The following is a 57,671-nucleotide window of genomic DNA, read 5'->3' as shown; positions in this document are numbered from 1 at the left end:
TTTAACTACCAATTATACTGCTTTAGGATCTAAAGCGATAGCAGGGCTCATAGTAGAAGAGATGTGAATACTCTTGATGTATGTTCCTTTAGCTGCTGTTGGTTTTAATTTAAGTAATGTTTGAATAATCTCGTGAGCGTTATCTACAATCTTATCCGCTTCGAAAGAAATTCTTCCGATACCGGCGTGAACGATTCCAGTTTTATCAACTTTAAAGTCGATTTTACCCGCTTTTACTTCAGCAACAGCTTTACCAATTTCCATAGTTACTGTTCCAGTTTTAGGGTTTGGCATTAAACCTCTTGGACCTAATACACGTCCTAACGGACCTAATTTACCCATGATAGCCGGCATCGTGATGATTACATCAACATCTGTCCAACCATCTTTTATTTTTTGAAGATAATCGTCTAATCCTACATAGTCAGCACCAGCAGCTTTCGCTTCTGCTTCTTTATCCGGAGTTACTAAAGCTAATACTTTAGTATCTTTACCAGTTCCATGAGGAAGGGTTACAACACCTCTTACCATTTGATTTGCTTTTCTTGGATCAACTCCTAAACGAACAGCAATATCTACAGACTCGTCAAATTTTGCAGAAGCAACAACTTTCAATAAAGACGAAGCGTCTTTTAGTGAATACAGTTTGTTTTTCTCAATTTTTGCAGCAGCCTCTTTTTGTTTTTTTGTCAATTTTGCCATTTCTTACCTTATTTTAGAGGAGAATCTCCAGTTACAGTTATACCCATAGATCTAGCTGTTCCAGCAATCATGCTCATAGCTTTTTCAGGTGTGAATGCATTTAAATCAACCATCTTATCTTCGGCGATAGCTTTAATTTGATCCCAAGTTACGCTAGCAACTTTTTTTCTGTTAGGCTCGCCTGAACCAGATTTTAATTTAGCAGCATCCAATAATTGAATTGCAGCAGGTGGAGTTTTTACAACAAAATCGAAAGATTTGTCTTTATACACGGTAATTTGTACCGGTAACACTTTGCCAGGTTGATCTTGGGTTCTAGCATTAAACTGCTTACAGAATTCCATGATATTAACACCAGCAGCTCCCAGAGCAGGTCCAACCGGTGGCGATGGGTTCGCAGCACCTCCCTTAACTTGTAGTTTAACTACTTTACTAATCTCTTTAGCCATTGTTTAATAAAATTTGCAGCGGTCTGTGGAAGCAAACGTTTGCGGTTTATAATAGTGTAACAAATTATACTTTTTCAACTTGCATGAAGCTCAATTCCAATGGTGTTTTTCTTCCGAAAATTTTCACCATTACTTCCAGCTTACGCTTTTCTTCATTGATTTTGTCAATAGTTCCGTTGAAACCATTGAAAGGACCATCAATAACCTTAATTGTTTCTCCTATATTGAAAGGAATGTTTTGGGTATCTGTATTCACAGCCAACTCATCCACTTTTCCTAGCATCCTATTCACTTCTGATAACCTTAACGGCACAGGGTCTCCTCCTTTTACTTCACCCAAGAAACCAATTACACCAGTAATCGATTTAATAATATGTGGAATTTCTCCAACTAAATTAGCTTCAATCATGACATAACCAGGAAAGTACACCTTATCCTTAGCTATCTTTTTTCCGTCTCTAACCTGCACCACTTTCTCAGTTGGAACAAGTACTTGAGAGATATAGTCTGCCATGCCTAATCTGTTAATTTCGGTTTCGATATAGGCTTTCACCTTATTCTCTTGACCGCTCACAGCCCTAACGACATACCATTTTTTTACATTAATATCAGCCATTTCAGAAAAATTAAGGTTTTAACCAATTAAAGAAACCGGCAATTACTTTTGCACAAGCTTCATCAACACCCCAAGTTACTAGAGCAAGAACAATTGAAAATACAGCCACTATAATAGTGTACTTTTGAACTTCAGCCCATTCCGGCCAAGTAACATTTGTTTTCAATTCTTCAAATGCTTCTGATATATAGTTAACAATTTTTGCCATTGTAAATTATTTTTTTGCACGGGCGGGAGGATTCGAACCACCATCAACGGTTTTGGAGACCGCTATTCTACCCTTGAACTACGCCCGTTTCATTAAAAACCAGTGTCGTTATAAAACGACACTGGTAATATATTTAATTAGATAATTAGTCTAAAATTTCAGTAACCTGACCGGCACCCACTGTTCTACCACCTTCACGGATAGCGAAACGTAAACCGATATTCAAAGCGATTGCACTTAACAAAGACACTTCAATAGTTAAGTTATCACCTGGCATTACCATCTCTACACCAGCTGGCAAAGAGATAACTCCTGTTACGTCAGTTGTACGTACGTAAAACTGTGGACGGTAGTTATTGTGGAATGGTGTGTGACGACCACCTTCTTCTTTTTTCAAGATATAAACCTCAGCTTTGAATTTAGCGTGTGGTTTTACAGATCCTGGCTTACAAATAACCATTCCTCTTTTGATATCTTCTTTAGCAACACCTCTTAACAAGATACCTGCGTTATCTCCAGCCTCACCTCTATCCAAGATTTGACGGAACATTTCGATACCAGTTACTGTAGAAGTTAATTTCTCAGCACCCATACCAATGATTTCTACTGGATCACCTGTATTACAAATACCAGTTTCGATACGACCTGTAGCAACAGTTCCACGTCCTGTAATTGTAAATACGTCTTCAACCGGCATCAAGAAAGGTTTGTTAACATCTCTTTCTGGCTCTTGAATCCAGTTATCAACAGCTTCCATCAATTCAATGATTTTTGGTACCCAAGCTGGATCATTATTCAACCCACCTAAAGCTGAACCTTGAACTACAGGACCATTGTCTCCATCATAATCGTAGAAAGACAATAAATCTCTGATTTCCATTTCAACCAATTCTAATAATTCCGCATCATCAACCATATCCACTTTGTTCATGAATACAACGATTCTTGGAATACCAACCTGACGTCCTAAAAGGATGTGCTCACGTGTTTGTGGCATTGGTCCGTCTGTTGCAGCAACTACTAAAATAGCACCGTCCATTTGAGCAGCACCAGTAACCATGTTCTTAACGTAATCCGCGTGACCTGGACAGTCAACGTGAGCGTAATGACGGTTAGCAGTTTCATACTCAACGTGTGAAGTATTAATTGTAATACCTCTTTCTTTTTCTTCTGGAGCGTTATCAATTTGATCAAATGATTTCGCTTGACAGTAACCTGCATCAGACAATACTTTTGTGATCGCTGCAGTTAAAGTTGTTTTTCCGTGGTCAACGTGCCCAATTGTTCCAATGTTTAAGTGGGGCTTGTTACGGTTAAAATTTTCTTTTGCCATTTTACTTAATTTTTAATCTTAGTTTATATATTAGTGTTCAAATTTTACAATTTTGAGCCAACTACGGGAATTGAACCCGTGACCTCTTCCTTACCAAGGAAGCACTCTACCCCTGAGCTAAGTCGGCTTTTGCCTAGTCCAGAAGTTAGACCTTAGAATTCAGAAAAAACCAAATTCACATTTCTAAATTCCAATCTTGTTGGATTAGCGCCTTTTAGACGATAATCCTGATAAGGTTTCTTAATTCAGGATTACAAGCAAACTTGTGATCCTGATAAGGCGTTGCCTTATCCAAAGTTTTTGAATTTCATTTTCTCAAAAGCGAGCTTTCAGAAAATGCCTTTCAAAAACTTTGTGGGGAGAGCAGGATTCGAACCTGCGAAGATGTAATCAGCGGATTTACAGTCCGCCCTCGTTGGCCGCTTGAGTATCTCCCCCACTTTTCTTACGTTTTATCCCTAAAATTGAGCCGGCGGAGGGACTCGAACCCACGACCTGCTGATTACAAATCAGCTGCTCTAGCCAACTGAGCTACGCTGGCATACACAATAAAAAAAGTCCGCTATTTCTAACGGACTGCAAATGTATGGATTTTATCTTTTAATCAAAACATTTTTAGAAAAAAATTTCTCTTATATATGTGTTCTGATTTTTTCCTTTCTTTTAACCAACAATCTTTCCAAAGATTCAGAAGATAACTCCACTGCTTCCTCAAATGTTTTACATTGTTTTTTTACCATAAAATCATCTCCCGGGACATGAATTTTTACCTCTACAACTTTATTTTCCTTCTCACTCGTATTGTCAACTTTCAAAAAAACATCTGACGAAACAACTTTATCGTAGAATTTTTCAAGTTTACTTAATCTTTCTTGGATGAAATCAACCAGCTTTCTGTCGACAGTGAAATTTACTGCATGAACATTTACCTTCATAATTAAAATTTTAATGATTAAACATTGTAGAATTATTGTTTGTTTCTCGGATGAGCACTACTATACACTTTTTTAAGTTCCGCTAAACTGCTGTGAGTGTAGACTTGGGTTGAGGCCAAACTAGAATGTCCTAATAATTCTTTAACCGAATTTATATCTGCTCCGTTATTAAGAAGGTGAGTCGCAAAAGTATGTCTTAATATGTGCGGACTTTTTTTTACCTTCTCAGAGACATTACTAAAGTAATAATTTATTAAACGATAAACAAACGAATCATTCAATTTAACGCCTTTTAACAGTAAGAAAAAATACTCGCCATCTACAATGCTTTGTAAACGTGACCTTTCTGTTAAATATAATTTTATTTGATTTTCTACCACCGGTAAAATCGGTATAATCCTTTCCTTATTTCTTTTCCCCAAAACCTTCAATGTACTGTTAGATAAATCAATGTTTTGTAATTTCAAATTAATAAGCTCCGTTCTGCGAATTCCAGTGGTGTAGAATAAATCGACTATCAATTTGTCTCGCATGCCATCAAAATCATCTGTATAGACTATTTGATTTAAAACCAAATCGAGTTCTTTCTCAGAAAAAGGAATTTGTAATTTTTTTGGCGCTTTCAAAGCTTTGTGCTTCAACAACGGACTCGTTTCAATTTGCTTGGTTTTTAGCAAAAACTTGTAAAACGATTTTAAAGAAGATATTTTTCGGTTAATCGAAGAATTCGAAATCCCATCATCCGAAAGCGAAACTATCCAAGCACGAATTTGATTGTAGTTTACCGTAATTAAATTATTATCATCAAATGCTTCGGATAAAAACGATTCAAAGAAGCCAATATCATTAATATAAGCGGTCACCGTATGCAAAGAATATTTTTTCTCTAACAGTAAGTAATCCTCAAACTTATTTTTAAAATTTTCCATAAAAAAAACCGCTGACATCAAAGTTAGTAAACTTTAATCATCAGCGGTTATATCTTATAAGGAAATTAACTATCCTTCTAGATTGTCTCTTAAATTTTGAATGTAAGCAGCTTTTTGAACTTGCGCTCTTCTAACTACAGATGGCTTAGTAAACGCCTGACGCGCTCTAAGTTGTCTTACAGTTCCGGTTTTATCGAATTTTCTCTTGTAGCGCTTTAATGCTCTATCAATGTTTTCTCCGTCTTTAATTGGTATAATCAACATAATTTAGACACCTCCTCTCATTTAGTGGGTGCAAAAGTAATATAATTTTTTAATTACAAATTACGAATTACGAATTATTTTTTTTGGGCGTGCCGGTGGCCACAACAATTTCCCTAAACAATAACATCCGCCAGAGCCACCGTCGGGCTATGCGCTACAATCTTTTACTTTGTAAAAGGATTTCCACTCCTATCCCTCACGCAGAAGAAGGAATAAGTTAAAAGAGAAAGGGACAAGCACTCTTAACTACTTATCCCTTTTCCCTTATCTCTTTAACAGTATTACTTCACCGCCGGCTGATAACTCTGTTTGTCAATAATCATTTTAGATAAAATCTCTCTAAGAATTTCTGAAGTTCCACCACCAATTGGTCCTAAACGACTATCTCTTAACAAGCGCGCCAATGGATATTCTTCCATATAGCCGTAACCGCCTAACATTTGCAAGCAACTGTAAATGGCTTCATCAGCGACTTTCGTCGATTTTAATTTGGCCATAGTTGCTTCTTTTACTACATACTCACCATTATTCAATCGTGCTGTGGCTGCATAATTAAACAACTTACAATGTTCCACTTCGGTAACGTGATCTACCATCGTATGGCGTAGGGCTTGAAACTTGTTTATCGTTTTACCAAAGGCTTCTCTTTGCGACATATAGTCAATGGTATATTCAATTGCATACTCGGCTCTTGCATGCGCGTTTATTGCCATAATTAATCTTTCCAAAGCAAAATGTTGCATGATATAAGGAAATCCTTTCCCTTCTTCACCCATTAAATTTTCTGCCGGAATTTCAACATTGTCAAAAGATATCTCGGCAGTATCTGAAGCTCTCCAACCTAATTTATCCAACTTGGTAGAAGAAATTCCTTTTAAATTGGTATCCATCAGAAACATACTGATACCTTTATTGCCTAACTCCGGACTTGTTTTTGCCGCCACTACATAATAATCCGCATAAACGCCGTTAGTTATAAAGGTTTTAGAGCCATTGATAATATATTTATCTCCTTTTTTGACAGCCGTTGTTCGCATTCCTGCAACATCGCTTCCTCCAAAAGGTTCGGTCAAACATAAAGCGCCAATTTTATCACCTGAAATACTTGGTGTCAAATAATCTTGTTTTATTCTTTCATCGCCTTCGGCATTTAAATGCGTCATGGCTAAATAAGCATGCGCCCACATGGCCGCGGCAAAACCGGAAGATTTTATTTTTTGGAGTTCTTCTAAAAATATTACTGTGTAAAACAAATCCAAATTCAAACCGCCATAAGCTTCAGGATAATTTAGCCCGAAAAAGCCCATATCGCCAAACTTTTTCCAGATAAAGCGTTCAATCGTACCTGTTTTTTCCCATTTTTCAATATGTGGTACTACTTCCTTTTGCAAAAAATCTTGCAAACTCTTCCTAAACAATTCGTGTTCTTCTGTAAAATATGTTGAATTCATATAAATAAGGCTACTTTTTTAAGCTATTTTTTTAGAATTCCAAATATAAGGCAATTATTTTTATCTTATCAACGGGAAAACCTTTAATTTTTGTTAAATCCTCAATTTTGATATCGCCATTCATACTTCTATAAATTACAATTTCTTTAGCCAAAGTATATCTGAAAAAAGGAAATTGGGATAACTCTTTGACAGAAGCATTGTTAATATTAATCTTTTTAATAGTTGAAGTCGATTTTACAACAAAATGCTTATTCAAACGCTCAATGACTTCCGGCGACAATCCCCAAACATCATTCATTTGTTCCATCGATACAAATCCGCCAAACTTGCTTTTCTGTTCCAAAATCCTGTCCGAAATTTTATCGCCAATACCGTAGATTTTCATCAAATCTTCTTTCGTCGCCTCATTAATATCGAGAATAATGATTTTCTCGGTTTTTGGGATTTCATTTTTGGCATATTTCGAACGGTATTCCTTTTTGTTCTTCACCCAATCCGGAAATTTAAAATATGGCGACATGGTTTTTAACAAGGAATCTGAAACTTTAGTTACCGCTTGAAATTCTTCAGCTGAATTGACAAACTTATTCTGTTTTCGATAAGCTAACAGTCTGTCTATTTCTGCTACAGACATGCCAAGTTTATAGCCTTTGAAATCGGTAATAAAATTGGGATTGAATGGATAAATTTTGGGTTTGTAATTTTTGTCGAGTAGTTTGAGACTGTCAATCACGCTTTGATTGGCCAGCCAATTGGCTTTGTCTTTACCGGAATCATCAAAAGTTTTAAAGTCGCAAAAAAAATAAAATCCTTGACAAATTATAATAATCGTAAAAAGCAGTACAATTCCAATTCGTTGACTTTTCGAATAACTTAAAATCGATTGCAAGATGGAATTATCATTTGTCATAAATCAAATACTGAAGTTCGTTTGCCTCTAATTAAATCTTTCAACTTAATCCAAAATGCCAAAGTGAGATAAACACCAAACCACAATCCGGCAGTGACAAAAGTGATGTAAATAAAAAACAAACGCACATTTGAAGCCCGCATTCCAAGCCTGTCAGCCAAGCGAGACGAAACGTGAAAACCGTGTTTTTCGAAGAAGTATTTTAGTTGTATTACCGGTGACATTTGTTAATTTTTTAAAAGTTGGCTTCCAATGGCGCATTGTAAACATTTACTTTGGTCACAATAGTTTTTTTTCAGTTGTAAAAGCGACTGTGTTTCAAAGGCATTCTTTGACTTGATGCCAAAATTAGAAAACTTTTCAATGATAATATTCTTTTCGGGCGCCATAGTTTCCATCAACTGCAAAAGTTGCTCTGATATTTCTTTACCTTGACTTTTAGCATAAGCAAATTGCAAAGGAACAATGGTGTTAATCACCAACAAATCAATAAAAGATTTGGAGAATTGTTTTTTCTTTTTTGGACTTTCTTTATCAAACTGATAATGACTTTCCCAATAAGAAGAAACGCCAACCTCAAACAGTTTATAAAAATCGAGTCGTAAATGTGTGGCTATAATTTTTGAAAATAAGTTTTGTTGTTTGTGGTACAACATCGCCAATTGCGCCAAACGGATCGTCGGAAAATTATCCGGGCGATGTTTAAAAAACTGTACCGGTTCAATGACTATTTTTTTTAGTTGATATTTCTGCGTGATATATGTTGATCGATTTTGTAAATCTTTACCATAAAAATCTTCCACATCCATTGGCAACAAGTCTACTTTGCCTAACAGTAGCGCTTCCAAATTCTCGACTTCAAAACATTCTTTTCTGATGACAGAAAACGGAATAGACTTGGCCATCTTTAAAAAGATTTCTCCATTGGTATTCAGTCCAAAATTTTTGGCCAACATATAAAATAAAACCGCTTCCCAATCGTTATCGGTTTCCTCCAAAAGTTCCAGAATCGGAGTGGCTTTTCTTTCCAGCCGTTCAAAGAACAATCGCTCTTGCCAATTTTGAAAGACAAACTCCTCAATTTGATCAATTTGATTTTCACAATAAATCCACGATTTTGGCATTGCCAATGATAGATATTGACCCAAAATCTCTTTAACGACATATTTTTTTAGTGCCAAAGTCGGAATTTCTGAATTGTCTTTTCTGAAAATAGGCGCATCATGTTCCCAAACCACATGAAGGATTACATTATCATAATGCGAATCATTTTCATGGTGATGTAAATACCAATCAGATGACTTTAAATGAATTTCGACGTTACCTGCCCATTTTTGTTGACCAATAATTATTTGAGCATTAAAAAAATCGGGACCGGATTGCTTCAAATATTGCCCTGCGTTGACAATCGTTAGTGCTTCTCCTGAAACCGTAGTTAGGTTGGAAAAATCAAACTTCTTATATTGCCATACATAATGAAGAAAATCTTCTTTCACAATTCTAAATTTTTAAACTAAAGTAAGAAATTTACTTTTACAAACAACCATTTTGTAATGAAAAAATTACTTTTTATTTTCATGCTGTTTATTTCAGGAAACACATTTTCCCAAAATTTTAAGATTACTTATTTGAAAAGTTCTAACGGAAAGTTGTTAGAAAATCAGGAGGCAGTTTTGGTTTTTGCTAACACCAATCAAACATTGCTTAGCACAGAAACTATTAGAAATCAAAAAGCCCGATTTCCATTTGAAGAAACAACTGTTGACCGAAAAACCAATTCTTTTTATCAAACAGCTACTTTAAATATATCTGAAGTTATTGCAACTAAAGATAGTGTTTCATTGTCTAAACAAACTTTTGACTATTTAAATGACACCAAGAAAATTTTGGGTTACCACTGTAAAAAAGCAAAAGCTATTGTCAATTCGAATACTATTGAGTTTTGGTATACAACAGATTTAAAAGTAAAAGGTTCACCAACGGTTTTAGGACAAAATTTAGGTTTGGTTTTAGAAATGGTTCGCAACGGTAACTTTGTGATTGCCGCTACTAAAGTGGAAAAAATAAAATCCTTTCCGACCGTTCAATCGCCTAAAAAAATAGTTGACGGATTGACTTACAAAGATTTGCTTTGGAAAAGCCGATTTACTACGATTCCAGTTTTCAAAGACCAAATCATCAATTTTTCGGATGAATATAAATCGAATGACAGTATATTGCGTTTTGCCAATGGAACGATAGCGGTACGAAAAATCAAATTTCCTGAGATAAAAGTCGGTAGTCAGATTTTTGTCGATGTTACAGAGCAATCTAATGGTGATGCTTATGACCGAACCGGTTCTTTTTTTATGATTCCAACTGACAAAGAAATATCGTTTTTGAACGGTTTGCAAGATGGCGCTAAAACTTTACCTATTTATACTAATGGCAACGGCAAAGAATACCAAGGTGTAATTGCCTCTGACAATTATAATCCTGTAGTGGAATTAATGCGATTCTTTACGCCTTTTGGTGTTAAGCAATACAACACGCTTCAACTGAAAGACAAGATTTGGGCTGAAAATGTTTTATACCGTCAAGATGTTTCAGATTTGAGAAGTTTATTGAGTGACAAAGAAGTTTGGCTTGGCATTAACATTGGCAACTATGACAAAGGCGGTCATAAAGTTTCGGCAAATATTACTATCCATACGGAAGAAGAAACTAAAGTAAAGCCAACACAAATAATTCCTTTGTTTTGCACCAATAACATCATGGAAATGGCCGGACAAGAATATGGTACAATGTTCAACAACGACAAAGGTTTGGAAGTCACTTTTAAATTAAACCAACCGATGAAGAATTGTAAACTGCGTTATATCACTACAGGCCATGGTGGTTGGGAAAATGGCGATGAATTTGTGCCTAAGAAAAATTCCATTTATTTAGACGGAAAAGAAACATTCAGTTTCACCCCTTGGCGACAAGATTGTGGTTCTTATCGATTGTCGAATCCTGCTTCTGGAAATTTTTCTAATGGATTATCTTCTTCTGATTACAGTCGGTCAAATTGGTGTCCGGGAACAGTCACGAATCCTATCTTTATTGACTTAGGTGATTTAGAAGCCGGAACACATACAATACAAATCAAAATTCCTCAAGGTTTACCGGAAGGCGGTAGTTTTAGTTCTTGGAATGTTTCGGGAGTTTTGATTGGGGAATAACAACTCTAATCTGTAAAAATGTTAATTTATTAATTTTAACCATTATGATTTAAGTTTTTTGTGAAGTTATTTTTATTAAAAAAAGACAAATAGTAAATTTTTACTAAAAATTTATAAGAAAAAAAGCATCTTATGTATCAATAAAATTAAAAAAAACAATATCTTTGAATCAATCAACTTTAAATCAATTAACTATGAAAAAAATTTACTTTTTAGCATTTATTTTGTCTGGCTTTTTTTCGTACGGCCAATTAAGCGAAAACTTTGATGCAGACGCAGCATTGCCAGCAGGCTGGACAACCTTTATTGGAGCAAATGGTATAGGATCAGCTCAAAACTGGACTACTGCAACCGCTCGTAGTTTTTCTCCAACGAGATCTGCATTTGTTAGATATGAAGATGTGAATGGTGGCTTAGCAGAAGACTGGCTAATCACTCCTTTGGTTGATTTAACAAATTATACCGAGAGCACGTTGACTTTTTATGGTGGTCAGCAATACACTCCTGAATACGGAACAGAGTATACTATCAGGGTTTCTACCACTTTACCTACAGGACATTCTAATTTTGAGATTGTTGAAAGTTATTTTGAAAGCGACTTCTCAACTATTGCTACTCCTGCATTACAACCAGGCGATTTGAAAACTGTGGATTTGTCAATTTATGACGGTCAACAAATTTACATTGCTTTTGTAATGACACAAGATGACGGCGACAATTGGTTTATTGATAATGTTAATGTAACAGGCACTTTGTCTACGCCAAGTTTTGATAATGCCATTATATCATTTTATCCAAATCCGACCAACAACATCCTGAATGTTAACAGTACGGCATCTATTGCAACTATTGAAATCTACGGGATTTTAGGAAATTTGGTTAAAACCGTTGCTAATTCTAATCAAATTGATTTGACTGAATTAGCCAACGGATCATATGTTGCCAAAGTTACCTCTACTGATGGAAGAGTAAAAACTGAAAAAGTTATAAAAATTTAGCGAAAATCTATTTCAATTAAAAAAGTCTCGTTTTTCAACGAGACTTTTTTTTATTTTATAGAACTGATAATATCGTGTTTCGTGATAATATGGTGTTTTCCGTTACCCAAATCGACTAAGACTGCTTGATTGTCTTTATTGATTAATTTAGAAATCTCTTCTATTGGCGCATTGGCATTTACAATTGGATAAGGCTTACCCATAATATCTTTGATTGGCTTTTCAGCTATATTTTTGTCTTCAACATAGCTTCTGAACAAATCGGTTTCATCTATGCTTCCTACGAATCCTGTGGTATCAATTACCGGAATTTGTGAGATGTTGTATTTTTTCAAACGTTCGATAGCGTGTGATACTAATTCTTCGGTACGCACAATTACCAACGGTTTGTCTTTGTGGTCTTTGATAACATCTTCAGCTTTGGTGATTTCTTCGTCTAAGAAACCTCTTTCTCGCATCCAATCGTCATTGAACATTTTCCCTACGTAACGGCTTCCACTGTCGTGGAATAACACTACGACTACATCGTCTTTGGTGAAATGTTCTTTTAATTGGTGCAACCCTTTGACACAAGAACCAGCTGAATTACCTACAAAAATTCCTTCTTCCAAAGCAATTTTTCTGGTGTAAACTGCGGCGTCTTTATCGGTTACTTTGGTAAAACCATCGATGATAGAAAAATCAACGTTCTTTGGCAAAATATCTTCACCGATGCCTTCAGTAATGTAAGAGTAGATTTCGTTCTCATCAAAGATTCCGGTTTCATGGTATTTTTTAAAGACCGAACCATAAGTATCGATTCCCCAAATTTTGATATTTGGATTTTTCTCTTTTAGGTATTTTCCGATGCCCGAAATGGTCCCGCCAGTTCCTACTCCTACTACGAAATGTGTGATTTTCCCATCGGTCTGTTCCCAGATTTCCGGTCCGGTTTGCTCATAATGAGCCAATGCATTGCTTGGATTGTCGTATTGGTTGACGTACCATGAATTTGGGATTTCTGTTCCTAATCTTTTGGAAACTGAATAATAGGAACGCGGATCAGTTGGTTCTACATCGGTTGGACACACAATTACCTTTGCGCCAACGGCACGAAGAATGTCCATTTTTTCTTTGGATTGTTTGTCGGTGATGACAAAAATACATTTATACCCTTTTACGATGGCTGCTAAGGCTAAACCCATTCCGGTATTGCCAGAAGTTCCTTCTATGATGGTTCCGCCCGGTTTTAATCTTCCGTCGGCTTCGGCGTCTTCGACCATTTTGAGCGCCATTCTGTCTTTGGTAGAATTGCCCGGATTGAAGGTTTCTACTTTGGCCAAAACCAAAGCGTCGATGCCTTCTACGACTTTATTCAACTTGACTAAAGGCGTATTGCCGATAGTTCCTAATATGTTTTCTGCGTAGTTCATTATGAAGTTTGCTTTATGTTTTTTTTGAGTTTGTAAAGGTATCGAATATAATATTGTTTACAAAAATTGAAATGGCTTATCCTTTAACCCTGATAGTAGCGGCTACCTTGTAGCGCGGATAGCAGGAATTGCCTTTACTGATAAAGCCCGAGCCTTTCGTTCCTATTGGAAGAAATTCCATACCAATCCGAAGCGAATCATAAAATCTCGGTACGGATAATTGGGCGCGTTATAGAAATCATTGCCCGTCATTCTGGAGTTTAAATGCTCAAGCTTGAAGAAAATTCGGGTTTGGCGTACTCTGGCGTTGATGAAAAAATCGACCATTGGAAACTCGCCAATCTCTCTTTGGTTTTGCACAAAAGCTTCGGCGGTAACGGGATTGTAATCGTTGGCGTAGTATTTTGTGAAATAATTAAAGGTAAAGCCAGTTTGCAGATACAAGGCTTTTTTGAAGAAATAATCGGTAAAATAGAGCGAGTTTCGGGTTACGATTTGTGGTACGTTGAGAACATCGTCTTCTTGATCAACTTGTTGGTATAAAATGGTGTTGTCTAACGCTAATTTCCACCATTTGAATTCGCGGCTGACTTTTACAGATAAATAATTGATGGTTTTGTTGTATTGTTTTGGACTTACTAGTTGTTGCTGCGGATCGGTGGCATCATTGCCAAAATAGAGATAATCGTTAAGTGAACTTACTTGTAAAGAAGCGTCGAACCATTGGGTTTTGGCGGTTGCTTGGAGGTTATTGATTTTTTCGTTTTTGAAATTGTTGTACCAATTGTAGTGAATAAAACTGCTTTGGTACAAATTGTATGTATGATCCGGAATTTTGTTCAGCATTTGGTATTGGAACAAAAACTCGTTTTTATCGTTGAGTTTGTAGGTCAGTTTGGCGTCAAAATTAGACAGCGATTGATTTGAGATAGAATTGGAATAAGTAAATGTTCCGTTCCATTTGTTTTTTCGGTATTCATATTGTCCGCCTACGGTGCTAATTTCGTCATTGATTGAACTTGGTACAACACCTGAATCCAATATTAAAATCCTGTTGTAGTAATAATTGTATCGGAAGTCTTCGGCAAAGAATTGGAATTTACCGAGTAGTGAGTTTTCATAAACAGCTCCGACTTTATTGTGCATTCGGTTGTAACGGGTTTGGTCATTAATCCCCGATGACACGAATGCATTACCGAAGCGATAAATTTGGTCATCTCCTACTGTTGAAAGCACAGTTTGCTGATTGTATTCGAAGAATTTATTTTCGTAGTTGAATTGGTGCGTTAGATAAAGATTGTTGTCTCCGGCTTTTGGATTGATTCTGAAATTATGATCGAGGAAGAATCGTTTGCCTTTCATGAATGTTTTAGCATCTCTTAAATAAACTTCCAATCGGGCTCTGTTTTGAAAAGCAGCATCTTCTCCTTCAAAATCTTCTAAAGTTGTAATACCGCCATTTTCACCATTGAGAAAATCTTGTCCTGTAAAATGGAAGTTTAGGTAATATCTTTTGTTTAAAGTATTATAGCTTGAGGTGAATCGGAAGTTTCCGGTACTGGATAATTGATTGATGTATTTCCCAAGAGAACGCAAACCTCTGAACGCCACAGACAGGTTAAATCGTTCAGAAGTATTGACAGTTATAAAGGCATCAATGGATTGTCCTTGTTGCATTACCGTTTTGAAATACAGCTCGGTTAAAGGCGTTGCGACAGAATAGTATTTTATGTCGTCAGGCTTCATGTAATTGAAATGTTTTCCGGAGAAACCTATTTCGGGAAAGGAAGAAAACTCTTTATAGCTATAATCTAAAACGGTGTAAGTTTGTCCTTCATTGGCAAAAGGCAGTAATCCGAAAATATCTTTACGCAAATAGTTGTATTCGTATTCTTTTTTGATGGTTAACGAAGTATCCACATAGGTAGTATCTCTTTGTAAACTGATAATTCTATATTGGTCAAAAGTGGCTTTTGGAGTATTGCTTTGTGTACCTTCATTCGTATTGCTGTCTTTGGGCGTTCCAGTTGTTCTCGTTTGAGAAAACATTGAAACAAAAGTCAATAAAAAGACCGCTATGATTAAATTTTTCATTTGAATAAATTTCAAGGCAAAAATACACAAAACTATTTGTAATAAAATCATAAAAAAACCATCCCTTTTTACGGAGATGGTTTTACAATGTTTATGTTGAAAAAATTATTCTTTGACAAACTTCTTGGTTACAGAATTTTTATCAGATTGGAATGTGATAAAATAAACTCCTGAAGCTAAATTAGACACATCAATAGCTGAATTAGAAGCTGAGTTTGCGTTTCTGAAAACTTCTTTTCCTGAAATATCATTAATATTAATTGACGAGATTTCAATATTGTTTTTTATGTTATAGTTTAAAACATTATTTGCAGGATTTGGGTAAACAAAGATACTATCATCTAAATTGTAATCTCTGGTATTCAAATTTAATCCTTCTACACCATTGGCTATAAGGGAGTAATTTTGTAACCCGCCTAACAACGAGCCTTTGTGCGAAACTTGAATGGTATAAACTCCGGGTTCAGCATTAAAAATTTCTACTTTTTCGATGTTGTCAACATTGTTATCAGAATCATTTGTTGCTCCGGCTGCAGGATCTGTTGGGTCAAGTTTCCAAGGATAATAAACTACACCATCTTTTAAGATTTTCAAATCCAAATTATTTCTCAATCTTGGAGTTCTATTATCAATATCTCCTGAGGCATTTGCCGACCCTGTTGGATCTGTCCAACAGATGGTAGCTTTAATATCTTGTGTTGAATTGATAGAAATTTGTTTAGTAAATACTTGTGTATTCAAGAGTGTATTCTCTTCTAGTAACGTTGAAACATCTTTATTTGAAATAATTTCAGCAGCTAATTCAGCATTGCCTAATCCCCAACCATATTCATAATCCGGACCAGGATTCATGCCGGCTTCTCTTGCAGAATGACATACCAAACCTCTAACAGAAGCAGCTCTCATAAACTCTCCATTCAAATTATTATAATGCTGCTGCAATAATAAGATCATTCCGGTAATTGCAGGTGTTGCCATAGATGTTCCTTGATAAGAACTGTAAGAGTTGTTTGCAGGACCTGTACAAGAACTAACTGCTACACCTTTTGCAGCAATATCCGGTTTAATTCTACCATCATCTGTAGGACCGAAATTACTAAAACTAGACATGATAACACTTGATTCATCAAGATAATTAGGCACTCCATTTACAGCGGCTACAACGATACTGTTTTTAGAAACACTAGCACCGGTCAACATATCATAGCCTCCTTTTAAATTAACCTGAGGAGTTGTTGTAGAGTTTCGATCATTCCCTGCTGCAATGACCATTTGATAATAAGGGAAAGCATTAGATGCATCGTCAATCTCTATGGATGATATGTCGTAAGAACCGAACCTCCAGTTTGGGAAATTAGTTATAATATAGCCATAAGAATGATTAGAGACAATATTACCATTCTCAGCAAATGTTAACATTTCAGGATAATCGCCTGCGAAACTATAAGTTAGTGCAATACCATCATATGCAATACCTCTTCTTGTTGGGCTAACGCCTGTAGCAATAATTGTTCCTGCTACATGCGTTGCATGGTCACTTAATGTAGGGTTTTCGTCTCCAAAAATTATTTTTCCACCTGTTAATTCTTGATGATTGTCTCTAACTCTTCCACCATCCCAAATACCACAAACCATTCCTGTTCCGGTTAAATTCAACCCTAGACTCCCGCCAGGATACAACTTTTCAGCAGATAAGGTAATTGCAGAACCCTGATTATAAACAGAATAAAACAAAGGAAAACCATTATCAAACTTTTGCAAAAGATTATTTTCACTTTCTAGATAGGGATAGTCTTTTTTATATTTTTCAATTAATGACTGTTGTGATTTGTAGTAGGTAGCCGTTTTGCTTTTCAAGAGCGCTATTTTCTCCTGGTCATATTTGGCCATAATTTTATGTCTGTCTGAAACAGTTTGAGAAAAACCAGAAAAAGAAATTAGTAATAATAAAAAATATTTCATTTAGAGAAGAAGTTTAATTAAGTAACAAATATAAAAATATAATTTAAAAAAAAAGCTACCCACATGGGGTAGCTTTTATAAATTACTGAATTTTGAAATTAATATCCAGGATTTTGTGTGGCTAAAATAGCACCATTTGCGTTTGATTCTACAGTAGGTATAGGCAGTGCAAATCTATAATCTGATACTGGTAAAGAACAAGCTCCGTTTACAGCACAGTCTTGTGGATCTCTAAGAATTCCTTCGTTTGCTACGGCACCTAAGCGTTTTAAGTCAATAAAACGATATCCTTCAGCAATGAATTCAAGCCTTCTTTCTTTTAACACATCTTTGTATCCTTCGGTCGCATTTGCATAAACCGGCAATGGCTGAACTCTGTTTGTACGAGCATCCCTAACTGCTTTTACAGCAGCTGCAGCACCAGCCAAATCACCAGTAGCTACCAAAGCCTCAGCTTTGATTAAATACATTTCAGACAATCTACAAATTTTAATATCATTAACCATTAACCCATTTGTCGTAGTCCCAGGATATTTTCTGAAAGCCAATTTATCAGTGTTTCTGAAATCTGAACTAGTTACATAGTTGTAATCTATAATTGATGTTGGGTGAATATTTGTAGAATAACGAATATCACCATAATTAGCTTTAACAGGAACTGCAAGACCTGTACCGTTAGCTCCTGTAAAATTAGCTGCAACAGGTGTAGCAACTGTTGGATCTACAGTAAGTGTAATCACATCGCCAACAACAGTTCTAACATAATAAACTTTTCCTCCTAATAATGAATTTGCTGGAGATGTAGTCGTTCCATTAGCCGATGTAGCATTAATTGGTCTGCTTTCAGTTGCTACAAACATGTCACCCACTTGCAAAGTATGCCCAGGAATTGTAACAGAAGTTCCAGCTATAGCAGTAATTTGATAATCAGTAGCTGATGTTAAATTAGTTGTATTAAGAATATTAAACAATGATCTACCCATTTCAAAGAAAGGAGAACCATTTAAAGTCGTATTCACACTAGCCCAAATAGCACCAGTTCTAGTTTGCCCTGTTTGTTTTTTCAATTTGAAAATAACTTCAACATTTGCTGGATTTGAATCTGTGTGAAAAACAGATGCGTAATTAGCAAAAGATGCTAGCGAAAGACCTGAAGTATTAATCACTTGATCTGCAAAAGTAATAGCATTAGCATTATCACCTCTCATAAGGTTTACTCTAGCTTTCAAGGCAACAGTAAAGTTTTTGTTAGCAAAAATTGAATTAGGAGTGCTAGTAACTCCAGCATATAATGATTCAGCAGTAGCCAAATCGGCATCAATTAAATCATAAACTACACCATTTGTGGCTCTAACACCTAAAAAAGAAGTTGGTAACACATCGTTAGATAAGATTGGTCCCAAAGCATTTCTATCTTTAGGATTTGTAGAGAAATAAGAAATCAATTGCATGTGACAATAAGCTCTCAAAGTGTAAGCTTCAGCTAATAATCTGTTAACAACCATTTGATCGGCAGCATCTACCGGCTCAAAATTATCAGCGAATTTAATAACCCTGTTTACACGTGATAAACAAAAGTAATGAGTGGCCCATATGCCATTGGGAGAATCAGATGCAGCATTCAAAAGAAAAGCATAATTATCATCTAGACCTTGACCACCATTCGCATATCCTATACTTGCCTCATCAGTAAAAATAGAATTGAATTCAATTTCACTGGTAGGTGTCAAAAGTATGTAAGCAGCATTCATCAACTTGGCTAAATCCGCACTGGATTGAACGGCTACTTCTTCGGTAAGCGCTCCAGGCGTAAATGGATCCAGTAAACTATCATCACATGAAGTAACGAGTAAACCAGCACCCAAAATAAAAAAACTTAAATATTTTTTCATATCTTTTATTATTTATTTATTTATTAAAATTTAAGGTCTAAACCAAAGCTAAAAATTCTTGGCGTTGGATATTGAGCTTGATCAGCTCCTCTGTTACTTTCAGCATCGAAACCTTGCCATTTTGTCCATGTATATAAATTTTCACCCTGTACATAGAAACTTAATCCTGAGATAAAAGTTTTATCTAAGAATTTCTTAGGTACTCTGTAACCTACTTGAAGGTATCTAAGTCTAACATATGAAGCATCTCTTAAGAATCTGTCAGAATTGGCTGCAGCACCTAAGTTAGCAGCATTCAATGAAGGAACATTAGTAGCTGTATTAGTAGCTGTCCATGCATTTAATAGATCATCAGAAACAACAAATTGACCTAATGAAGTTGGATCGTATAAACCTTCTAAATCGTAATCAAAACGGTGTACGTCTTGAACAAAAGTAAAGTTTGTAGTAGCAAAGAAACCTTTGTAATCTAAGTCAAAACCGAAACCTCCTTGGTAAACTGGAATAGAAGATTTTCCTGTAGCTCTACTATCATCACCAACACTTGGTGTTTCAGTTAAAGTACCGTCAGCAGCTTCAAATAACAAGTTACCATTTTCAGGATTTACACCTGCGTAAGGATATAAATAGTATTCAAAAATTTGACCACCATTTTGTGTTATAGTAAGTCCATTAATTTCTCTACCACCATTTAATACAATTCCATCTATGCTATTATCATTTTTAGAAGCATTGGCTCTTACTGTGAATTTGAAGTTTTCATTTCTAACTACATCATAAGCTAAAGATATCTCAACTCCTTTGTTAGTAACCTCAATATCGCTATTTCTAGTTAAAGTTGTAGTACCTGACACTGGAGATACAGGAGAAGAATAAAACAAATCAGATGTAACTCTGTTGTAATAATCTACAGTACCTCTAGCTCTGTTTTTGAAAAATTCAAAATCAAGACCAACATTCCATTGTGTAGTGGTTTCCCATCTTAAGTCATTGGCACCGAAATTAATATTATAACTTGCTGCACCATTATATTGCCCTCCTACTGTTGCGTTGTTAGCATAAGTATCTCTTGTAGGTGGAGGTTGTAGACCTGTCCATTCTGTACCGGCAACAATTCTTTCATTCCCTGTTTCTCCATAAGAACCTCTTAGTTTTAAGACTTGGAACCCACTGTTTTCCATGAATTTTTCCTTATTGATGTTCCATCTACCAGCTACTGAAAAGAAGCTACCCCAAGCATAATCTGACAAGAATCTACTTGTACCATCGTATCTGTAAGTTCCAACTACACCAAATCTATCATTAAAATCATAATCTAAAACTCCAAAGTAAGAAATCAAAGAATATTTAACTTTTGAGATACCTCCCGTAGGACCATAGAAATCATGCGCTGCGATATCTGCCAAATAACCCGCACCTGTTCCAGGCACAAAAGTTAGAGGATCCAAACCTCTTTGTCTTTGATTATCATTCTCTGCTTGAGAACCATAATATTCGGCATTTCCAATAGCTGTTACAGTGTGCTTTTCTGCGAAAGTTTTCTTCCACTCTAATTGCCATAATTGGTTAAAACGGAATTCTCTTCTTTGGTTAACATCTTCAAATCCACCGTATTGAGCAGCAGGATTTAAGAACAAGAAAGCATTGAAAGAAATTGGGTGTTCAGACTGAGAAAATCTTGTCATAATATTTTCAAAAGACGTTCTAGATCTCGCAGTTACATTTTTGAATATATTATAAGACAAATCAGTGCTAGCACTCATCCTAATCTCATCTGTATTGTTAGTGTATGTTTCTAATTTGTCAATTAAGAATAAAGGCGTGTATAATAACGTACCATCACTATTGTACAAATCAAAAACTTGTTGAGAACCGGTATACTCTGAAGGAGTAATGTATGGCGCACTCAAAGTAGCTCCTAACACATAGTTTCTGTTGATTCCACCCGTCCCTAAGCTGGTTGCTTCGTTACTTTTAGAAAAACCTAAAGATATATTAGTAGAATAAGAAAACTTATCATTATTAGTTTTTCCTGATAAATTGTTTCTAAGTGTAAAACGCTTTAAACCTGTAGTATACAATATCCCTTCTTGGTCTAAGTAACTAACGGAGGTGTAAGAGTTTAAATTCTTTCCTGAAGTTTCAATACTTAATTGGTGATCCGTTGATTTGGCTTGTCTGAAAAAATAACTTACCCAGTCAAAATTAGTATTGTAAGCAGCAATCTCAGCATCTGTCAAAGTATTACCTCTACCCACACCGTATCGTTTTTCCAGAGTCAATAATTCTCTTGAATCTGCAAATGAATATTTGGTTCTTTGTAATTCTGTATAACCTGAAGTTGACGAATATCTAAAACTTGTTTTAGAATCTCCTGTCCCACCTCGCTTAGTTTTAATAACAATAACACCATTAGCTCCTCTATTACCATAAATAGCGGTTGCAGCAGCATCTTTCAATACAGTTGCGGACTCAATATCTGTTGGGTTAATTGATCTAAAGTTAGATTGATTTGTCGGAACACCATCAATTACATACAACGGATCGGTATTACCATTAATTGTACCCGCACCACGAATAACTACAGAACTTCCAGAACCTGGCTGACCAGTACCTGAAGTAATATTTAAACCAGCCACTTGCCCTTGCAATGTTTGAATAAAGGAAGCATTTGGACGGTTTTCAATAGTTTTAGAATTAACCGTTTGTTGCGCTACAACTGTTGAAGCTTTGGTAGTATTTCTATACCCTTCTACTACAACTTCATCCAATTTTATACCGTCAGATAATGTAACGACATAATTATTGGCTGCACCTACAGTTACATTTGAATTATTGTAACCTATAAATGAAATTTCTAAAACCTCTCCGGCTTTAGCCTTGATGCTAAACTTACCGTCAAAATCTGCTTGAGCAGAACGATTGGTACCTTTAACAACAACATTTGCCCCAGGAAGTGGTCCAGTTTTGTCTGAAACGACTCCGGTTACAGTTTTCTCTTGTGCAAACGAAAACTGCATTGATAACGCTAGTAAAAGCGTAAAAATCCATTTGAACTTCGATCTCATATTAATTTTATTTGAGTTAGTTATTCCGCAAACTTCTTAATTATTTCTTAAATAAACAAATATTACTTCGGAATAATACAATTTATTTGTGTTAAAAAAAGTTCGCGATGAAGTTGGCGCCAACAACTCAACATTTAATTGATGCCAATTATTGTATAAGGTTGCGTGAGTTTTTATATTTTTATCAAAATTAATTTTTATGTTAAAATTAAGATTCTCCTCAAGCACTTTTGAATGCGGTACTGACGAAGCCGGAAGAGGCTGTTTGGCCGGACCTGTTACCGCTGCCGCCATAATTTTACCTGAGAACTTTAAACTCGATTTGCTAAACGATTCTAAACAACTTTCAGAAAAAATAAGAGAGCAATTAAAACCTCTAATTGAAGTACAAGCCGTAAGCTTTAGCGTGACTCACATTGACCACACTGTCATAGATAAAATCAACATCTTGAACGCTTCAATAAAAGCCATGCAAGAATGCATTCTCAAACTAGAACCATTACCTAATTATATTATAATAGATGGGAATCGATTTAAACCAATTAATGAGATTCCTTACACCACTATTGTCAAAGGCGACAGCAAATACCTCAGTATAGCTGCTGCCTCGGTTTTGGCCAAAACTTATCGAGATGAATTCATGAATACAATTCACGAAGAATTTCCTATGTACAATTGGAAAAAAAACAAAGGCTATCCAACCACAGAACACAGAGAAGCCATAAGAAAATATGGCGTAAGTAAATACCACCGAATGTCTTTTCGCTTACTACCGGAACAATTAAAATTAGATTTTTAAATAAAAACGGAATCAAAAAGCACTGAGAAATGTTTGGCTATTTTTGCTTTTACTTCTTCTTCCGCTATTTCTCTCCCTAATTCTACATGAAGTGATGTTACAGCCTTTCCTTTTATACCGCAAGGGATAATATTATCAAAGTAGCCCAAATTAGCATTAACGTTTAAAGCAAAACCATGCATAGTTACCCATCGACTGGCACGAACACCCATAGCACAAATCTTTCGAGCAAATGGTGTACCGACACCTAACCAAACACCGGTTTCTCCTTCGCTTCTTGTACCTATTATATCATATTCCGCTAAAGTCAGAATAATAACTTCCTCTAAGAATCTTAAATACTTGTGAATATCAGTAAAGAAATTTTCTAAATCCAAAATTGGATAGCCTACAATTTGTCCCGGACCGTGATAAGTGATATCACCGCCGCGATTAATTTTATAAAAAGTAGCGCCTTTGGCTTCTAATTGCTTTTCGGAAAGCAACAAATTAGACATGTCACCACTTTTTCCTAAAGTATACACATGTGGATGCTCAACAAAAAGGAAATAATTGGGCGTTACCAAATCAGGATTGTTTCTTTTTTGAATTTTGATGTCGACAATTTCCTTGAAAAGTGCTTCTTGATAATCCCAAGTATCTTTATAATCTTTATTTCCTAAATCCTGAAGTTGTATTTGTCTGTTCATTTTTGAATTGCAAAATGCAAAGTTACAAAGTTTACCAGTTAACTCGACGTTAATCTTTAGGCCCGGTTGCAATGAAAATCCTCGAAGAGATTGTAATGAAAAACGGGAAAATGGTTTACTGACTATGCCCAAACCTTTCGCTCCAAAACATCAAAATCATTTTCAAATTATCAAATTGTCACATTTTCAAATTATCCCTATCTTTGCACGCTTAAATACAATACGATATGCAACTTTCGGAACAAGAAATCATCAGAAGAGAAAAACTAAACGCCTTGCGCGAATTAGGCATTAACCCTTATCCGGCGGATTTATTCCCTGTGGATCATACTTCCAAACAGGTTAAGGAAAACTTTGAAGAAGGAAAGAAGGTGGTGTTGGCCGGTCGAATGATGAGTGACAGAGACATGGGAAAAGCTTCCTTTGTAGAGTTGCAAGACAGCGAAGGCAGAATTCAGTTGTATTTTAATCGTGATGTACTTTGTCCGGGTGAAGACAAGACTTTATACACTCAAGTTTTTAGAAAATTAACTGACTTAGGTGATTTTATAGGCATTGAAGGCGAAATGTTTTTGACGAAAGTAGGTGAGAAATCAGTCCGTGTTGACAAATTCACTTTCCTGAGCAAAACTTTACGCCCGTTGCCGTTACCAAAAAAAGATGAGGAAGGAAACGTACACGATGCATTTAACGATGCTGAATTGCGATACAGAATGCGTTACGTAGATTTAGTAGTCAATCCGCATGTGAAAGAAGTCTTTATCAAAAGAACCAAATTATTCACGGCGATGCGTAACTTTTTCAACGCAGCCGGTTATATGGAAGTGGAAACCCCGGTGTTGCAATCCATTGCCGGCGGTGCAGCAGCGCGTCCGTTTATTACGCACCACAACAGTTTGGACATTCCTTTATACATGAGAATTGCCAACGAATTATATTTAAAGAGATTAATAGTCGGCGGTTTTGACGGTGTGTATGAATTCTCAAAAAACTTCAGAAATGAAGGGATGGACCGAACACACAATCCGGAATTTACGGCTATGGAAATTTATGTTTCCTATAAAGATTACAATTGGATGATGGAATTTGCCGAAAACTTATTGGAGTATTGTGCCAAGGAAGTCAACGGAACGACAGAAGCCATTTTTGGAGAACACAAAGTCAATTTCAAAGCGCCTTATGCCAGAGTTACCATGACGGATGCGATCAAGCAATTTACCGGTTTTGATATTTCGGGAAAAAGCGAAGCAGAAATTTTTACTGCTGCTCGTGGAATGGGTATAGAAGTTGATGAAACAATGGGCAAAGGCAAATTAATCGATGAGATTTTTGGAGCTAAATGCGAAGGCAACTTTATCCAACCGACTTTCATTACCGATTATCCTAAGGAAATGTCTCCACTTTGTAAAGAACACCGAGACAATCCTGAATTGACGGAACGTTTCGAGTTGATGGTTTGCGGAAAAGAAATCGCCAATGCCTATTCAGAATTAAATGACCCAATTGACCAAAGAGCACGTTTTGAAGCGCAATTGCAATTGGCAGAACGTGGTGATGATGAAGCAACTCAGTTTATTGACAACGACTTTTTAAGAGCTTTAGAATACGGAATGCCGCCAACTTCCGGTATGGGAATTGGAATGGACCGATTGATTATGTTCTTGACAAATAACGCATCAATTCAGGAAGTGCTTTTCTTCCCACAAATGCGTCCGGAGAAAAAACAATTGGATTTAACCGAAGACGAGAAAGTAATCATTGGTTTATTAAAAATCGAAAACAACCAAGCTTTGGGACAGTTGAAAGAGCAATCCCAATTGAGCGGCAAAAAATGGGATGCCGCGATCAAAGGCTTAGCCAAGCATGGCTTAACTAAAGTAGTTGTTGACGGCGATAACAAAACGGTGGTTTTGAACTAATATAAAGGAACTCAATGGAGTTCCTTTTTTTTTAAAAAGTTATGTTAACGTTTAAACCTTTTAGAATTACTGGCGTCCTATCAGTATAATTTTAAAAAAATCAAAAAATGAAAAATGTATTTTTAGCCCTATTATTGTTTGTTGGTATAACTGCAATGGCACAAGAAAAAAAAGAAAGAAAACCTGAAAGAGAAAAGCTAACCAAAGAACAAAAAGTTGATTTACAGGTAAAGAAAATGACCCAAGAATTGAGTCTGAATGAGAAGCAAGTAAAAGAAGTAAAAGCGATTGTCACCAAACAAGTGGAGAAAAGAGAAGCCAAGAGAACTGAAATGGAGGCCAAAAAAGCGGAGATGAAAGCCAAGAATGCTGAAAAAAGAGCCGAAATGAAAGCTAAAGTGGCTGAAGAACAAGCAGCAGTTGCCGCCGAAATGAAAAAAATCTTAACTGCTGAACAATTCTCTAAATGGGAAAAAAACCGTGAAGAGAAAAAAGACAAGATGATCGAAAAAATAAAAGACAGAAGAAGTAATAAGGAATTTAAAAAAATTGAAGAAGATAAATAAAAATAAATTTTGAGTTTACAACAAAATAAATTAGTTTTGGAGTCACTATTCTTCTAAAATTCAAAAAAATGAAAAAATTTATTGCTGCTTTAACATTATTGTTAGCATTTAGTATAAATGCGAATGCACAAGACAAAAAAGAGTTAACCTCTGCCGAAAAAGGTAAAAAAGAAGCTGTAGCTTTGTCTGAATACCTACAATTAAACGAAACAATGACTGCTGATTTTGAGAGATTGTTTGAACAAAAACACAGAACACTTGAAGACAAAACTTTATCTCAAGAGAGAAGAGCAGAACTTTCAAGAATCGTTGAAATGAAAATTAGAGCAACTTTGTCTGATGCACAGATGGAGAAATTAACAGCCAATAAAGATTTATTCAAATCATTAATTACAAATGAATAATTTCTAATAACAATAAAAAAAGTCCTTTCTAACGAAAGGACTTTTTTTTATAACGTTTGGGCTACTTTATGAATTGCATTAATGGTAAAATCTAAATCTTCGTAAGTCAAAGCATCGGTTATAAACCAAGTTTCATAAGCCGATGGCGCAATATAAATTCCTTCGTTTAATAGTCCGTGGAAAAACTTCTTAAAAGTTTCATTATCGCCGTTTTTAGCTGTTTTAAAATCAACCACAGGATTTGAGTCGAAATGCACAGAAATCATAGAACCTACGCAGTTAATTGTAAATATGATATTATTATCTTTTAATACTTTATCTATTCCTTTGTGCAAATAGGCAGTTTTCTCTTCTAATCTTTTAAAAATATCCGAATCACTATCCAACGCTTCTAACATCGCCAATCCGGCAGCCATTGCTAATGGATTTCCTGACAAGGTTCCGGCTTGATAAACCGGTCCGAGTGGTGCTAAATAATTCATAATTTCGTTTCGGGCGGCAAAAGCTCCAACGGGTAATCCACCACCAATTACCTTTCCAAAACAAACAATATCAGCAGTTACTCCATATAATTCTTGAGCTCCGCCTTTGGCCAAACGAAAGCCAGTCATGACTTCGTCAAAAATCAACAATGCACCATTATCATCACAAAGTTCACGAAGTGATTGTAAAAAACCTTCTTTAGGAGGCACACATCCCATGTTTCCTGCAACTGGTTCAATAATGATAGCGCCGATTTCATTTTTATTGGCTTCGAATAAAGCTTTTACATTTTCTAAATCGTTGTAATCCGCTAACAAAGTATCTTTTGCTGTTCCTTGAGTAACCCCTGGACTGTTAGACACACCAAATGTACTAAGTCCGCTTCCGGCAGCAATTAAAAAAGAATCTGAATGACCATGATAGCATCCGGAAAACTTGATGATCTTATCTCTTTTTGTATAACCCCTAGCCAGTCGAATAGCACTCATACAAGCTTCGGTTCCTGAGTTCACAAAACGAATTTTATCAATATTAGGCACCATAGAAATAGCCAACTGAGCAATTTTGGTTTCTAATTCGGTTGGCATTCCAAATGAAGTTCCTTTTTTAGCTCTCTCAATTACGGCATCTACTACAGGTTGAAAAGCGTGACCTAAAATCATTGGACCCCAAGAATTGATATAATCTATTAGTCGGTTATCATCCTCATCATACAAGTAAGCTCCTTTGGCACTTTTGGCAAAAATTGGCGTTCCACCTACACCTTTAAACGCTCTCACCGGAGAATTTACACCACCCGGAATTACTTTTTCAGCTTCAGTAAATAACTGACTGCTTCTTTGGTATATCATATCTTAAATTAGAATTTATTTGGAATTTATTTAACGATAATAGTTTGCCCCAAAGACAATGAATTATCAGTCATATTATTTTTTCTCTTTAATTCTTCTATCGAAATATTGAATTTTTTAGACAACGAATACAAAGTATCCCCTTTTACTACAGTATATTTTTCAGCATCTTCCGTGTATGCAATTTCTTTCTTGGTAATAACTACCGGTGCATAATCTTTACCCAAAACTTCGGCGTCATATTTACTTAATTGATACCGTTCAATCAAACCGATAAGTTTCTCCGGATACTTGGGATCAGTAGCGTAACCGGCAGCTTTTAATCCTTTAGCCCAAGCTGCATAATCGCTTTTTCCTAATTGGAACAAGGAAGCATATCTAGGACGACTGGTTAAAAAATAAGAATGGTCTTGAAATGAACCGCTAGGATCGTCATACTTTCTGAAACACTCGTTTTCTTCATCATCGGTATATCTGATACTTGGCCCAGTCCATTCTTTGTGACATTTGATGCCAAAATGATTATTAGCCTGCATACTTAGTGGACCTGTTCCGGCACCTGATTCTAAGATAGCTTGACCAAGCGTAATACTGGCAGGAATTCCGCTCTTCACCATGTTTTCTTTGGCGACACCTTTGTATCGGTCAATATATGCCAAAACCATTTCAGTAGTCACTTTGACTCTGGTTGTAGCTTCTAAAACAACCGTAGAACCGGAATTATTTGAAGTAGCTGTACTTGATTTTTGAGCAACAGTCTCAGTAGATTTTGGTTGATTTGGCCTGTAAATCGGCTTTTTAACCCTTTGCGCCACCGGAGCACTTGCTTTTCTGGGATCGGGTTTTGAAGTTCTGACTACCGATTGGTTTGAGCTACAAGAAGCCACAACAATCATAAGGATTAATAAAAAAAGTTTCTTAATCATATGTTCTAATTTCGATTTGGTTTTTTTGTTTTAACAAGCGGTTCATGCCTTCAATTCCTTGCAAACCGCCAGTGTGAATCATTAGAATTTTTGAGCCTTTGGGAAACCACTTTTTTTCGATTAAATCCAAAACTCCAAAAACCATTTTTCCAGTATAAATAGGATCTAAAAGGATTTGATATTTTTGATGAAAATCATTTATAAATTTCACTAATTCCTCAGTGACTTTACCATAACCGCCAAAATGATACCCTGTGACCAATTCCCAATTTTGATTTCGAACAAATTTACGAATATCTTCTATTAAAAAGTCACCTTTCAGAGCGGGAAATCCTAAAACTTGTTGACTATGTTTTGAACAATTGATAAGACCCGAAATTGTCCCTCCGGTTCCTACTGCACAGCAGACATAATCAAATTCAACATCAGCTTCAGTTAAAATCTCCTCACAGCCTTTTATGGCTAAATCATTTGTTCCGCCTTCAGGCAAAAGATAAAAATTACCGAACTTTTGCTCTAATTTTAGTTTAAAATCTTGGCTGTTTTTTTCTCTGTAAAGATCTCGCGAGATGAACTCAAAAACCATTCCGAAATCTCGGGCTTTTTGTAAGGTTGGATTCAGTTCAACCTGGTCAAACAACTCATCACCTCTAATTACACCAATGGTTTTAAAACCATTCTCTTTTCCGGCCGCAGCGACGGCTAAAATATGATTGGAATAAGCACCCCCAAAAGTGAGCAATGTGACCCTATTTTCTGCTTTGGCTAGCACCAAATTATACTTCAGTTTTCTAAATTTATTGCCAGAAATGTTGGGATGTAACAAATCTTCGCGTTTGATATAAAGCGAATAATCAAGGTTTCCGATTTCAATTTTTTGATTGTAACTTTCCAAAAAAAGTAATTTTGGCAAAAGTAACAAACACAATTGTCACTACACAAAAAAAGCGATTATAAATCGCTTTTAAAATTCCTTATTGGTTAGAAATTATAATTTTTTGTGATAGCTTTCGATTATCATTGGTCACAACCTCAACCAAATAAACAGCCCCGGCCAAACCACTGGTAGAAAACTGATAATTACTTTGAACTCCTAAACGTTGTTTGTCGAAAATTTGTTTTCCGGTAATATCATATAATTTAACCGATTTTAAATCTAAATCGTTTGGATTTGAAACCATAAGTGTTTGGGCATTATTGTTTTGAACGATAACCAAATCCGATTTAATATTTGACTCACCACCTAAATTAGTATCTTTAAAGGTAATTTCGAATCGATCGTTATAAGTTCCGGTTGGCAAAACCACTTCATATGTATTGTTTTTAATATCGTGATAGCTGTTGTTTAGCGCATCATACATGAAAACATCTTGCGCTTCATTAAAGTTTGAAATCATTGAAGCATCAAACTTGAAAGTTGAATTATTGGTAGATTTTACACCCACCGGAATTCTTTTGTTCACATCAAAAGCTACCCCTTGAATAACATATTTACTATTGTCTAAGAAGAAGTAAACATCATTTGGAATGGCTTCGTCAACAGGCGATTTAGCATCAATTCCCCTATCTATACCGTCTGTTGCTTCAGGCATTAAAACTAAGGCGATTTGTCTGGTAAATTGATTGTTCATAATGGTATTCAAACGTATTTGAGACACCTCATTTATCGGTTCAGATTGACTAACATTACTTTGATTATTTGCATTTCTTTCAAACTGAGAATAAGCATCTGCTTCTTTATAAAAAGCTCTATGACTGTTTTTTATAGTCACTGCAGTTGGCGTACCTACATTTCCTTTTACCATAAACCCTTGCCCTATAGGAGCATATTTTCTTTGAATGTTTAATCCGGAATTTGAACCGGCAGTATTTAAAGTTCCATCAATATTATAGGAACTATATGTAGCAGGAACATAAACACCATACTGAGTTGGACTAGTGCTGATTGGCGAATAAGTTCCGTATCCTCCGCGATATGCCAACAAAGCATGAGAATTTACTGTTTTATCATGCTCCCAATAATAGGCTATTCCTGTACAATCTGCATTAGATGAATCAAGCAAAAACGCATTTACATGTAATGCTGACGGATAGGGATTTCCCGTTAACGTAAAATTATCGGCACCTACATTAACGGTTATATTTCCATCATTCGGTTTACCTCTAAAATCATATCGTTGGGCTCCTCCAGGGTTATTAACTGTTGATTCGCCAACATTGGTATTGTCAGTTCCACTGGTTCCTTTCATTGTAAACCCTTGTCCGGCAGCAATATCTGTATTTGCCTGAGAATGAATCCATTGTGAATAGTTTGCGCTTGATAAAAATTTCCAAACCCAATAAGTTGCAATTGACAATGAACCATTAGAAGACAAGCCATCATAACTTGAAGAAAGTAATGTAGCCGGATTACTATTGGTTACTGTAGATGGAACGTGAATCATAGAAATTCCGAAGTTTTCATTACCTGATGAAGCCGAGGCATTACCGACCGGAGAACACCAATAATTATAATCATAATTATCAGAAGTTCCTTCTTGAAAAACAGACAAGACTCCGGCACCTTTATTTTGTGATGAACCTGTTGTCCCTTGTAAAAGTTGCGCTTCGTTTCTCAGGTAAATATTTCCATTACTTTGAAGATTTGTATCTTGATTTACAAAAACATAAGTGTCTTTAACATATATATATGTATTGGTACTAACATACAACTGTGCGAAACAATTACCTAATCCTACAATAATTAACGCAATTGAAAATATAATTTTTTTTATAGTCATTTTCTTATGATTCATAATGCTCTATCAGCCAGAGCGGTTATTGAACAAATGTAGTAGTTTTTTTTTAAATACTCAATACATAAATTTATGTAATTTTTACAATCAGTTCTACAATTAATTTGTTAAATATTTTTAATATTTGCCAAATATTATGCTTTTTATTAAAAGCATTCGTAATTTACATTAGATTTACCAACTGATTAAACACCACTAAACAAACTCTTTTATGAGGCAATCTTATTTTCCTATTCATACATCGCTTAATTTTCATAAGGTATTTTTTACGCTTTTAACAACGTTCATCTTAAGCAGTATTTCATACGCACAAACTACAATTATTTCCCCAACTGGAGATGGAGGTTTTGAAAACGCAACTGTAACCCTAGCAGCAAACAATTGGCTAGCAACAACATCTTCTGCAACCAGAAATCAATGGACTTGTGGCAATGGAAACAATGTATATCCTGGATTTTCTGGATCTAACTATGGTTATGTTACAAATGATACAGGAACAAAACCACATGCTTACACTATGAACACTGCCAGAACAACACATCTTTATAGAAGCGTAACAGTTCCCGCAGGAGAAAACAATATAACTTTGAGCTTCAGTTGGATTGGCCAAGGAGAATCGGGTCTTGATTTTATGAGAGTTTGGCTAGTACCTACAAGTTATACGCCAAGCTATGCAACACCAATCTCTGCAACAGGAAGCGCTCCTGCAGCAAGAGAACTAGTTGGAGCAGCAAGTTACTTTGGTCAAGCAACGTGGACTACAACAAGTTTTTCATTACCTACATCATGCGCAGGAAGTACATTCACTTTAGTTTTCGAATGGATAAACAACAATAGCGGAGGAACCAATCCTCCTGCCGGAATAGATGATATTTCACTTGTTTCCTCAGCGCCAACTTCTTGCATAGCCCCAGGCCAGGCTTCAGCTTACACACCGGGAACTAATACTTCAGCTACTTTACCGGCTACTTTTACAGGTAGTGCCAATGGCTATTTGGTAATACAATCAACATCAAGCACACCTCCGTCACAACCTATGGATGGCACTACTTATTCAACCGCTAATATTGGCACGCTTGGTAGTGGCTTAAATTTTATACAATCAAGCAATTCAACTACTATACCGGGAACTGGTTTAACGGGTAACACACAATATTATTACTATATTTTTGCTTATAACAACACTAGTTGTACCGGCGGTCCGGTTTATGCTACCGGCGGTCCTTTGGCAGGTACCGGCATTACTTGTCCCACTATCCCAAACTCCGTGACCGTAACAGGAACGACTGCGAGTGGTTTTACCTTAAATTGGGCAATACCTACCGGAGGAACTGCCTCAGCAATCACATACACTGTTCAAATCACAACTGATTCAGGCTATACTTCCAACATCAGCGGATCCCCTTTTACAGTTTCTGCCCCTACTGTGTCTTATGCTATATCAGGTTTATCTGCCAGCACTACTTACTACTACAGAATTTTAGCCAGCAATGGTTGCAGTAGCGCGTTTGTCAGCTCGAGTACTACAACTTCAGCGGCGAGTATCTGTTCAAGCGGCGCTAATATTACTTCCTGCGGAACCACAATCAACGCAACCATAGCCTCAGGAACTGGCGCCTATAGCACTTCTGCCTGTGGTTATTCAACACCTGGCAGAGAACAATTTTATACATTTACACCAAGCACAACTGGAACCTATACAATTGCTCAAACAAGCTCCTATGACTTTATTGATTATCAATACAAACCAGTTTCTTCTGGCTGTAGCGCTTCGGGATGGACGTGTATTGATGATATCTGGGGAAGCGGAACAAGCCCGTCATTTACTCTTAATGCCGGAGTACAATATTATATTTTATTAGATCCTGAAAGTACAGGCGGAGGAAATGTTAGCTTTTCTATTACTTGTCCGCCACCGCCAGTGACCAATGACGAACCTTGTAACGCAAGTTCCTTAACCGCAAGTTCCTCTTGTAGCTATGCAACATATACAACACTAGGAGCAACAGCAACTACAGGAGTTCCTGCACCAGGTTGCGCCAGTTATTCTGGCAACGATGTTTGGTTTAGCATTATAGTGCCCTCCAATGGAATTCTAGAAATCGACACCAATTCAGGCGGAATAACCGATAGCGGAATGGCAGCCTATTCCGGAACTTGTAGTGGCTTAACACTAATTGAATGTGATGATGACGATGGTATAGGCCTAATGTCCTACTTATCATTGAGCGGATTAACACCCGGAAGCACCATCTACATCAGAGTTTGGGAATTTGGCAATGACAATAATGGTACTTTTGGAATTTGTGCAACCAGTCCATTGCCTCCCATCAATAATGATTGCAATGCTCCTACAACTTTAACAGTTAACAGTGGTGAAACCTGTACTACAAGCACTAGCGGAACTACTTATGGCGCTACCCAATCATTAGTAGGTTGCAATGGAACAGCCGATGACGATGTATGGTATCAATTTACAGCCAATGGCACCCGCCAAACGATAACCGTCACTCCCGGAACCGCTAGCAATATGGTTTTCGAAGTATTCAGCGGTTCTTGTGGTAGCTTGACTAGTCTAGCCTGTATAAATGCCACTACCGGAAGCGCGATAGAATCGACTATTTTGAATGGTCTAACATCAGGAATAACTTATTTTGTTAGGGTTTACACTCACGGTTCAACTTCCACCGGAACTTTCAACATTTGTATCGCTACGCCTTGTAATACTGGAAACGGAATTGGAACAACTACTTTAGGTTGTCCTAATGTTTTAGCTGGAGGATTAGGACTCAATGGCCTCGACCATGCCACAATGAGTTGTACTGCTCCCGCATGCGTAGATTTAGAAGCTACTTATTTACAAATGTATCAAACCACAAACTATACTGTCAGCGCAATAACTTATGCTCCTCCTTATCAGTTTAGTTGTTTGACCAATGCCGTAAGTGTAAATGTTGATGATGTTTGGTCTCCAACGATAACGCTACCGTTTAACTTCTGTTTTTATGGTAATTCTTATTCTTCTTGTATCATTGGATCGAATGGAATGCTATCTTTTAATACCGCCAATGCGGGATTTGGCTCAGGGTACTCATTTAGTAATGATTTGCCTAGTACAACTGGTGCACTTTTCGCCAATACCATTTATGGCGTTTACCATGACATTGACCCAAGTAAAGGAGGAAAAGTAGGCTATGAGCTAATTACTTTAAATACCGGATGTAGAGCTTTAGTAGCCTCATGGAGTGACGTTCCAATGTTTTCCGATAATAGCATTCTGTATACAGGAATGATGGTTTTATATGAAAACACAAATATTATTGATGTATACATCAAAGAGAAAAGAATAGACAATAACAATGTTTCACCGTGGAATGGCGGAAATGCTATAGTTGGTATTCAAAATGCTGCCGGGAATGCTGCCGTTGTTGCCCCAAACAGAAATGGTTTAAGCACCAATTGGACAGCCACGAATGAAGCTTGGAGATTTACGCCTTCTGGACCATCAATAGCCTCCATAAAATGGTTTGAAGGCTCTGGCACAACCGGAACTCAACTCTCTACTAACAATATTCTCAACGTTTGTCCCTTAGCCACAACTACATACACAGCAGAAGTAACTTACACTTTATGCAATGGTACAACTGTGAAATTAACTGACGAAACAACCGTAACAGTAACTGGTGGTAAAGTTTGGAATGGCTCAGTAGATACTGATTGGAATAAACCGGCAAACTGGACGCCTAACACCTCAATACCTAACAGTACTGATTGTGTTTTTATACCAAATACCACTAACAAACCTTTGGTTTCAGGCACGAGTTATAATGCCTTAGCGGGAACATTAACCATATTCGCAAATGCCTTATTGACAATAAACTCCAACAACAGCATAACTGTGACCAATTGGGTAAACGTTCAAAGCAATGGAACTTTTTTGATCAACAACAGTGCAAGTTTAGTTCAAGTAAATAATGACGTAAATACTGGCAACATTATTTATAAACGTGATGCCTTTATCAGAAGTCTCGATTATGTCTATTGGTCATCACCTGTAGCCGGCTTCAATGTGAGTAATATCGCTTCCCCACTAACATCATGGGGAATTTATAAATGGAATACAACTATAGCCAACCCTAACGGTGGTCAAGGCAACTGGGAAAGTGCCGCCGGAAACACAATGATAGCCGGAAAAGGATATATTGCCAGCGGGCCATCCACCTTCAGTTCTTCAACTGCTGCTACCTTAAACGGTGTTTTCACCGGAGTACCTAACAATGGAAATATAACCATATCGATTGAAAGAGGAAGCGATACCAATACCGCATTACATTACGGAACCAATGGCGCTCAAATAACCAACTATAGTGACAATTGGAATTTACTAGGAAACCCTTACCCATCAGCGATTCGAGGCAGTCAATTTTTATATGACAACAACACTAAAATCATGGGTAATATAAGACTGTGGACTCATGGAACTTTACCTGCTGTTATCTCAAGCCCTTTTTATAATTCTTTTATATACAATTACAGTCCGGGAGATTATTTGACGTATAATTTCACAGGAACTAGTTGTTGTCCTACTGCTGATGCCGATTTATTTATTGGCTCCGGTCAAGGCTTCTTTATACAAATGATTGATGGAACTGCAGCAACAGACAACATCACTTTTACCAATAGTTTAAGAAGCGCCAATTACAGCAATAGTTCCTTTTACAGATTCTCAAACACTGACACAAATTCAGGAGGTAATAATGTTGAAAATTTAGAACGAAACAGAATTTGGCTAGATATCATTAACACTAATGGTCAATCAGAAAGAACTTTATTTGGTTATATTCAAGAGGCCACCATGGGTGATGATCATTTCTTCGATTGCAAAACACAAAATTCGGGAAGTCTACAAATCTACTCTCTAGTCGATAATAGCTTGTATAACATTCAAGGACGTGCCTTGCCATTTGATATTTATGATGAAGTGCCAATTGGAGTAAACATTCCAACTACTGGAAATCACACCATAGCCCTAGCAGCTATAGATGGCTTATTCAATGAACAAGACATTTATTTAAAAGATAATTTATTGAATATTACTCACAATTTAAAAACAAGTCCTTATCAATTTGTGGCTTCTACCGGTTCAATTAACAACCGATTCAAAGTAGTTTATATTAATACCTCTCTTGGAAACCCTGACTTTAACATCAACAATAACGTAAGAGTGGTAATTAAAGATAATGTAAGCATAAGCACTAATAATCTTTATATGGAGTCCATCATTGTTTACAATCTTTTAGGGCAAAAACTAGACACATATAATAATATCAACACCAATTATTTCACGCTTTCAAACCTAAGAAAAAATAATGCAGGCTTGTTGTTAAAAATAAAATTACAAACCGGTGAAACTGTAATCCGAAAAATAATTTACTAATTTTTTTTATTTGTCAAAAACAAGAAAGGTCTTCTTTAACGAAGACTTTTCTTGTTACAAAGAAGCAATCATTACCTTTTGAACAATCCTATTTTTATTATTTGCAATAACTTCCACCAAATAAACACCATGGCTAAATCCACTGGTTGAAAACTGATGGTTTTCTTGTGAGCCTATATTTTTTTTGCTAAAAATCAGCTTTCCACTTAAATCATAAAAGTTAACCGAACTCAATGCCGCTAAATTCGGATTAGAAATGGTCAGTATTTGCAAGCTGTTGTCTTGAAAAACAACAATATTTGATTTAACATTATTATCGCTATTTAGAGAATTGTCTTTGAACGTAATCTCAAATCGATTGTTATGTATTCCGGTTGGTAAAACCATTTCATAAGTGCTATTTCTAATCTCATGATAAGATTCGTTTTGTGCATCATAGAGATAAATTGGCTGGGCTTCATCAATATGTAAAACCTGAGAAGCATCAAACTTAAAAGAGGCATTATTAGTTGATTTTATCCCTAAAGAAATTCTTTTATCAACATCAAAAGCAACTCCTTGGATAACAAATTTTTCATTGTTCAATAAGAAATACACATCATTTGGAACGTTGCTATCTACCGGACTTTTAGCATCAATCCCAACATCAACCCCATCCGTCGCCGTTGGCACTAAAGCTAATGCGATTTGACTAGTATGCTGGTTGTTCATTACCGTACTGATGCGAATTTGAGGAACACTAATTACTTCATTAGTTTCGGAATTCAAATTATTCAACTGACGATGAAATTGCGAATAGTCGCCTTCTTTTTTATAAATGCGGTACTCATTTTTAAGCGTTAAATGTCCATCAAAAACGCCTTTTACCATAAAACCTTGTCCAATTGGCGCATACTTTCGTTCTATACTCAATTCTGATGAAACTCCAGCTGTATTTAACGTCCCGTCTGGATTATAAGTATTGTAAATTGCTGGGACATAAACGCCATTAGATTCTAAACTAATTGGAGAATAAGTACCATAACCTCCTTGATAATTTGCCAAAACATGTGAAGGAGCCGATTTATCTTGTTCCCAATAATAGGCCACACCATCACAAGCCGAATTAGATTCATCCAGTAAAAAAGCATTAACATGAAGCGCTGAAGGATAAGGATTTCCCGTTAAAGTAAAACCATTAGCAGCTACATTAACCGTAATGTTCCCATCATTAGGTTTTCCTCTGAAATCGTATCGCTGAGCATTTCCGACGTTATTTAACGAACTTTCTCCAACATCTGTTAAATCATATCCACTAGTGCCTTTCATAGTAAAACCTTGTCCTGCTGAAATATTGGAAGCTGATCCGGAATGAAACCATTGAGAATAACCGGATGAAGACAAAAATTTCCATATCCAATAACTGGCAATTGATAAAGTCCCTGTATTACAAAAACCATTCAAGCCACTATTCATCGTTGCCGGATTACTAACTGTCTTTGATATCGGTACATTCAACATGGTTATTCCAAAGTCTTCATTGCCCGAAATCGTTGAAGCATTACCTACTGGTGAACACCAATAATTGTAAAGAAAATTATTCGACGTTCCTTCTTGAAAAACAGATAGCTTTCCGGTTCCTTTATTAGTTGAGGCACCAGTAGTTCCTTGAAGTAATTGACCATTATTTCTCAAATATAGGTTGCTGGTTCCATCAAGTTCAATTTTTCCTTTCACATAAATTAACCGTCCGTTGTTGTATATATAGCTATTGTTGCTTACATAAAGCTGGGAAGTTGAAACAAAAGAAACAGATAAAAGCAATAGGGTAAGTAGGTTTTTCATAATATACTTTTTTAAGTTAAAAACTAAGACCAAGAATATTTAATTGGGTAAAGTATATTATTTATTGACCTAAATAAACAAATCCATTTAGCGCTAAATAAGGATTTTGAACGGTAACCGATTGCTGAGCAACACCTCCGTTAATAGAAGAAGTTGTATGTGAGTGGGAACCACTTGAAGTCGTTGGGCGACTTTCACTTGTTGGGCGTACTACTGAACCTAATGATATCCCCAAAACTGAAGTTAATAGAGCACTTCCATCCGCTCCTGTATTGTGCGTATGATCTCCATCGGCAGTAGTGGTCAAAGTAACATCAGGCAATTGATTCTGAGCAATAGTTACCGAAGAACTTCCTCCTGTAGTGTTAAGTATTTTAGTACCACTAACACCAACAATATTTTTATCCGCCAAATTTGGCAAGTTAGCACCAATACCCAAAGCTGTAGCAGCAGCTTGTTGATTTGCAGTCAAACTACTCTTAGCCCTTCCGTCTAATAATACCCAGCCATTGTGGTCAGCGGTTTGAAAACCATGTTTGACATCACCAAAATTGTAAACTTGGCTATACATCGGCTTCCAATCAGAACCCGAATAAAAACAATAAGTATTATTGGAAGTTAAAAAAACAATTTGTCCGGATCTGTTTCCAGATGAAGGTAAAACACTTACTTGCGGAATGGCAATTCCGGCTTCGGCTGTTGGCGACGTTGGATCAATTTCTCTAACATCTAAGGTGGCAACCGGCGTATCAGTCCCTATTCCTATTTGAGAATAAGCCTGAAATGATAACAAGATTAAGGTTAAGTAAAGATTTTTTTTCATGTCTTTTAAATTTAGGGGTTAATTCAAAAGGTGGTATTTAAAACTTACAGCTCAATTTTTCCTAAAATGAGCATAAAATTCTACTTTGAATATTTCATTTTTTGCATCAGTTATTTTATTAGACTTATAATTTTCCTACTGAATTCTTGAACAAACCTACAATATATTCTTTTACAAAACAAAAAAAATATCGACAAAATGCGAATTTTTACGGTTTAAATACATTTTTACAACTACAAAATGTGCTTATTCTTACTTTTTTTAATTAACAATTGTTTATACGTTTACAAAACGCGAAAGCAAAATTCGCACACAAACCCATTGACAACCTAACAAGTCGACACAATAACAAAAAAGTTCTTTGATATAAATTCAGATTAAAAGATGGAGGAAATTATAGAAACTTCCAAAAAGAAAACCATGCTCTTTCTGATAAATATGTAGTGCTTTTTTCATTCTGATAAGCTTCTCGCTCAAAAGAAATAGCCATGTAAGCTTTATTCCGGTTTCTATATCTCAAAAGTTTCAACAGAAATTCTAAAATATACCAAACAAAAAAAGGGAAAATCAACAACTCCAATTGCTGGCGCAAATGAATCTTTTCATGATTAATTAAAGTCGAATCGCTTCTACTGGCTGAATATTTCAAGAACACAAACGGAAAAAGAGTCAATCCTCTGAAACCTTTTGGAATTAAATATTTCGAAACGATTATTATCATTACTTATAAAGTCTTTAAATTTGTGCCTATGAATGAGCAAAATAATGAAAATAAGTTAATCGAAGGCGAAGATTATTACTTAACGCCCGAAGGTTATCGATGTTTCACCGAAAAATACCACTTAAAACGCGGCTATTGCTGCAAAAGTGGTTGCCGTCACTGTCCGTATGGATTTGATAAAAAAACAGGAACCATTAAAAAAAGTAAGCAGTAGGCAGTCGCAGTGTTCAGTCGAAGTAATCAAAATATGGGCGTTACCACAAGGGTCGGGCTTTCGTTACAATCTTTTTTAGTTTGTCGCGCTATCCCGAAACTTTGGAAATCAATACACAAACTAAAAAAGGATTTCCACTGCAATCCCTAACGCAAAAAAGAATATGAAAAATGTAGATCAATTAATTTGACACTCAAAAATACCTGACAGCCACAGGCTGTCCTCCTCTTAATATCAAATCTAACGCAAAAACAACTTACAACATATAACTTAGAACATACAACTAAAAAAATGACTTTTCAAGAACAAATTTTACAAGGAATTCCGGCGGTTTTGCCACAACCAAAACCCTACGAACCACAAATAAACCACGCACCAAAACGCAAAGAAATTCTATCTGAAGACGAAAAAAAGTTAGCATTGAAAAATGCCTTGCGCTATTTCGAACCGCAACACCACGCGACCTTAATTCCGGAATTCAAAGCCGAATTGGAAACTTACGGCCGCATCTACATGTACCGCCTTCGTCCTGATTACAAAATGTACGCTCGCCCGATTTCGGATTATCCCGGAAAATGCGAACAAGCCAAAGCCATCATGCTGATGATTCAAAACAACTTGGATTACGCTGTGGCACAACATCCGCACGAATTAATCACTTATGGTGGCAACGGAGCCGTGTTCCAAAACTGGGCGCAATACTTGTTGACCATGAAATATTTGGCCGAAATGACCGAAGAACAAACTTTAGTCATGTATTCCGGTCACCCAATGGGTTTATTTCCTTCACATCCGGAAGCGCCGAGAGTTGTAGTAACCAACGGAATGGTGATTCCAAATTACTCCAAACCGGACGATTGGGAAAAAATGAATGCCTTAGGCGTTTCCCAATACGGCCAAATGACCGCCGGAAGTTATATGTATATCGGGCCGCAAGGCATCGTTCACGGCACAACGATTACCGTTCTAAACGGTTTCAGAAAAATAAAAAAATCCCCCAAAGGTGGTTTATTCGTAACGTCAGGACTTGGCGGAATGAGCGGCGCTCAACCCAAAGCCGGAAACATAGCTGGTTGTGTTACCGTTTGCGCAGAAGTCAATCCGAAAATTACCCACATTCGTCATTCTCAAGGTTGGATTAACGAAGTGATTGAAAATATTGAAGATTTAGTCCCAAGAGTCAAAATCGCCTTAGAAAACCAAGAAGTAGTTTCAATTGCTTATCTCGGAAATGTGGTTGACGTTTGGGAAAGATTTAATCAAGAAAACTTGCATATCGATTTAGGTTCCGACCAAACTTCGTTGCATAATCCTTGGGCCGGCGGTTATTATCCTATCGGTTATACTTTTGAAGAATCAAATGATTTAATGGCTAATAATCCTGAGAAATTCAAAGAAGAAGTGCAAAAAACCTTGCGTCGTCATGCGGCAGCCATCAACAAACACACTGCCAAAGGAACCTATTTCTTTGATTATGGAAACGCTTTTTTACTGGAAGCTTCTCGCGCCGGTGCGGATATTATGGCCGAAAATCACATCGATTTCAAATACCCAAGTTATGTGCAAGACATTATGGGACCCATGTGTTTCGACTACGGATTCGGGCCATTCCGTTGGGTTTGTGCCAGTGGAAATCCGGAAGATTTAGCCAAAACTGACAAAATTGCTTGTGAGGTTTTAGAAGCAATGATGCAAAATTCTCCTGAAGAAATCCAACAACAAATGGCCGATAACATCCAATGGATCAAAGGCGCACAAGAAAACAAATTAGTCGTTGGTTCTCAAGCCAGAATCCTTTATGCCGATGCAGAAGGCCGAATCAAAATTGCAGAAGCTTTCAACCAAGCGATTGCCCGTGGTGAAATTGGCTATGTCATTTTAGGCCGCGATCACCATGACGTTTCCGGAACAGATTCACCTTATCGAGAAACTTCCAACATCTACGACGGTTCCCGATTTACGGCCGATATGGCCATTCAAAACGTAATTGGCGATAGTTTCCGCGGTGCCACTTGGGTATCGATTCACAATGGCGGTGGCGTGGGTTGGGGCGAAGTTATTAACGGTGGTTTTGGTATGGTTCTTGATGGCTCAAAAGCAGCATCAAGACGCTTAGAATCAATGCTTTTCTGGGATGTAAACAACGGCATTTCGAGAAGAAGTTGGGCCAGAAATGAAGGAGCTATTTTCGCCATCAAAAGAGCGATGGCCACGCAACCTTTATTGAAAGTGACCATCCCTAATACAGTTGACGATCAATTATTGTAACCAAAATTTATAGCTATGAAAAAGTTTGCCCTTCTTACAGTATCCATTTTACTACTTGCCTCATGTAGTTCCATTAGAGTAAACTCCGATTATGACAAGCAAGTAGATTTTGCACCCTATAAAACCTATGCTTTCCACAAAACCGGCATTGACAAAGCCGAGATTTCCGATTTAGACAAAAAACGAATTCTCCGTTCTATTGACGAAACTATGATGGTGAAAGGATTTTCTAAAAGTGAAACACCTGATTTATTAATCTCTTTTTTCACTAAAGAAAGAGAAGAAGTCAATGTAAACCAATTCAATGCCGGTTGGGGTTATGGCTGGGGTTGGGGTTGGAACCCGTTTCTTTGGGGCGGAAATACCACAGTAACCAGACACAGCGAAGGTACTTTGTTTATTGATATTATAGATGCCAAGAAAAAAGAACTGATTTGGCAAGGCGAAGGTGAAGGTGTATTAACCAAAGACACCCATAAAAAAGACGAAGTCATTAAAGAATTTGTGACTAAAATACTGGAGCAATATCCACCGAAGAAAAAGAAGTAGGCAGTTAGGAGTGTTCAGTATTCAGTCTCAATATTCAGATTAAAATAGAAACCGCAATATCTCTGTTGCGGTTTTTTTTATTGCAGATTGCCCTAGCCCGGATGGTAACGACATCCTTTTACACCTGTTAGGTTTTTTTAAAACCTGACAGGTGTAAAAGATATAGTGAACAGCCGGATTAAGCTCCTAAAAATAAATACCGAAAGTCATTTTATGATTTTTATCACACTTCTTTAACCTAAGATTTGTAAATTTACGAACACAACAAAACCAGATTTATGGAAGCCCAATTTGAAAGCAACCCTTTGATTGACAGATTACCAAAGCACTTAAAGCAGTTTATCAAACCGCAAGATTACAACGATTACACTCCGATTAATCAAGCTGTTTGGCGTTATGTAATGCGTAAAAATGTGGATTATCTTTCAAAAGTAGCTCATGAATCGTACCTGGATGGTTTGAAAAAAACCGGTTTGGAAGTCGATAATATCCCGAACATGTATGGCATGAACCGTATTTTGAAAGAAATCGGTTGGGCTGCCGTTGCCGTGGACGGGTTTATTCCGCCGAATGCTTTTATGGAATTTCAAGCGTATAATGTTTTGGTGATTGCTTCTGATATTCGACAATTAGAACATATTGAATATACTCCGGCTCCGGATATTATTCACGAAGGTGCCGGCCACGCTCCTATTATTGCCAATCCGGAATATGCCGAATATTTGCGTCGTTTTGGGGAAATTGGTTGCAAAGCCATTTCTTCTTCTCGTGATTATGAAATGTATGAAGCGATTCGACTGTTATCCATTTTAAAAGAAGCTGAAGGAACGCCTGCCGAAGAAATAAAGAAAGCCGAAGACCAAGTTGAGTTCTTACAAAATAACATGGGTGAACTCTCTGAAATGTCTCGTATAAGAAACCTGCATTGGTGGACAGTGGAATATGGCTTAATCGGAACCGTTGACAACCCAAAAATATATGGTGCCGGATTACTTTCCTCTATAGGCGAAAGCGCTTGGTGCATGACGGATAACGTGACCAAAATCCCTTATGACATTTCGGCAGCGGATCAAAGTTTCGATATTACTAAGCCACAACCACAACTCTATGTAACGCCAGATTTTGCTGAATTGAGCCTGGTTCTAGAAGAATTTGCCAACACTATGGCTTTGCGTACCGGAGGTTTATCGGGTATTCAAAAACTGATTAATTCTAAGTCATTAGGAACAATTGAATTGAGCACCGGGATTCAGATTTCAGGTTTATTTACCAATGTCATTGAAAACGAAGGAAAACCAGTTTACGTGCAAACTACCGGCAAAACTGCTTTATCCTATCGCGAAAAAGAATTAGTAGGTCATGGTACGCAATACCATGCTGAAGGTTTCGGTTCACCAATTGGAAAACTAAAAGGCATCAATTTGGCCATTGAAGATATGAGTCCGCGTGATTTACGTGCTTATGACATTTACGAAGCCGAAAAAGTAACTTTAGAATTCGAGGGCAACATTACCGTTACCGGAGAAATCATTACAGGTTCAAGAAATCTTCAAGGTGAAATTATCATCATTAGTTTTAAAAATTGTACCGTTACCCATAACGATACTGTGTTATTCCAACCGGAATGGGGCATTTATGATATGGCTGTTGGTAAAAAAGTGATCTCAGCCTTTTCCGGTCCGGCCGACGTGAATAGTTTCGACATGGTAAATCACGTACCTACGAGTCATACCATTAAACCCAAAAAATCACCTGAACGCGAAGAATTAGAAGGATTGTATCTCAACATCAGAAACATTCGCGAAGGAAAAACTGCGGTGATTTCTATTGAAAAAACCTTTGATATTTTAAAAGAAAAACACGCTAACGACTGGTTACTTTCTGTTGAAATTGCTGAATTATGTAACAAAACCAACAACACATCATTGCTTCATGAAGTCTTAGTTCATTTGGAAAAAGTGAAACAAACGCGTCCTGAAATTGCCCATTTAATTTCGGGTGGATTGGAGTTATTTTTAGAAAAAGTGAGTTTACAACACTAATGTAACCTTTGTTACTGCGAGCCAAATCATTAGCTTATATCTTTGCTGAAAAAAATACAATTATGGGACTATTAACCCTATTAGGTTTAGGAAGCAAATCCGAAAGCATTCAGGATTTTATAAACAAAGGTGCGATAATTATTGACGTTAGAACGGTTGGTGAATTCCGAGAAGGACACATCAAAGGTTCGAAAAACATTCCGTTAGATACAATTAATGGAAAATTAAACGAAATCAAAAAATTAGACAAACCGGTTATCGTTTGTTGTCGAAGTGGTATGCGAAGTGCACAAGCAGCTTCTGTTTTAAAATCGGTTGGTATCGAAGTAATTAACGGCGGTGGTTGGCAAAGTTTGGAAAGTAAACTTTAAATCAAATTATTGTTTTTGGCTTTTTGAATTGCCTCGAGTTTATTGTGCACCTGCAATTTGGTGTAAATGTTCTCGATGTGTTTTCTAACCGTTGATGGAGAAAGAAACAAATTATCGGCAATAATGTTGTAATTTAACCCTTTGCTCAATTGTTCTAAAACTTCTATTTCTCTTGAAGTCAACTTAATTTCTTCTTCACATTTTTGTTCAAAATCGACGGGGTTTCTTAACAATTTTAAGGTTTTCAAAGCAATAGAAGGATTCATTGCCGCGCCGCCGTTTAAGGTTTCCAAAATACCTTGATGAAGTTCCTTTGGATTAACTTCCTTTAGCAAATAACCATCTGCTCCTGCTTTGATGGCGTTGAAAATGTTCTCATCATTGTCAAAAACAGTTAACATGATGATTTTAATTTGCGGATATTTGGTCTTGATGATTTTGGTGGCTTCAATTCCGTTACAAACCGGCATTTCAATATCCATCAAAATTAAATCGATGCATTTATTGATTTCTAATTTTTTCTGCAAATCATTCCCATCGATAGCGGTAAATTTTAGGACCATATCGTCAAAAAAGGACAGTTTTTCAGCTACTGTTTTTTGCAAAAAAACATTATCGTCTACTATGGCTATTTTGGTTGACATGGCTAAAAATTATAAACAAATTTGATTATTTTTTTTCAGGTAACATACTGATTTACAAAAAAAGTCCTTTTCAAAATGTGATTTAGCTTGAATAAACCCCAAAATGAAAAGGACAACAATAAAAACAACCTCAGTGTTTTTCTTTTGAAAAAATCAATACCACTTGATTAATCAAATTTGATTAATTGATTTGACAAAAAAAATACGTCAAATGACGTATTTTTTATAATCTTCAAATTGCAAAAAATTGCTTCTTGAGTTTTACATTAATGGTTGTCCCTCTGTCAACACTTGACTCTATCTCAAATGAACCACCAATATCTGAAATTCGTTTGCGCATATTATGGATTCCGTTACCGAACATTGTCTTTTCTAAATCAAATCCATTTCCATCATCGACAATCGAAATTAAAATATCATTTTTAATTGGTTTTATGGTTACTGTAATCTTTTTTGCCTTCGCATATTTGATACTGTTGTTAATGGCTTCTTGAATCGTTCGGTACAAATTCATACCTTCAACCGAAGTGAATTTTGTTGTTTTAAGCGACAGATCAACTTCAAAATCAAACTGAATATCTTCTTTGGCTTCTTGTGCTTTATCTATAAAGTTATGAATTCTGGCTTGTAAATCTTCAAAAGTAATTTCGCTTTTATTCATTGCCCAAATCGTATCGCGAAGCTCAATAATAGTGGATTTAGCAAAATTACTAATGCCGGAAAGTTTCGAATCGAGTTTGTCATTTTGAATATCAAAAGCATATTTTATATTGTCAACGGAAGAAATAATGAAAGTCAATTGGGAACCAATATTATCATGCAAATCTCTTGAAATGTTCAAACGTTGTTCCTGTAATTTGTTTTGCGTTTCAATTTTGGCTATCGCCGACTTAAGTTCAAACTCTTGTTCTTGCTGTTTGTTTTTTAATTTTTGTTGGCGATAAACCAAGTAAATAATCACGATCAAAGCCAGCGAAATCAAGCCTAGAATTAAAAACTGGGTTTCTTTTTTCCTGATTTCCAATTCGCGAGTGGCAATTTCAGCCTTTGATTTTTGTAGCAATCTTTCCTTTTTTTCGGTTTGGTATTTGGTTTCTAATTCGGCCGTTTGTTTCTCGGCTTTACTAAGTAATAATTGCTCGTTTAAAACTGCTAATTTGTCTAAATAATAATTTACACTATCAGGTTTGTTCAAATAAGCATAAACTGTAATTAAAGATTTGTAATTTTTCTGCAACTTTTCATTATGATTGGTTTGCTCAAAAAACAATTTAGTTGACAACAATAACTTCTTAGCTTCGTTGTATTTTTTATTGGATGCGAAATCTAAAGCCAAATTTAAATCGAAATTAGCCTTGTCTAAATCGGAGTTGAGTTCTTCTCTGACTTGCTTGGACTTTTGATAAAGCGCCAAAGCATCTTTGGATTTTTTTTGTTCCGATTTGATGGAAGCAATGTTATTAAATCCGCTTGAAATGCCTTTTTTGTTACCAACAGCCGTGCAAGCTTTTACACTTTTATCATAAAACTTCAAGGCATTAATTGTGTCTTGCATATTCAAATAAACATTCCCGAGATTCAAACAAGAAACACACAATTCTTCCTTGAAATTATTTTTCTCTTGATATTGAATAACATCGCTTATGTACTGTAAGGCTTTGGGGTAATTCTTTAATTTGAGATGAATCAAACCGATATTGCCTTTGATAATACTGGTGTGTTTTTCGTCTTTTACACTTTCAAAATATTCCAACGCTTCCAGAAAAGAAGTCATTGCTTGTTTGTATTGGTGTGTTTTCTCGTAGATGTTGGCTAAATTATTGTTGATTTTAGCCAAGCCTTTCACATCGTTTCTAAGCTTTCTGATTTTATAAGCCGATAAATAATTGGCTTTTGAATTGACAAAATCGCCTTTGATAAAATAAACCGCACCAATATCGCTGTACACTTGTGCTATTAAGGTAGAATCGTTCAACTTCTTGGACTCAACTGCGGCTTTTCCACCATAATGCAAAGCAGAATCTATATCGATTTTAGAATAATACCAAGTCAAGTCAGAATAAATTGTCGCGGTTCTTTTAGCATCCGGATTGGCTTTCAAATCTTTCTTTAGACCGTCAATAATGTTTTGAGCATTTTGCGCCCTAACCGATATTGAAATCAGGAATAAAAAGAATAAAACCAAAGCTTTTTCCATGTGCTTAAACTTATAACAATATACTAATTTTGGTTCCTGAACTTGAACTTTGGAGTTCAAATTTCCCATTGATTTCGGCTATTCTTTTTTGCATATTGAGTAAGCCATTGCCCTTTTCTGTAGTATTTATATCGAACCCTTTTCCGTTGTCTTGAATGATAATTCGAATGCTGTCTTCTTCTTTTTTTACCAGAATTTCAATCTTTTGCGCTTGGGCATATTTGATACTGTTGTTGATGGCTTCCTGAATGGTTCTGTAAATATTCATGCCTTCAATGGAGCTGAATTTACGCTCTTTCAATTTGGCATCGACAGAAAAGTAAAATCCAATTTCGCTTTTTGCCTCTTTAGCTTTATCGATAAAATTGTGGATACGCGTTTGTAAATCTTCAAAAGTGATTTGGCTTTTATTCATTGCCCAAATGGTATCACGAAGCTCGATAATAGTGGATTTAGCAAAATCGCTAATGCCGGAAAGTTTATCTTCAAGCTTTGCATTTTGGATATCAAAAGCATATTTGATATTGTCTACCGAAGAAATAATAAACGTTAGTTGCGAACCAATATTATCATGCAAATCTCTGGAAATTGTTAATCGTTGTTCTTGTAACTTGTTTTGGGTTTCAATTTTGGCTATAGCCGATTTGAGTTCAAACTCTTGCTCTTGTTGTTTGATTTTTAACTTTTGTTGGCGATAAACCAAATAAATAATACACAACAAAGCCAAAGAAATTAACCCAAGGATAAGGAATTGGGTGTTCTTGTTTTTAATTTCCAACTCTCGTTCTCTCACTTGTGCTTTTGACTGCAAAAGCTGCTTTTCTTTTTTCTCGTTTTGGTATTTGGCTTCAAGTTCAGAAAAGGTTTGGGCGCGTTCCACATCAAAAACAGAATCCCTGATTTGGATGTAATTTTCTTGGTCTTGAACTGCTTTTGAAAGGTTATTTCTCTTCTTATTAAATGCTGCTCTTTGGTAATAAAAGTCTCTTAATTTTTCAGCACTCTTACTTTGCTTAGCAAAAAAATAAGCTTTTTCAAATAATTGTTCCGCTTTAGTAAAATCATCTAATTCATAAGCTATTGTGGCCAAATTAGTGTAATTGGTAGCCCGAGTGTAGTAATAATTACCATCTTTAATTCCGTTATTGCTTTCAAAATTTTTATCGTTAATTCGGAGTGCTGTACTAATCCATTTTTGAGCTTCTTTGTATTTTTTTTGTTTCAACAGAGTATTTCCTATATTATTATAAGTTTCCGCAATATAAAGTGTGTCTTTTCCTTTGTAATATTTAAAAACCTGTTTATGATAATACAAAGCGCTGTCAGGCTTGTTCCAATCGTCAAAATTAATCGCGACAGCATTAAGTGCATTACTAATCATATCGGGACTTTTTTCTTTTTGGTTCACCCAATATTTCAAAGCCTTTTTACCATAAAAAATTCCCTTTTGATAACTTTCGAAATCATGGTAAGTTAAAGACAAATTAGCATCAAAGAAAGCAATCCAATTTTCTTTCTTCTCCTTTTCTGCTATCCTTATTCCCATTAAGGAAGAATGAATGGCTTTGTCATATTGCCCTTGTTTTCTGTAGACTTTTGATAAATTATGGTAGACTGTCAAAAGAGAGGGAATATCACCTCCGTTTTGCAATAATTTTACAGCTTTTTCACCATAAATCACTGAACTGTCTAATTGGTTATAGTCACAACATCGGGCATTTTTACAAAAATAATATTGCGCTTCATCAGCAGTAGTTTTGATATTTTTTTTGGCCAACTTAAAATAGTAATCAGAGGAATCTTGAGACGTAAATGCTTTGATAAGCGTTTTTTTAATCTCCTGAGAATTTGCCTCTACCGAAAAAAGCAACATAGTGACTATAAGTAAGTAAAGTTTTTTCATGTAGAGATTGTATAGCATAAATGTATTAAAAATGTTAAAATTCTCAATAGCTAATTCTCTTTTTTTGGATATAAATCTTCCATCAACTGATAATTTAATTCGAAAACATTTTTGCTCAAAGCAGCATTGATTTCTTTCATCTTTATTTTCAGATCCTCTGAAAGTTGCAGTTGAATAGATTGTTTTTGGTGTTCGCTATTTAATTCTATGATAAATTCCTCTAGTGGCTTTAGTTTAGACTGAAACTCACTTCGTTCTGAGAGCATTTTATACCTCAGATAAAAGATGAGTCCAATTTGAATTAAAAAAACTAATATTAGAAAAAAGGTCATGTTGAGTCGAATATAAGTTTCAAAATTCGGGTAAAAAGCAACCAAAAAAAATACGGCATACGCCGTATTTTTCACTGAAAGGAAATATATTTAAAATTAGTTTGTGGTAAAATTAATATTAAAAGCACCGTTAGTAATGGCTTTTGTATCCGTCCCGTTTTGGTTTTTTCCGGTAAAATTAAAAGTTCCTTTCACATTAGTATCTGTAATCTCGCTAATCGTAATTGATCCTACTGCCCCGGAACTATCATAAGGTGCTGCCCAAGTTTGAGAAGCCATCGGATTATTGATATTTACTTCAGAATAACTGGCAATAGCAGAAATATTGGCTGTATCGCTTATTTCAAAAGTACCGGCAGCTCCGTTTGTTCCGTTCAAAATTAATTGAATGGCTTTCCCTGATGCGTCACTTCCTTGGATAATAATAGTTGTTGTAGTGCCTATTACTTGTTTGGTAGCAAAAGTGGCTAGATTCATTGAGGTGAAATTAGAGCCTCCTACTTTGGCTTTTAGTTGTCCCAAAGATGCGCTTCCGCCTCCGCCTCCGCCATCATCGCTTCCACTGCATGAGGTAAGTAAAGTGGCTAAAGCCATGGTTAAAACGATTCCGAATTGTTTAATTGTCTTCATAATATTTAAGGTTAAAGGTTATTATTGCAAATCTTCACTTTTATCAAATGGCAATCAATAAGGCATTTGACGTATTTTTAGTTAGCTTTTCATCAAACTGGCTTTTGGAATGCTCACATACTTCAGAACATTGGTTTCATTTTCACTGGAAATAAAGTACAATATTTCATTTGTCTCGTCATAAAAAGGCAATCCGTCAAAATCTGTGGTATTGATTTTACTTCCCAGATTTATGGGCTCCGACCAGTTCTTCCAAGTCTCATCTAATCGATAAGAAACAAAAATGTCATAACTCCCAAAAGCACTGAATCCATCGCTACTAAACAACATTGTTTGATTATCGGACAGCAATTGGCACATGCCTTCATCGGCAGCTGAATTAATTACTTTACCCATATTTTGCAGTAAACCATAAGTACCATCTTCTTTTTGTTGGGCAAAATATAAATCACTTGCTCCCTGAGAAAAATCGGTTTCAATACCCATGATTAAAATCTTTTTGTCAGCTGTGAGAAAAGCTTCTGCTGTATCATCATAGTTGTTGTAAGCCGTAACTTTTATTGGTCCCAAAGCATCATATTTAGTATTATTGATTACAAATAATTCAAAACCGGTTTCTGTAGTGCCTTTGGTATAGCGGTTGCCGCCTTTTAACAAATGATTAGTTCCAATAGGTTTTACATGATTGTAACGATCTCCGGTATTGAGCGAAGATTCTAATTTCTTGTTTGCCCATTGTCCTGATGCATTTTTGGTAAAAGAAAAAATTTCGTTTTTCACCTCACTGATTCCGGTCACAAAAAGCTTTGATCCGTCAAAAGACACCGATGGGCTTGTTGGAACAATATCCTGCAACTGTAGCGTTTTGGCAGAAATCAGACTTTCAAAAGCGGTAGTTGTATTAACCATTGGTTGAATAGGCGTTTCCGAATCAGAAATGCCTATAGCATCGACTTCTTTTTGCCCAGGAAGCAAAGCAAAATTGAATTCCACTCGAACCGCCACAACCCCTGAAACAGCTTCGTCTAGAATAGCATATTCGACACCCGGATTAATCACATCGGGACTTTCCTGAATTTTTCTTCTTTTACGTTTGAAATAGTAATTTCTATCCGCCGGAATTGTCGCTTTGAACATCACCGTTTTATAATTGGGTTTTCTAGACCAAACGCGCTTATATTTTCCAGAACCATCATCTACCGAAACACTAACCACACAACCTGCGTTAAGGTTTTCGAAAACGGCAACTTGTTTAACAGTTTGAGGCTTTTCAAAACCCACTTGCACCCATTCATATCCATCCAATGCATTTTTGGGCGTCCAAGCATTTGGACTGCTACCACCTTGCGGAAAAGTATCGGGTTTGCCTAAAATTCTTTTAATTCCATGTTGTTTTCCACCTAAATCCGAGGAATATTTAATTAGTTTATTCGCCCATTGTATTTGTTGCGCATTGGCAGAAAAGAGAACCAATAAGATTGCATAAAGAAATAGTGTTTTTTTCATAATAAGTGCGATTTAAAATAGAAAGGACCGCAACGAATTGCAGCCCTAACTAACTTCCTCAAAAAACTCAATTGTTAACTTTAATTTTTTCTACTTTTTTGCCTTTGAAAGCGAAGATAAATTCACCATCATCGGAAATATCAATTCCGGCACCGTATTTTGGGCTTCCTCCTTTTCCTTTAGATTGAACAGAACCTTTGGTTTCTCCATTAGTCATATCAATACCGTAGATAATGTTTTTGCTGTTTCTTTGATCTCTCAAATAATAATTACCTTCAATTTCATAAAAATAATCTACTCCTCTTATTTTTTCGGTAGCGTAAACTCTTGAGCCGTCTTTTTTATTATAAGATGCCAATCCTTTTTCAGAAAGCACTACTACTTTATCTCCAAAATCGATAACATCAGTCGCTTTTCCCACTTTTGCATCGTTGTGTTTCACATCAAATAACTGGTTTCCTGAAGCAATGTCGTATCCATAAAATTCATCACCGTCGCCAACAAATAGCGTTTTATCGTTTTCGAGGATAAAATCAGTAATGCGTTTGTCAAATTTTTCAGAACGCCAAGCTGTTTTTCCTGTTTTGTCATCTAAACAAAGTACGGAGTTCTTTTGATTTTTATAATCCCAATAGATGTAAGGAACCCATTGTTTCATAGAACCGCCACCAAAACCACCAAGTGCCATTCCGGCTGAGAAACCATTGGAAACTTCTTCTAATCTGAATTCCTGAACTTGCACTTTTCCTCCAACTTGCACCAACACTTTATCGCCAGATTTATAGATATTCGGCATACAAAATGCACCGGTAATTTTCTCAGAAGCCCAAAGTAATTTTCCTGAGGCTAAATCGTGTTTTTCTACATATTTTGTTCGGTCCCTTGTTCCTAAAATCACTATATAAACCGCGTCATCCGTAAATAAAGGATCAGCAATAGTTCTGTAGATTTTAGAACGTTTTCCGCCGCTGAACATTCCACCGCCGGCGCCTTTCATGTCATTTTCATAAGTTACTTCCCAAAGTTTTTGACCGTTATTGATGTTATATACTTGCAATCCGTCTAAATACATGTATAATTTATCGTCTTTAATCCATAAATCAACAATGGCTCTACGCGTAACCAATTCTTTTTCGATGGTTCCTAAGAAAGTAGCATCCCAAAGAATATCTCCGTTAGTTGCATTAATTTTTACCAACTGATTTTTAAAACCGGCGAACAAAGCACCTAAAGCCGTTGGTTTAAAATTAATCATGACGATTTCGTTTCTTTTTCCATCGTATATATATTTTCCAACACCGCCTTTGAAACGATTGGTTTCCCAAACTTTTTCACCGGTATTGGCTTTCACCAAAATCACTGAAGCTTTTTGTGAAATTAAAAATGCATCTAATTCAAAAATGTATTTTACCGTTTCCAATTCGCCTTCATCAGTTCCTTCTTTCGCCGCAGTTCCTTTTGGAATTAGGTTTTGGTATTCTTCAGAATTCCACAATTCTTTTCCGGTAGCCACATCAAGGACGGCAACCCTATCGGTTCCTAACTTTCTTTCATCAAAAAGAAATAAGTAACCGCCTTTACCTTTGCCTTTGTGAATGATGTACTGGTATTCACATTTGTTAGTTTTATTAGTGGTGATTTTTTTATAATCGCCACTCCAAACTTGTTTTCCGCCAGCATCTAATACAGTCGCTGAATTATCATCTGTGGCCAAAATATATTCTCCTCCGTTAACGGCAACCGCCAGTTGTGTCGCTTTGTTGTCAAATTCTGATTCCCAAACGGTACCAAAACTACCCGATTTTTTTCCGGCGCCTTTGCCTTTGCCCATTAGTTTTCCAAGCTGGGCATTTGCTGGTAATGTGATTGTCAGAGAGAGCATCAACATTACTAAAGTAATTTTCTTCATGTTTATTGTTTTATTGTTAGGTTTAAAAAGTAACTGTGTAACGAATTTTATATCGTTGTTGTTTTTGAAGTTTAAATTTGAATTTGTGATCAAGAATGTAGCCCGACATGAAGTTGATAAAATCAATATTCTTAATGTCGCTGTCAACTTTGAAAAAGGAAGAAACCTTTCCGTTTTGCACTACGCCGATATCAACGACCATAGTGCCTTTGACTTCAGCGTATTTTTTGTTTTTCTTTTTTTGGAAATCCTCCGATTGGAAAACCTCATCAATTTCTTTGGTTACGGTTTCCGTCACTACTTCTTCATCTGTCAGTACCGGTTTTTGGGCCAATACATTTTGAGTAGACAGCATGAGCAAGGTGAATACTAGTAATGCCTTAATTATCTTCATGGTTTTTAGGTTGTTAAATACATAACAAACCTATTGTGAAATACTAAGGCAGGAAATACGGCAAATGTCGTATTTTGTTAAAATTGGAAGTGTGGAAACTGCTCTTGAAGCTTTATAATCTTTTGATTAAGAGAAGTTATGAACTGTTGATGAGCAGAAGTATTCGGATTAAATGGACGATGGGCTAATCCTTTTTGAATGTTACATACTTCTTGCATCGTGTTAAAATATTTTGAATTTACATAATTTTCAAAAAAGCGTATCCAAATGTAATCAATAGCCGATTGGCTTGGATGCAACATGTCTTCGGCATAGAAGCGATAATCGCGAAGTTCGTCCATCATTATTTCGTAACTGGGAAAGTAATTGACAATTAACAATTGATAATTAATAATTTCTTGGATTGCAGTTATTAAATGTGCTTTGCTACGTTGATTTTCAGAAAAACCGTCTTTAAGATGACGTACGGGTGAAACAGTAAAAATGAATTTACAATCGGGGTTCACTTTTTGGAGTAAAGCGATTGTATTTTGAATCGATTGCTGAATGGTTTCGGGCGACAGGATTTCTTTGGTGAATTCTTTTTGGGAAACTTTATGACAATTGGCGACTATTTCGTTAGTTGAATTGTGACGATAAACCCAGGAAGTTCCGTAAGTAATAATGATATGACTTGCTTGGATTATTAGAGGATTAGATTGTTGGAGGATTAGATTTAATCTTTTTAAGAACTCCATTTTGTCCGGATGACTTAACTCTGAATGGACATCATAGCAATGCCACAAATCGTTGTGAAAGAAAATATCGGCTTCGGTAAACAATGTTTGATTTACAATTCTATCTGCTAATTTCTCAATCGAAACCGGATTGAAAATTATCCCAAAAGGATTGGTTGTGATTTGAAATTTAAAGTATTGGAATTTCTCTCCCATATTTTCAGCAAAGCACGAACCTAAAGACAATATTTTAGACCTGTAGTCTATAGGATATTCATAAACAGGAACGGGAACTTTGGTGGTGAAATTCATTTGTTTTTGATTTATCTACTTCGTCAATTAGTTATCACTACAGTCAAAAGTACAAAATATGAATAAAAAAACCCTTTCATTGACAGGTGAAAGGGTTTGGGTTTGATTATGGTGTTTGATCTAATTTATTTGTAATATTCGAAATTGTAGCTGAATGGTCCTGGAGAAGTTTCCGTTGAGTAACGTGTCAACGGATAGTTATTTTCATCGTAAACCAATTCGAAATCTACTTGCGAGCTTTCAACCGTTGCAAAATAAGTGGTTACTTTTTTAAGGTTTTTAGTAATCCCATATCTTCCATCGCTGTCGTAAGTATGTAATTTAATTTTATCCATTCCGATTACATTGCGCATCGGGTTATTGGCTCCATCATATTCGAAATCCATTGCCGTTTGCGACGCCGAACCGGTAAATTCAATTCGAACGATATTATTATTTTCAATGAAGTACTTTTCGCTAACTGCAGAAAGTATCGTTTGACTATCCAAAGTTCCGGTATAATTCAAAGCTTCAACAGTTCCGTTTGGATTATAAGTGAATACCATTTTTGTAGCTGTACCGTTCTGTAGATTCTTTTTGACAACTTGTTCCAATTGATTATTGGCGTTATAGGTAAAAACCGTGCTGAAGGTATTTTGGTTACTTCCGTTAAATGTTTTGATTTCTGCAATTAGTTCACCACTATAGTAGTATTTGTCATAACCTGTTTGCATGGAAGGTGTATGAATTTCGTAGTTCACCTTTGCTAGTTTTCTTCCGTCATAACTAAAATTATAAACTCCGTGATTTCCCATCACTTCAGATTCCATCTTTTTTAACAACACTACACTAGTATCCGGCTGATTTCCATTATCATCCGAAGAGCATGAAGTAAACATTACAACTAAAAGGGAAACAAAAAGAATTTGAATAGCTTTTTTCATAGGTTAAGGTTTTTGTTCTAAATCAATTACGGGGCAGCAATTAATTTCAAGTCAAATGTAGACAAGTGACCCTTTAACCAAAAAATCTTTCGATA

Annotated in this window: 47 protein-coding genes and 4 tRNA genes; 12 read left to right on the top strand and 39 right to left on the bottom strand. The window is 36.1% G+C overall.

Annotation, left to right across the window (positions count from 1 at the left end):
* Nucleotides 1-12: 12 nt before the first annotated feature.
* The 16 genes from rplA to ACK4R1_RS05535 form a co-directional block, all read right to left on the bottom strand.
* On the bottom strand, nt 13-702 hold the full coding sequence (rplA, locus tag ACK4R1_RS05610; RefSeq protein WP_162127315.1) for a 50S ribosomal protein L1: 690 nt from the start codon (nt 700-702) through the stop codon (nt 13-15).
* Nucleotides 703-710: 8 nt separating this feature from the next.
* Nucleotides 711-1,151: a 50S ribosomal protein L11 gene (rplK, locus tag ACK4R1_RS05605; RefSeq protein WP_121311673.1), complete on the bottom strand. Its 441-nt coding sequence runs from the start codon at nt 1,149-1,151 to the stop codon at nt 711-713.
* A gap of 64 nt (nt 1,152-1,215) precedes the next feature.
* Nucleotides 1,216-1,767: a transcription termination/antitermination protein NusG gene (gene nusG, locus ACK4R1_RS05600; protein ID WP_176305763.1), complete on the bottom strand. Its 552-nt coding sequence runs from the start codon at nt 1,765-1,767 to the stop codon at nt 1,216-1,218.
* 10 nt (nt 1,768-1,777) lie between these two features.
* Complete coding sequence (gene secE / locus ACK4R1_RS05595) at nt 1,778-1,975, bottom strand: preprotein translocase subunit SecE (protein WP_409684525.1); 198 nt, start codon at nt 1,973-1,975, stop codon at nt 1,778-1,780.
* Nucleotides 1,976-1,992: 17 nt separating this feature from the next.
* Nucleotides 1,993-2,063: transfer RNA gene (locus tag ACK4R1_RS05590), tRNA-Trp, on the bottom strand.
* Nucleotides 2,064-2,120: 57 nt separating this feature from the next.
* Nucleotides 2,121-3,308 (bottom strand): elongation factor Tu, encoded by a 1,188-nt coding sequence (gene tuf, locus ACK4R1_RS05585; RefSeq protein ID WP_121311676.1) that lies wholly within the window; start codon nt 3,306-3,308, stop codon nt 2,121-2,123.
* Nucleotides 3,309-3,363: 55 nt separating this feature from the next.
* Nucleotides 3,364-3,435: transfer RNA gene (locus tag ACK4R1_RS05580), tRNA-Thr, on the bottom strand.
* A 228-nt stretch (nt 3,436-3,663) separates the two neighbouring features.
* Nucleotides 3,664-3,745 (bottom strand) — tRNA-Tyr (locus ACK4R1_RS05575).
* A 30-nt stretch (nt 3,746-3,775) separates the two neighbouring features.
* A tRNA-Thr gene (locus ACK4R1_RS05570) sits at nt 3,776-3,849 on the bottom strand.
* Nucleotides 3,850-3,940: 91 nt separating this feature from the next.
* On the bottom strand, nt 3,941-4,243 hold the full coding sequence (gene hpf / locus ACK4R1_RS05565; protein ID WP_409684523.1) for a ribosome hibernation-promoting factor, HPF/YfiA family: 303 nt from the start codon (nt 4,241-4,243) through the stop codon (nt 3,941-3,943).
* A 32-nt stretch (nt 4,244-4,275) separates the two neighbouring features.
* Entirely contained in the window at nt 4,276-5,172 is an 897-nt protein-coding gene (locus ACK4R1_RS05560) for a tyrosine-type recombinase/integrase (RefSeq protein ID WP_409684521.1), read from the bottom strand.
* Between the two features lie 69 nt (nt 5,173-5,241).
* The gene (rpsU, locus tag ACK4R1_RS05555) at nt 5,242-5,436 is read right to left on the bottom strand and encodes a 30S ribosomal protein S21 (RefSeq protein WP_409684519.1); all 195 of its coding nucleotides are present in this window, start codon (nt 5,434-5,436) and stop codon (nt 5,242-5,244) included.
* A gap of 281 nt (nt 5,437-5,717) precedes the next feature.
* Nucleotides 5,718-6,887 (bottom strand): acyl-CoA dehydrogenase family protein, encoded by a 1,170-nt coding sequence (locus ACK4R1_RS05550; RefSeq protein ID WP_409684517.1) that lies wholly within the window; start codon nt 6,885-6,887, stop codon nt 5,718-5,720.
* A 31-nt stretch (nt 6,888-6,918) separates the two neighbouring features.
* Nucleotides 6,919-7,800: a ComEA family DNA-binding protein gene (locus ACK4R1_RS05545; protein ID WP_409684515.1), complete on the bottom strand. Its 882-nt coding sequence runs from the start codon at nt 7,798-7,800 to the stop codon at nt 6,919-6,921.
* Nucleotides 7,797-8,024 carry a PspC domain-containing protein gene (locus ACK4R1_RS05540; RefSeq protein ID WP_409684513.1) on the bottom strand — a complete coding sequence of 76 codons (228 nt, stop codon included), beginning with the start codon at nt 8,022-8,024 and terminating at the stop codon, nt 7,797-7,799. Before ACK4R1_RS05540 ends, ACK4R1_RS05545 begins: the two co-directional genes overlap by 4 nt.
* 3 nt (nt 8,025-8,027) lie before the next feature.
* Nucleotides 8,028-9,296: a DUF2851 family protein gene (locus tag ACK4R1_RS05535; RefSeq protein ID WP_409684512.1), complete on the bottom strand. Its 1,269-nt coding sequence runs from the start codon at nt 9,294-9,296 to the stop codon at nt 8,028-8,030.
* 57 nt (nt 9,297-9,353) lie between these two features.
* Here ACK4R1_RS05535 and ACK4R1_RS05530 point away from each other — a divergent pair, with 57 nt between their 5' ends.
* Both ACK4R1_RS05530 and ACK4R1_RS05525 read left to right on the top strand, forming a co-directional pair.
* Nucleotides 9,354-11,003 (top strand): PNGase F N-terminal domain-containing protein, encoded by a 1,650-nt coding sequence (locus ACK4R1_RS05530; protein WP_409684510.1) that lies wholly within the window; start codon nt 9,354-9,356, stop codon nt 11,001-11,003.
* A 194-nt stretch (nt 11,004-11,197) separates the two neighbouring features.
* Nucleotides 11,198-12,001 (top strand): choice-of-anchor J domain-containing protein, encoded by an 804-nt coding sequence (locus ACK4R1_RS05525; RefSeq protein ID WP_409684508.1) that lies wholly within the window; start codon nt 11,198-11,200, stop codon nt 11,999-12,001.
* A 50-nt stretch (nt 12,002-12,051) separates the two neighbouring features.
* On the opposite strand, the gene ACK4R1_RS05520 is transcribed toward ACK4R1_RS05525, so the two are convergent.
* The 5 genes from ACK4R1_RS05520 to ACK4R1_RS05500 form a co-directional block, all read right to left on the bottom strand.
* On the bottom strand, nt 12,052-13,413 hold the full coding sequence (locus ACK4R1_RS05520) for a pyridoxal-phosphate dependent enzyme (RefSeq protein ID WP_409684506.1): 1,362 nt from the start codon (nt 13,411-13,413) through the stop codon (nt 12,052-12,054).
* Between the two features lie 162 nt (nt 13,414-13,575).
* Complete coding sequence (locus tag ACK4R1_RS05515; protein WP_409684504.1) at nt 13,576-15,507, bottom strand: putative porin; 1,932 nt, start codon at nt 15,505-15,507, stop codon at nt 13,576-13,578.
* Between the two features lie 105 nt (nt 15,508-15,612).
* Nucleotides 15,613-17,469, bottom strand: coding sequence for a S8 family serine peptidase (locus ACK4R1_RS05510; RefSeq protein ID WP_409684502.1), 1,857 nt, complete (start codon nt 17,467-17,469; stop codon nt 15,613-15,615).
* A 98-nt stretch (nt 17,470-17,567) separates the two neighbouring features.
* Nucleotides 17,568-19,361 carry a RagB/SusD family nutrient uptake outer membrane protein gene (locus ACK4R1_RS05505; RefSeq protein ID WP_409684500.1) on the bottom strand — a complete coding sequence of 598 codons (1,794 nt, stop codon included), beginning with the start codon at nt 19,359-19,361 and terminating at the stop codon, nt 17,568-17,570.
* A 23-nt stretch (nt 19,362-19,384) separates the two neighbouring features.
* Nucleotides 19,385-22,429: a SusC/RagA family TonB-linked outer membrane protein gene (locus ACK4R1_RS05500; RefSeq protein ID WP_409684498.1), complete on the bottom strand. Its 3,045-nt coding sequence runs from the start codon at nt 22,427-22,429 to the stop codon at nt 19,385-19,387.
* Nucleotides 22,430-22,628: 199 nt separating this feature from the next.
* On the opposite strand from ACK4R1_RS05500, the gene ACK4R1_RS05495 reads away from it, so the two are divergent.
* Nucleotides 22,629-23,228 carry a ribonuclease HII gene (locus tag ACK4R1_RS05495; RefSeq protein WP_409684496.1) on the top strand — a complete coding sequence of 200 codons (600 nt, stop codon included), beginning with the start codon at nt 22,629-22,631 and terminating at the stop codon, nt 23,226-23,228.
* Here the strand turns inward: ACK4R1_RS05495 and lipB are convergent.
* Entirely contained in the window at nt 23,225-23,917 is a 693-nt protein-coding gene (gene lipB / locus ACK4R1_RS05490) for a lipoyl(octanoyl) transferase LipB (RefSeq protein WP_409684494.1), read from the bottom strand. The genes ACK4R1_RS05495 and lipB overlap by 4 nt on opposite strands.
* A gap of 227 nt (nt 23,918-24,144) precedes the next feature.
* Between lipB and lysS the strand changes: the two genes are divergently transcribed.
* The 3 genes from lysS (at nt 24,145) to ACK4R1_RS05475 (ending at nt 26,806) form a co-directional block, all read left to right on the top strand.
* Nucleotides 24,145-25,836: a lysine--tRNA ligase gene (gene lysS, locus ACK4R1_RS05485; RefSeq protein ID WP_409684492.1), complete on the top strand. Its 1,692-nt coding sequence runs from the start codon at nt 24,145-24,147 to the stop codon at nt 25,834-25,836.
* A gap of 107 nt (nt 25,837-25,943) precedes the next feature.
* Nucleotides 25,944-26,402 carry a hypothetical protein gene (locus ACK4R1_RS05480; RefSeq protein ID WP_409684490.1) on the top strand — a complete coding sequence of 153 codons (459 nt, stop codon included), beginning with the start codon at nt 25,944-25,946 and terminating at the stop codon, nt 26,400-26,402.
* A gap of 68 nt (nt 26,403-26,470) precedes the next feature.
* The gene (locus ACK4R1_RS05475; RefSeq protein ID WP_409684488.1) at nt 26,471-26,806 is read left to right on the top strand and encodes a hypothetical protein; all 336 of its coding nucleotides are present in this window, start codon (nt 26,471-26,473) and stop codon (nt 26,804-26,806) included.
* A 47-nt stretch (nt 26,807-26,853) separates the two neighbouring features.
* Here ACK4R1_RS05475 and hemL read toward each other — a convergent pair whose 3' ends face one another.
* The 4 genes from hemL to ACK4R1_RS05455 form a co-directional block, all read right to left on the bottom strand.
* Complete coding sequence (hemL, locus tag ACK4R1_RS05470; protein ID WP_409684486.1) at nt 26,854-28,140, bottom strand: glutamate-1-semialdehyde 2,1-aminomutase; 1,287 nt, start codon at nt 28,138-28,140, stop codon at nt 26,854-26,856.
* A 26-nt stretch (nt 28,141-28,166) separates the two neighbouring features.
* Complete coding sequence (locus ACK4R1_RS05465) at nt 28,167-29,066, bottom strand: glucosaminidase domain-containing protein (RefSeq protein ID WP_409684484.1); 900 nt, start codon at nt 29,064-29,066, stop codon at nt 28,167-28,169.
* Complete coding sequence (locus ACK4R1_RS05460) at nt 29,059-29,961, bottom strand: 1-aminocyclopropane-1-carboxylate deaminase/D-cysteine desulfhydrase (protein ID WP_409684482.1); 903 nt, start codon at nt 29,959-29,961, stop codon at nt 29,059-29,061. Before ACK4R1_RS05460 ends, ACK4R1_RS05465 begins: the two co-directional genes overlap by 8 nt.
* A 79-nt stretch (nt 29,962-30,040) precedes the next feature.
* Nucleotides 30,041-31,846, bottom strand: coding sequence for a T9SS type A sorting domain-containing protein (locus ACK4R1_RS05455; protein WP_409684480.1), 1,806 nt, complete (start codon nt 31,844-31,846; stop codon nt 30,041-30,043).
* A 226-nt stretch (nt 31,847-32,072) separates the two neighbouring features.
* Here ACK4R1_RS05455 and ACK4R1_RS05450 point away from each other — a divergent pair, with 226 nt between their 5' ends.
* On the top strand, nt 32,073-37,298 hold the full coding sequence (locus tag ACK4R1_RS05450; protein ID WP_409684478.1) for a fibronectin type III domain-containing protein: 5,226 nt from the start codon (nt 32,073-32,075) through the stop codon (nt 37,296-37,298).
* A gap of 54 nt (nt 37,299-37,352) precedes the next feature.
* On the opposite strand, the gene ACK4R1_RS05445 is transcribed toward ACK4R1_RS05450, so the two are convergent.
* The 3 genes from ACK4R1_RS05445 to ACK4R1_RS05435 all read right to left on the bottom strand — a co-directional run bounded on the left by ACK4R1_RS05445 (nt 37,353) and on the right by ACK4R1_RS05435 (nt 40,666).
* A complete protein-coding gene (locus ACK4R1_RS05445) occupies nt 37,353-39,122 on the bottom strand; it encodes a T9SS type A sorting domain-containing protein (protein WP_409684476.1) in 1,770 nt (589 codons plus the stop codon).
* 61 nt (nt 39,123-39,183) lie between these two features.
* Nucleotides 39,184-39,945 carry a hypothetical protein gene (locus ACK4R1_RS05440; protein WP_409684474.1) on the bottom strand — a complete coding sequence of 254 codons (762 nt, stop codon included), beginning with the start codon at nt 39,943-39,945 and terminating at the stop codon, nt 39,184-39,186.
* A 394-nt stretch (nt 39,946-40,339) separates the two neighbouring features.
* Nucleotides 40,340-40,666 carry a hypothetical protein gene (locus ACK4R1_RS05435; RefSeq protein ID WP_409684472.1) on the bottom strand — a complete coding sequence of 109 codons (327 nt, stop codon included), beginning with the start codon at nt 40,664-40,666 and terminating at the stop codon, nt 40,340-40,342.
* Between the two features lie 28 nt (nt 40,667-40,694).
* Between ACK4R1_RS05435 and ACK4R1_RS05430 the strand changes: the two genes are divergently transcribed.
* The 5 genes from ACK4R1_RS05430 to ACK4R1_RS05410 all read left to right on the top strand — a co-directional run bounded on the left by ACK4R1_RS05430 (nt 40,695) and on the right by ACK4R1_RS05410 (nt 46,110).
* Nucleotides 40,695-40,880, top strand: a complete 186-nt coding sequence (locus ACK4R1_RS05430; RefSeq protein WP_409684470.1) for a DUF5522 domain-containing protein — start codon at nt 40,695-40,697, stop codon at nt 40,878-40,880.
* 291 nt (nt 40,881-41,171) lie between these two features.
* Nucleotides 41,172-43,148, top strand: coding sequence for a urocanate hydratase (locus tag ACK4R1_RS05425; protein ID WP_409684468.1), 1,977 nt, complete (start codon nt 41,172-41,174; stop codon nt 43,146-43,148).
* A gap of 15 nt (nt 43,149-43,163) precedes the next feature.
* Nucleotides 43,164-43,697, top strand: a complete 534-nt coding sequence (locus tag ACK4R1_RS05420; RefSeq protein WP_409684466.1) for a DUF4136 domain-containing protein — start codon at nt 43,164-43,166, stop codon at nt 43,695-43,697.
* A 278-nt stretch (nt 43,698-43,975) separates the two neighbouring features.
* On the top strand, nt 43,976-45,739 hold the full coding sequence (locus ACK4R1_RS05415; protein WP_409684464.1) for an aromatic amino acid hydroxylase: 1,764 nt from the start codon (nt 43,976-43,978) through the stop codon (nt 45,737-45,739).
* A gap of 62 nt (nt 45,740-45,801) precedes the next feature.
* Nucleotides 45,802-46,110 carry a rhodanese-like domain-containing protein gene (locus ACK4R1_RS05410; RefSeq protein WP_409684462.1) on the top strand — a complete coding sequence of 103 codons (309 nt, stop codon included), beginning with the start codon at nt 45,802-45,804 and terminating at the stop codon, nt 46,108-46,110.
* Here the strand turns inward: ACK4R1_RS05410 and ACK4R1_RS05405 are convergent.
* The 10 genes from ACK4R1_RS05405 to ACK4R1_RS05360 form a co-directional block, all read right to left on the bottom strand.
* Nucleotides 46,107-46,754, bottom strand: coding sequence for a response regulator (locus tag ACK4R1_RS05405; protein ID WP_409684460.1), 648 nt, complete (start codon nt 46,752-46,754; stop codon nt 46,107-46,109). The two genes, ACK4R1_RS05410 and ACK4R1_RS05405, sit on opposite strands and share 4 nt — an antisense overlap.
* Nucleotides 46,755-46,986: 232 nt before the next feature.
* Nucleotides 46,987-48,951, bottom strand: a complete 1,965-nt coding sequence (locus ACK4R1_RS05400; protein ID WP_409684458.1) for a tetratricopeptide repeat protein — start codon at nt 48,949-48,951, stop codon at nt 46,987-46,989.
* Between the two features lie 10 nt (nt 48,952-48,961).
* The gene (locus tag ACK4R1_RS05395; protein ID WP_409684456.1) at nt 48,962-50,854 is read right to left on the bottom strand and encodes a tetratricopeptide repeat protein; all 1,893 of its coding nucleotides are present in this window, start codon (nt 50,852-50,854) and stop codon (nt 48,962-48,964) included.
* A gap of 50 nt (nt 50,855-50,904) precedes the next feature.
* On the bottom strand, nt 50,905-51,120 hold the full coding sequence (locus ACK4R1_RS05390) for a hypothetical protein (RefSeq protein ID WP_409684454.1): 216 nt from the start codon (nt 51,118-51,120) through the stop codon (nt 50,905-50,907).
* Between the two features lie 162 nt (nt 51,121-51,282).
* Nucleotides 51,283-51,816 (bottom strand): DUF6252 family protein, encoded by a 534-nt coding sequence (locus tag ACK4R1_RS05385; protein ID WP_409684453.1) that lies wholly within the window; start codon nt 51,814-51,816, stop codon nt 51,283-51,285.
* A gap of 81 nt (nt 51,817-51,897) precedes the next feature.
* A complete protein-coding gene (locus ACK4R1_RS05380; protein ID WP_409684451.1) occupies nt 51,898-53,322 on the bottom strand; it encodes a hypothetical protein in 1,425 nt (474 codons plus the stop codon).
* Nucleotides 53,323-53,389: 67 nt separating this feature from the next.
* Complete coding sequence (locus tag ACK4R1_RS05375; protein ID WP_409684449.1) at nt 53,390-55,231, bottom strand: PQQ-binding-like beta-propeller repeat protein; 1,842 nt, start codon at nt 55,229-55,231, stop codon at nt 53,390-53,392.
* 22 nt (nt 55,232-55,253) lie between these two features.
* Nucleotides 55,254-55,625 carry a hypothetical protein gene (locus ACK4R1_RS05370; protein ID WP_409684447.1) on the bottom strand — a complete coding sequence of 124 codons (372 nt, stop codon included), beginning with the start codon at nt 55,623-55,625 and terminating at the stop codon, nt 55,254-55,256.
* Nucleotides 55,626-55,702: 77 nt separating this feature from the next.
* Nucleotides 55,703-56,653, bottom strand: coding sequence for a GSCFA domain-containing protein (locus ACK4R1_RS05365; RefSeq protein WP_409684445.1), 951 nt, complete (start codon nt 56,651-56,653; stop codon nt 55,703-55,705).
* A gap of 125 nt (nt 56,654-56,778) precedes the next feature.
* Complete coding sequence (locus ACK4R1_RS05360) at nt 56,779-57,576, bottom strand: hypothetical protein (protein WP_409684443.1); 798 nt, start codon at nt 57,574-57,576, stop codon at nt 56,779-56,781.
* Nucleotides 57,577-57,671 lie beyond the last annotated feature (95 nt).

Origin of the sequence: Flavobacterium sp., from assembly GCF_046293665.1 — a bacterium.
GTDB lineage: Bacteria > Bacteroidota > Bacteroidia > Flavobacteriales > Flavobacteriaceae > Flavobacterium.
The sequence above is the reverse complement of the archived record's forward strand: the minus strand, read 5'-3'. Positions and strand labels throughout refer to the sequence as shown.

Coding starts and splice junctions, on each gene's coding strand:
- rpsU (WP_409684519.1), bottom strand. CDS start 5,436: ATGTTGATTATACCAATTAAAGACGGAGAAAACATTGATAGAGCATTA.
- hpf (WP_409684523.1), bottom strand. CDS start 4,243: ATGAAGGTAAATGTTCATGCAGTAAATTTCACTGTCGACAGAAAGCTG.
- ACK4R1_RS05390 (WP_409684454.1), bottom strand. CDS start 51,120: ATGCTCTCAGAACGAAGTGAGTTTCAGTCTAAACTAAAGCCACTAGAG.
- rplK (WP_121311673.1), bottom strand. CDS start 1,151: ATGGCTAAAGAGATTAGTAAAGTAGTTAAACTACAAGTTAAGGGAGGT.
- ACK4R1_RS05465 (WP_409684484.1), bottom strand. CDS start 29,066: ATGATTAAGAAACTTTTTTTATTAATCCTTATGATTGTTGTGGCTTCT.
- ACK4R1_RS05445 (WP_409684476.1), bottom strand. CDS start 39,122: ATGAAAAACCTACTTACCCTATTGCTTTTATCTGTTTCTTTTGTTTCA.
- ACK4R1_RS05515 (WP_409684504.1), bottom strand. CDS start 15,507: ATGAAAAATTTAATCATAGCGGTCTTTTTATTGACTTTTGTTTCAATG.
- secE (WP_409684525.1), bottom strand. CDS start 1,975: ATGGCAAAAATTGTTAACTATATATCAGAAGCATTTGAAGAATTGAAA.
- ACK4R1_RS05505 (WP_409684500.1), bottom strand. CDS start 19,361: ATGAAAAAATATTTAAGTTTTTTTATTTTGGGTGCTGGTTTACTCGTT.
- ACK4R1_RS05510 (WP_409684502.1), bottom strand. CDS start 17,469: ATGAAATATTTTTTATTATTACTAATTTCTTTTTCTGGTTTTTCTCAA.
- rplA (WP_162127315.1), bottom strand. CDS start 702: ATGGCAAAATTGACAAAAAAACAAAAAGAGGCTGCTGCAAAAATTGAG.
- ACK4R1_RS05520 (WP_409684506.1), bottom strand. CDS start 13,413: ATGAACTACGCAGAAAACATATTAGGAACTATCGGCAATACGCCTTTA.
- ACK4R1_RS05440 (WP_409684474.1), bottom strand. CDS start 39,945: ATGAAAAAAAATCTTTACTTAACCTTAATCTTGTTATCATTTCAGGCT.
- ACK4R1_RS05385 (WP_409684453.1), bottom strand. CDS start 51,816: ATGAAGACAATTAAACAATTCGGAATCGTTTTAACCATGGCTTTAGCC.
- ACK4R1_RS05415 (WP_409684464.1), top strand. CDS start 43,976: ATGGAAGCCCAATTTGAAAGCAACCCTTTGATTGACAGATTACCAAAG.
- ACK4R1_RS05395 (WP_409684456.1), bottom strand. CDS start 50,854: ATGAAAAAACTTTACTTACTTATAGTCACTATGTTGCTTTTTTCGGTA.
- ACK4R1_RS05435 (WP_409684472.1), bottom strand. CDS start 40,666: ATGATAATAATCGTTTCGAAATATTTAATTCCAAAAGGTTTCAGAGGA.
- hemL (WP_409684486.1), bottom strand. CDS start 28,140: ATGATATACCAAAGAAGCAGTCAGTTATTTACTGAAGCTGAAAAAGTA.
- ACK4R1_RS05400 (WP_409684458.1), bottom strand. CDS start 48,951: ATGGAAAAAGCTTTGGTTTTATTCTTTTTATTCCTGATTTCAATATCG.
- ACK4R1_RS05370 (WP_409684447.1), bottom strand. CDS start 55,625: ATGAAGATAATTAAGGCATTACTAGTATTCACCTTGCTCATGCTGTCT.
- ACK4R1_RS05450 (WP_409684478.1), top strand. CDS start 32,073: ATGAGGCAATCTTATTTTCCTATTCATACATCGCTTAATTTTCATAAG.
- nusG (WP_176305763.1), bottom strand. CDS start 1,767: ATGGCTGATATTAATGTAAAAAAATGGTATGTCGTTAGGGCTGTGAGC.
- ACK4R1_RS05455 (WP_409684480.1), bottom strand. CDS start 31,846: ATGACTATAAAAAAAATTATATTTTCAATTGCGTTAATTATTGTAGGA.
- ACK4R1_RS05495 (WP_409684496.1), top strand. CDS start 22,629: ATGTTAAAATTAAGATTCTCCTCAAGCACTTTTGAATGCGGTACTGAC.
- ACK4R1_RS05525 (WP_409684508.1), top strand. CDS start 11,198: ATGAAAAAAATTTACTTTTTAGCATTTATTTTGTCTGGCTTTTTTTCG.
- ACK4R1_RS05500 (WP_409684498.1), bottom strand. CDS start 22,429: ATGAGATCGAAGTTCAAATGGATTTTTACGCTTTTACTAGCGTTATCA.
- ACK4R1_RS05475 (WP_409684488.1), top strand. CDS start 26,471: ATGAAAAAATTTATTGCTGCTTTAACATTATTGTTAGCATTTAGTATA.
- ACK4R1_RS05425 (WP_409684468.1), top strand. CDS start 41,172: ATGACTTTTCAAGAACAAATTTTACAAGGAATTCCGGCGGTTTTGCCA.
- ACK4R1_RS05430 (WP_409684470.1), top strand. CDS start 40,695: ATGAATGAGCAAAATAATGAAAATAAGTTAATCGAAGGCGAAGATTAT.
- ACK4R1_RS05410 (WP_409684462.1), top strand. CDS start 45,802: ATGGGACTATTAACCCTATTAGGTTTAGGAAGCAAATCCGAAAGCATT.
- ACK4R1_RS05375 (WP_409684449.1), bottom strand. CDS start 55,231: ATGAAGAAAATTACTTTAGTAATGTTGATGCTCTCTCTGACAATCACA.
- ACK4R1_RS05405 (WP_409684460.1), bottom strand. CDS start 46,754: ATGTCAACCAAAATAGCCATAGTAGACGATAATGTTTTTTTGCAAAAA.
- ACK4R1_RS05365 (WP_409684445.1), bottom strand. CDS start 56,653: ATGAATTTCACCACCAAAGTTCCCGTTCCTGTTTATGAATATCCTATA.
- ACK4R1_RS05550 (WP_409684517.1), bottom strand. CDS start 6,887: ATGAATTCAACATATTTTACAGAAGAACACGAATTGTTTAGGAAGAGT.
- lipB (WP_409684494.1), bottom strand. CDS start 23,917: ATGAACAGACAAATACAACTTCAGGATTTAGGAAATAAAGATTATAAA.
- ACK4R1_RS05545 (WP_409684515.1), bottom strand. CDS start 7,800: ATGACAAATGATAATTCCATCTTGCAATCGATTTTAAGTTATTCGAAA.
- ACK4R1_RS05540 (WP_409684513.1), bottom strand. CDS start 8,024: ATGTCACCGGTAATACAACTAAAATACTTCTTCGAAAAACACGGTTTT.
- ACK4R1_RS05360 (WP_409684443.1), bottom strand. CDS start 57,576: ATGAAAAAAGCTATTCAAATTCTTTTTGTTTCCCTTTTAGTTGTAATG.
- lysS (WP_409684492.1), top strand. CDS start 24,145: ATGCAACTTTCGGAACAAGAAATCATCAGAAGAGAAAAACTAAACGCC.
- ACK4R1_RS05420 (WP_409684466.1), top strand. CDS start 43,164: ATGAAAAAGTTTGCCCTTCTTACAGTATCCATTTTACTACTTGCCTCA.
- ACK4R1_RS05530 (WP_409684510.1), top strand. CDS start 9,354: ATGAAAAAATTACTTTTTATTTTCATGCTGTTTATTTCAGGAAACACA.
- ACK4R1_RS05480 (WP_409684490.1), top strand. CDS start 25,944: ATGAAAAATGTATTTTTAGCCCTATTATTGTTTGTTGGTATAACTGCA.
- ACK4R1_RS05380 (WP_409684451.1), bottom strand. CDS start 53,322: ATGAAAAAAACACTATTTCTTTATGCAATCTTATTGGTTCTCTTTTCT.
- ACK4R1_RS05560 (WP_409684521.1), bottom strand. CDS start 5,172: ATGGAAAATTTTAAAAATAAGTTTGAGGATTACTTACTGTTAGAGAAA.
- tuf (WP_121311676.1), bottom strand. CDS start 3,308: ATGGCAAAAGAAAATTTTAACCGTAACAAGCCCCACTTAAACATTGGA.